The 49,690-nt window shown below is 67.5% G+C and carries 43 protein-coding genes and 3 pseudogenes; 29 read left to right on the top strand and 17 right to left on the bottom strand.

Features of this window, described 5'->3' with window-relative positions; all coding sequences use genetic code 11:
• The first annotated feature begins 37 nt into the window (after window positions 1–37).
• Window positions 38–841 (top strand): RICIN domain-containing protein, encoded by an 804-nt coding sequence (locus tag ABZS66_RS11725; protein ID WP_354757062.1) that lies wholly within the window; start codon window positions 38–40, stop codon window positions 839–841.
• A gap of 144 nt (window positions 842–985) precedes the next feature.
• Here ABZS66_RS11725 and ABZS66_RS11720 read toward each other — a convergent pair whose 3' ends face one another.
• Window positions 986–1,186, bottom strand: a complete 201-nt coding sequence (locus ABZS66_RS11720; RefSeq protein ID WP_354757061.1) for a hypothetical protein — start codon at window positions 1,184–1,186, stop codon at window positions 986–988.
• A 10-nt stretch (window positions 1,187–1,196) separates the two neighbouring features.
• On the opposite strand from ABZS66_RS11720, the gene ABZS66_RS11715 reads away from it, so the two are divergent.
• The 10 genes and pseudogenes from ABZS66_RS11715 (at window position 1,197) to ABZS66_RS11670 (ending at window position 12,073) form a co-directional block, all read left to right on the top strand.
• Window positions 1,197–2,621: a GDSL-type esterase/lipase family protein gene (locus tag ABZS66_RS11715; RefSeq protein ID WP_354757060.1), complete on the top strand. Its 1,425-nt coding sequence runs from the start codon at window positions 1,197–1,199 to the stop codon at window positions 2,619–2,621.
• 221 nt (window positions 2,622–2,842) lie between these two features.
• Complete coding sequence (locus ABZS66_RS11710) at window positions 2,843–3,778, top strand: HAMP domain-containing sensor histidine kinase (protein ID WP_354757059.1); 936 nt, start codon at window positions 2,843–2,845, stop codon at window positions 3,776–3,778.
• Window positions 3,775–4,461 carry a response regulator transcription factor gene (locus ABZS66_RS11705; protein WP_354757058.1) on the top strand — a complete coding sequence of 229 codons (687 nt, stop codon included), beginning with the start codon at window positions 3,775–3,777 and terminating at the stop codon, window positions 4,459–4,461. Before ABZS66_RS11710 ends, ABZS66_RS11705 begins: the two co-directional genes overlap by 4 nt.
• Before the next feature lie 135 nt (window positions 4,462–4,596).
• Window positions 4,597–5,661, top strand: a complete 1,065-nt coding sequence (locus ABZS66_RS11700; RefSeq protein ID WP_354757057.1) for an ABC transporter substrate-binding protein — start codon at window positions 4,597–4,599, stop codon at window positions 5,659–5,661.
• A gap of 65 nt (window positions 5,662–5,726) precedes the next feature.
• On the top strand, window positions 5,727–7,478 hold the full coding sequence (locus ABZS66_RS11695; RefSeq protein ID WP_354757056.1) for an iron ABC transporter permease: 1,752 nt from the start codon (window positions 5,727–5,729) through the stop codon (window positions 7,476–7,478).
• Window positions 7,475–8,593, top strand: a complete 1,119-nt coding sequence (locus tag ABZS66_RS11690; RefSeq protein WP_354757055.1) for an ABC transporter ATP-binding protein — start codon at window positions 7,475–7,477, stop codon at window positions 8,591–8,593. The genes ABZS66_RS11695 and ABZS66_RS11690 overlap by 4 nt, the downstream gene beginning before the upstream one ends.
• 218 nt (window positions 8,594–8,811) lie before the next feature.
• A complete protein-coding gene (locus tag ABZS66_RS11685) occupies window positions 8,812–8,970 on the top strand; it encodes a hypothetical protein (RefSeq protein ID WP_354757054.1) in 159 nt (52 codons plus the stop codon).
• A gap of 11 nt (window positions 8,971–8,981) precedes the next feature.
• Window positions 8,982–9,310 (top strand): annotated as a pseudogene (locus ABZS66_RS11680) (transposase); the annotation flags it as partial.
• Window positions 9,311–9,447: 137 nt separating this feature from the next.
• Window positions 9,448–9,843: a hypothetical protein gene (locus ABZS66_RS11675; protein WP_354757053.1), complete on the top strand. Its 396-nt coding sequence runs from the start codon at window positions 9,448–9,450 to the stop codon at window positions 9,841–9,843.
• Window positions 9,844–10,675: 832 nt separating this feature from the next.
• The gene (locus ABZS66_RS11670; RefSeq protein ID WP_354757052.1) at window positions 10,676–12,073 is read left to right on the top strand and encodes an amidase family protein; all 1,398 of its coding nucleotides are present in this window, start codon (window positions 10,676–10,678) and stop codon (window positions 12,071–12,073) included.
• An 811-nt stretch (window positions 12,074–12,884) separates the two neighbouring features.
• On the opposite strand, the gene ABZS66_RS11665 is transcribed toward ABZS66_RS11670, so the two are convergent.
• The 5 genes and pseudogenes from ABZS66_RS11665 to ABZS66_RS11645 all read right to left on the bottom strand — a co-directional run bounded on the left by ABZS66_RS11665 (window position 12,885) and on the right by ABZS66_RS11645 (window position 17,101).
• On the bottom strand, window positions 12,885–13,346 hold the full coding sequence (locus ABZS66_RS11665) for a hypothetical protein (RefSeq protein WP_354757065.1): 462 nt from the start codon (window positions 13,344–13,346) through the stop codon (window positions 12,885–12,887).
• A 49-nt stretch (window positions 13,347–13,395) separates the two neighbouring features.
• Window positions 13,396–13,782, bottom strand: a pseudogene (locus ABZS66_RS11660) (alpha/beta fold hydrolase); the annotation flags it as partial.
• 72 nt (window positions 13,783–13,854) lie between these two features.
• Window positions 13,855–14,475 carry a gamma subclass chorismate mutase AroQ gene (aroQ, locus tag ABZS66_RS11655; RefSeq protein WP_354757051.1) on the bottom strand — a complete coding sequence of 207 codons (621 nt, stop codon included), beginning with the start codon at window positions 14,473–14,475 and terminating at the stop codon, window positions 13,855–13,857.
• Window positions 14,476–15,413: 938 nt separating this feature from the next.
• Window positions 15,414–16,199, bottom strand: a complete 786-nt coding sequence (locus ABZS66_RS11650; protein WP_354757050.1) for an SDR family oxidoreductase — start codon at window positions 16,197–16,199, stop codon at window positions 15,414–15,416.
• Window positions 16,200–16,318: 119 nt separating this feature from the next.
• Entirely contained in the window at window positions 16,319–17,101 is a 783-nt protein-coding gene (locus ABZS66_RS11645; RefSeq protein ID WP_354757049.1) for an SDR family oxidoreductase, read from the bottom strand.
• A 402-nt stretch (window positions 17,102–17,503) separates the two neighbouring features.
• On the opposite strand from ABZS66_RS11645, the gene ABZS66_RS11640 reads away from it, so the two are divergent.
• Window positions 17,504–18,136 (top strand): TetR/AcrR family transcriptional regulator, encoded by a 633-nt coding sequence (locus ABZS66_RS11640; RefSeq protein WP_354757048.1) that lies wholly within the window; start codon window positions 17,504–17,506, stop codon window positions 18,134–18,136.
• Window positions 18,137–18,244: 108 nt separating this feature from the next.
• On the opposite strand, the gene ABZS66_RS11635 is transcribed toward ABZS66_RS11640, so the two are convergent.
• Window positions 18,245–18,460, bottom strand: a complete 216-nt coding sequence (locus tag ABZS66_RS11635; RefSeq protein WP_354757047.1) for a DUF5999 family protein — start codon at window positions 18,458–18,460, stop codon at window positions 18,245–18,247.
• Between the two features lie 227 nt (window positions 18,461–18,687).
• Between ABZS66_RS11635 and ABZS66_RS11630 the strand changes: the two genes are divergently transcribed.
• A complete protein-coding gene (locus ABZS66_RS11630; RefSeq protein ID WP_354757046.1) occupies window positions 18,688–20,958 on the top strand; it encodes a LuxR C-terminal-related transcriptional regulator in 2,271 nt (756 codons plus the stop codon).
• Window positions 20,959–21,029: 71 nt separating this feature from the next.
• Here the strand turns inward: ABZS66_RS11630 and ABZS66_RS11625 are convergent, their stop codons facing one another.
• Complete coding sequence (locus tag ABZS66_RS11625; RefSeq protein WP_354757045.1) at window positions 21,030–21,680, bottom strand: TetR/AcrR family transcriptional regulator C-terminal domain-containing protein; 651 nt, start codon at window positions 21,678–21,680, stop codon at window positions 21,030–21,032.
• Window positions 21,681–21,741: 61 nt separating this feature from the next.
• Window positions 21,742–23,229, bottom strand: coding sequence for an aldehyde dehydrogenase family protein (locus ABZS66_RS11620; RefSeq protein ID WP_354757044.1), 1,488 nt, complete (start codon window positions 23,227–23,229; stop codon window positions 21,742–21,744).
• Window positions 23,230–23,697: 468 nt separating this feature from the next.
• On the opposite strand from ABZS66_RS11620, the gene ABZS66_RS11615 reads away from it, so the two are divergent.
• From ABZS66_RS11615 to ABZS66_RS11600, 4 genes are all read left to right on the top strand, one after another.
• A complete protein-coding gene (locus ABZS66_RS11615; protein ID WP_354757043.1) occupies window positions 23,698–24,972 on the top strand; it encodes an NADH:flavin oxidoreductase/NADH oxidase family protein in 1,275 nt (424 codons plus the stop codon).
• A 4-nt stretch (window positions 24,973–24,976) separates the two neighbouring features.
• Window positions 24,977–25,144, top strand: a complete 168-nt coding sequence (locus ABZS66_RS11610) for a hypothetical protein (RefSeq protein ID WP_354757042.1) — start codon at window positions 24,977–24,979, stop codon at window positions 25,142–25,144.
• A complete protein-coding gene (locus ABZS66_RS11605) occupies window positions 25,131–26,015 on the top strand; it encodes a hypothetical protein (protein ID WP_354757041.1) in 885 nt (294 codons plus the stop codon). Before ABZS66_RS11610 ends, ABZS66_RS11605 begins: the two co-directional genes overlap by 14 nt.
• Before the next feature lie 235 nt (window positions 26,016–26,250).
• Complete coding sequence (locus ABZS66_RS11600; protein WP_354757040.1) at window positions 26,251–26,883, top strand: ABC transporter substrate-binding protein; 633 nt, start codon at window positions 26,251–26,253, stop codon at window positions 26,881–26,883.
• Between the two features lie 58 nt (window positions 26,884–26,941).
• On the opposite strand, the gene ABZS66_RS11595 is transcribed toward ABZS66_RS11600, so the two are convergent.
• The 4 genes from ABZS66_RS11595 to ABZS66_RS11580 form a co-directional block, all read right to left on the bottom strand.
• A complete protein-coding gene (locus tag ABZS66_RS11595) occupies window positions 26,942–27,676 on the bottom strand; it encodes an SDR family NAD(P)-dependent oxidoreductase (protein WP_354757039.1) in 735 nt (244 codons plus the stop codon).
• 367 nt (window positions 27,677–28,043) lie between these two features.
• The gene (locus ABZS66_RS11590; RefSeq protein ID WP_354757038.1) at window positions 28,044–29,486 is read right to left on the bottom strand and encodes an aldehyde dehydrogenase family protein; all 1,443 of its coding nucleotides are present in this window, start codon (window positions 29,484–29,486) and stop codon (window positions 28,044–28,046) included.
• Between the two features lie 10 nt (window positions 29,487–29,496).
• A complete protein-coding gene (locus ABZS66_RS11585) occupies window positions 29,497–30,432 on the bottom strand; it encodes an SDR family NAD(P)-dependent oxidoreductase (protein ID WP_354757037.1) in 936 nt (311 codons plus the stop codon).
• Window positions 30,433–30,550: 118 nt separating this feature from the next.
• A complete protein-coding gene (locus ABZS66_RS11580) occupies window positions 30,551–31,444 on the bottom strand; it encodes a LysR family transcriptional regulator (RefSeq protein WP_354757036.1) in 894 nt (297 codons plus the stop codon).
• Window positions 31,445–31,785: 341 nt separating this feature from the next.
• Between ABZS66_RS11580 and ABZS66_RS11575 the strand changes: the two are divergent.
• Window positions 31,786–31,914, top strand: a pseudogene (locus tag ABZS66_RS11575) (cupin); the annotation flags it as partial.
• Between the two features lie 257 nt (window positions 31,915–32,171).
• Window positions 32,172–33,200 (top strand): LLM class flavin-dependent oxidoreductase, encoded by a 1,029-nt coding sequence (locus ABZS66_RS11570; protein ID WP_354757035.1) that lies wholly within the window; start codon window positions 32,172–32,174, stop codon window positions 33,198–33,200.
• Window positions 33,201–33,304: 104 nt separating this feature from the next.
• On the opposite strand, the gene ABZS66_RS11565 is transcribed toward ABZS66_RS11570, so the two are convergent.
• Both ABZS66_RS11565 and ABZS66_RS11560 read right to left on the bottom strand, forming a co-directional pair.
• Window positions 33,305–34,138: an SDR family NAD(P)-dependent oxidoreductase gene (locus ABZS66_RS11565; RefSeq protein ID WP_354757034.1), complete on the bottom strand. Its 834-nt coding sequence runs from the start codon at window positions 34,136–34,138 to the stop codon at window positions 33,305–33,307.
• Window positions 34,135–34,998: a sugar phosphate isomerase/epimerase family protein gene (locus ABZS66_RS11560; protein ID WP_354757033.1), complete on the bottom strand. Its 864-nt coding sequence runs from the start codon at window positions 34,996–34,998 to the stop codon at window positions 34,135–34,137. The genes ABZS66_RS11565 and ABZS66_RS11560 overlap by 4 nt, the downstream gene beginning before the upstream one ends.
• 215 nt (window positions 34,999–35,213) lie before the next feature.
• Here ABZS66_RS11560 and ABZS66_RS11555 point away from each other — a divergent pair, with 215 nt between their 5' ends.
• From ABZS66_RS11555 to ABZS66_RS11540, 4 genes are read left to right on the top strand one after another with little or no spacing between them, the layout of a single operon-like run.
• Window positions 35,214–36,086 (top strand): branched-chain amino acid ABC transporter permease, encoded by an 873-nt coding sequence (locus ABZS66_RS11555; RefSeq protein WP_354757032.1) that lies wholly within the window; start codon window positions 35,214–35,216, stop codon window positions 36,084–36,086.
• A 1-nt stretch (window position 36,087) separates the two neighbouring features.
• Window positions 36,088–37,152, top strand: a complete 1,065-nt coding sequence (locus tag ABZS66_RS11550) for a branched-chain amino acid ABC transporter permease (protein WP_354757031.1) — start codon at window positions 36,088–36,090, stop codon at window positions 37,150–37,152.
• On the top strand, window positions 37,149–37,976 hold the full coding sequence (locus ABZS66_RS11545; protein WP_354757030.1) for an ATP-binding cassette domain-containing protein: 828 nt from the start codon (window positions 37,149–37,151) through the stop codon (window positions 37,974–37,976). Before ABZS66_RS11550 ends, ABZS66_RS11545 begins: the two co-directional genes overlap by 4 nt.
• Entirely contained in the window at window positions 37,973–38,674 is a 702-nt protein-coding gene (locus tag ABZS66_RS11540) for an ATP-binding cassette domain-containing protein (RefSeq protein ID WP_354757029.1), read from the top strand. The genes ABZS66_RS11545 and ABZS66_RS11540 overlap by 4 nt, the downstream gene beginning before the upstream one ends.
• An 89-nt stretch (window positions 38,675–38,763) precedes the next feature.
• Here ABZS66_RS11540 and ABZS66_RS11535 read toward each other — a convergent pair whose 3' ends face one another.
• Window positions 38,764–40,158 (bottom strand): ABC transporter substrate-binding protein, encoded by a 1,395-nt coding sequence (locus ABZS66_RS11535; protein WP_354757028.1) that lies wholly within the window; start codon window positions 40,156–40,158, stop codon window positions 38,764–38,766.
• A gap of 145 nt (window positions 40,159–40,303) precedes the next feature.
• Window positions 40,304–44,263: a type VII secretion protein EccCa gene (gene eccCa, locus ABZS66_RS11530; protein WP_354757064.1), complete on the bottom strand. Its 3,960-nt coding sequence runs from the start codon at window positions 44,261–44,263 to the stop codon at window positions 40,304–40,306.
• A gap of 219 nt (window positions 44,264–44,482) precedes the next feature.
• Between eccCa and eccD the strand changes: the two genes are divergently transcribed.
• The 6 genes from eccD to ABZS66_RS11500 all read left to right on the top strand — a co-directional run.
• Window positions 44,483–45,868, top strand: coding sequence for a type VII secretion integral membrane protein EccD (gene eccD, locus ABZS66_RS11525; protein WP_354757027.1), 1,386 nt, complete (start codon window positions 44,483–44,485; stop codon window positions 45,866–45,868).
• Window positions 45,781–47,277 carry a type VII secretion protein EccB gene (eccB, locus tag ABZS66_RS11520; protein ID WP_354757026.1) on the top strand — a complete coding sequence of 499 codons (1,497 nt, stop codon included), beginning with the start codon at window positions 45,781–45,783 and terminating at the stop codon, window positions 47,275–47,277. Before eccD ends, eccB begins: the two co-directional genes overlap by 88 nt.
• A 69-nt stretch (window positions 47,278–47,346) precedes the next feature.
• Window positions 47,347–47,652 (top strand): hypothetical protein, encoded by a 306-nt coding sequence (locus ABZS66_RS11515; protein ID WP_354757025.1) that lies wholly within the window; start codon window positions 47,347–47,349, stop codon window positions 47,650–47,652.
• Window positions 47,653–47,704: 52 nt separating this feature from the next.
• Window positions 47,705–48,001 carry a WXG100 family type VII secretion target gene (locus ABZS66_RS11510; protein ID WP_354757024.1) on the top strand — a complete coding sequence of 99 codons (297 nt, stop codon included), beginning with the start codon at window positions 47,705–47,707 and terminating at the stop codon, window positions 47,999–48,001.
• Window positions 48,002–48,076: 75 nt separating this feature from the next.
• Entirely contained in the window at window positions 48,077–48,403 is a 327-nt protein-coding gene (locus ABZS66_RS11505; protein ID WP_354757023.1) for a hypothetical protein, read from the top strand.
• A 62-nt stretch (window positions 48,404–48,465) separates the two neighbouring features.
• Window positions 48,466–49,690, top strand: a 1,225-nt coding sequence (locus ABZS66_RS11500) for a hypothetical protein (RefSeq protein WP_354757022.1), incomplete at its 3' end; no start/stop codon positions are given.

The following is a 49,690-nucleotide window of genomic DNA, read 5'->3' as shown; positions in this document are numbered from 1 at the left end:
CACCCACAGTGCGTCCGCGACGCCGTAGCGCGTCTGGGTGTACGCCTTCAGCGCGACCTCCGACACCGCAGGGCGTTGGAATCTCGGCTGGACCGGCGGTGGGCAATGGCAGCGCTACACCGTGAAGGTCGCTACCGCGGGCACGTACAGAGTAACGTTCCGCGTCGCCGCGCCGTCCGCCGTCATGGGCGCGTTCCACTTGTCGAGTGCCTCGGGAGCGAATCTCACCGGCGCGGTCAACGTCCCAGCCACCGGCGGGTGGCAGGCATGGGCCAACGCCACGGCGAGCCTCACGCTGCCGACGGGCCTGCAGGTGCTCACCCTCAATCAGGACTCCGGTGGCTGGAACTTCAACTTCATGACGTTCAACGGCACCACCACCGCATCGAGTATCGACCCGACCGCCTGGTACGAGGTGGTCAACCAGAACAGCGACGCCTGCATCGACGCCACCGACTCCGGCACCGTCAACGGCACGCGCGTCCAGCAGTGGGCGTGCGGCGGCTCACTGAACCAGCAATGGCAACTCGCCATCGTCAGCAGCGGCGTTTACAAGGTGCTCAACCGCAACTCCGCCACGCAGAACCAGGCATGGGACGTCACCGGCGGCCCGTCGGCCACGGAGGCCGGTAGCCCGATTCAGACCTGGTCCTACGGCGGCGGCACCAACCAGCAATGGCAGGCCACCGTCACCGACGACGGCTGGTACACCTTTACCGCCCGCAACAGTGGCCTATGCCTCAGCGTGCCTGACAATTCCGCCGCCAACGGCGTCCAGTTGCAGCAGAACACGTGCAACGATTCCGCAGCCCAACGGTTCAAGCTCGTCAAACGGCCATAGCCACACCGACGACACACGGTGCCGCGCAACACCCAAGCCTGGCAGCAACGGGGCCGTTCAGGCTCACACCCAAGTTACGCCACCGTTCGAGAGCGCGATTGCGGCGAATCGCGCTTCCAGTCCGCACCACACGAGGAAACGGAGTCATGAGAACGTCATGAGAACACGGAAACTCATCATCGCCGCCACCGCCACCGCGCTGGCCATCGTCGCCGCCAGCCTCTGGCAGCCGGCCCTCGGAGACACCACCAAAGGCGCGAAGGCGGCGGCCGACGCACCGGCATGGACCGGCACCTGGGCGGCATCGCCACAGGCCAGCGGCACGACGTTCAACCAGCAGACCATCCGGCAGATCGTGCACACCAGCATCGGCGGCACTGCCGCGCGCGTCCGGCTGTCCAACGCGTTCGGCAATCAGCCGGTCACGATCGCCAACGTTCACATCGCGAAGCGGACCTCCGGATCGTCGATCGACGCTGCTTCCGACCGGGCGGTGACCTTCGCTGGCGCCACGCAGACCACCATTCCGGTCGGCGGCAGCATCGTCAGCGACCAGGTCTCGTTCACCGTCGATGCGCTCGCGGACGTCGCGGTCAGTTTCTACCTGCCGGGTCCGACCGGCAACGCCACCGTGCACGACATGGCCCTGCAGACCAACTACGTTGCCGCCGGAAACGTCGCCGGCAACGCCACCCTGTCGAATCCGCAGACCCGCGGCAACTACTTCTTCCTGACCAACCTCGACGTGCAGAACCTGGCCGCCGAGGGCGCCGTAGTCACGCTCGGCGCGTCGCTCACCGATGGCTCCATATCACGCGGCGACGTCAACCGACGCTGGCCCAACGATCTCGCCATCCGGCTCAACCAGGCTGGCCGCACCATCGGCGTGCTCAACCAGGGCATCAGTGGTAACCGCCTGCTCGCGGACGGCGCCGGGCAAAGCGCCGCGAACCGTTTTGACCGCGACGTGCTCTCCCAGGCCAATGTCAAGTGGGTCATCTTCTCCGACGACCCGATCAACGACCTCGGCAGCACCGGCGGCGCTGTCACCGGTGATCAGCTCATCACCGCCGCCAGGCAGCTCATTGGCCGGGCGCACCAGGCCGACATCAAGTTCCTGTGCTCTACCCTGACCCCATTCCAGGGCGCATCGTATTGGACCCAGGTCGGCGAGAACGGCCGGCAGGCGTACAACGCGTTCGTCCGCAGCACCGCCAGCGGCTGCGACGGGGTCGTCGACCAGGACGCCGCCACCCACGACCCGGCCCGCCCGACATGGTTCCTGCCGAGTCTGGATGCCGGCGACCACCTGCACCCGAACGAGGCTGGCCTGCAAGCCATCGCCGACGCGGTCAATCTCGGCCTCTTCGGTATCACCACGCCGCCGCCGGCCACGGTCGTGAGTTTCCGCGCCCACGCCAACGGCATGATCGTCACCGCCGAGGCCGCCGGTGCCAGTCCGCTCATCGCCAACCGCAACGCCGTCGGACCGTGGGAGCAGTTCGACCGCATCGACCTCGGCGGCGGCCGGATCGCCCTTCGGGCCCACGCCAACGGTTTGATCGTCGCCGCCGAGGCCGCCGGTGGCAGTCCGCTCATCGCCAACCGCAACGCCGTCGGTCCCTGGGAGACGTTCGAGCTCGTCCACAACCCCGACGGCAGCGTGTCCCTGCGCGCGACGGTCAACGGCAAGTACGTCTGCGCCGAAAATGGCGGTACAGGCGCCCTGATCGCCAACCGCGCCGTGATCGGCTCATGGGAGTCGTTCGACCTGCTTTAGGAGCACCCGAACTGGGCGTGGGCGCGCCGGCCACCGGCGAGCCCACGCCGGCTGCGCCGTCTTGCAGGAGCCTTGTGCGCGCCTGCGCACTGCCATCCGTTGACACGACGCCGGGTTCGCTGGGTCGGCTCTGCCCTAGTGGACTGCGAACATGGCACTGGCACATGCGACGCGGCGGCGGCCGGCTCTCGCCTGGTAGGTTCACGGCGAGGTGACGAACGATGACCACCGAAGCCGCGACTCCGAGTACTGACCAGCACGGCCTGGCCCGCAGCGTCGCCGCATGGCCGCGGACCACGGTCTGGCTCATAGGCACCACGGGCATCATCGCCGTGTTCGCGACGATGGCGATGCGGGCGTGGCCCTGGGCTGTGGCAGCGGCCGGCCTGTTCGGTGGTGTCGCTCTGGCGGTGAGCGGTGTGCGGACCGCCTCGGTGAACCTCCGCACGGAGCTTGCCCGGCTCACCGAGTTGCTGGATCGACGGGCAGAGCAAGTCAACGCGCTCAGCCACGAACTGCGCACCCCCTTGAGCATGATGAAGGGTGCGGCGGATCTGCTGCTCGAGGGTACGCCCGGACCGCTGACCCCGGCGCAGCAACGGTTCGTGACCGTCGTCGAACAGCAGTGCACCCAAGTGATCGCGCTGTGTGAAAGCCTGCTGATCCAGGCCAAGGTCGAGGCTGGTGTTTTCAATCCGCGCCTAGAACCAACTGACGTTTCGGTCGTCGCGCGTGATGTAGTGACCGCGATGCGCGCGCTGTGTGAGCAGCGTCGGCAGCGCATCACGCTGGACACGCCGCAGGTGACCCGCCGGATCACCGGGGACCCGACGCTGCTCGCGCAGGCGCTGACGAACCTCCTCTCCAACGCCAGCCGGTTCACCACCGTCGGCGGCAGCATCCACGTGCGGGTTCAGGTGATCGACACCGGCGTTGCCGTGTATGTCACGGACGACGGTTGCGGCATGAGCCGGGAGCAGCGCCAGCGGCTCTTTCACAGGTTCGCCACCGGTGGGCCGCTCGCCGACGGTACCGGCCTCGGCCTTGTCATCACCAAGACGATCATCGAGCTGCACGGTGGTGCAATCATGGTGGATACGACCTCGACGCGCGGCACAACCTTCCTGCTCACCCTTCCCGCGGGTGGTGGCCGGTGAAGACGGCGCTTGTCGTCGACGACGAACCGCAGATGACCGCGATCATCGGGTTCGCGCTGGAGACGCAGGGGTTCTCGGTTCTCGTGGCGCACGACGGCGCCACGGCGCTGCAGCTGCTGCGCCAGCATGAGGTCGATCTCATCGTGCTCGACGTCTTGATGCCGTCCCTCGACGGGCTCAGCGTCTGCGAACGTATCCGGTTGCGCTCGGACATCCCGATCATGCTGTTGACCGCGCTCGCCCAGCACGACGACGTCATCGCCGGTCTCGAGCGCGGCGCAGACGACTACGTCACCAAACCGTTCCATCCGCGCGAGGTGGCGCTTCGGGCAGAAGCGCTGGTGCGCCGCCGCCGCGGACCGGCGTCGGAGATCCGGGTGGGTCGGCTGGCGATCGACCCGGCACGGCGCACCGTCGTGCTCGACGGACACCGGATCGAACTGCCCTACACAGAGTTCGACCTCCTCGCACACCTTGCGATCAACCGTGGTGTGCCGCAGCCGTGGCGTGAGCTGCTCCGAGCCGTTTGGGGCACTGCTGACATGCTCGGTGGCCGTGACATCGTCAAGTCGACCGTGTATCGGCTGCGTTCCCGTCTCGCCGTTACCGACGACGGCGCAGCGTACATCCGTACGATCCGCGGCGTCGGCTACCTGATTCCCGACCTACCGCAGACAGGGTAGCGCCCGAGGGTTTGGTGACAGGTCCTGTCACCAACGCTCACGTCGCCGTTACCGGAGGATCCCCAGTCGGCGCCTAGCTTGGTCGATGTCACCCCACGCCGGCCCGCCGCCGGCCGACCGAGGAGGTCACCCCCTGTGGCTGTCCCATATTCCCGCACCGTCGGCGCGCTCAGCGCGGCGGCGGTCGCACTCGTCGTGCTCTCCGCTTGCGCCAGGACTGACAGCCCTGCCAGCCCGTCGGACAAGGACACTGGAAAGGTCACCGTCGCGTGTGGCGCCACCGAGGAGTGGTGCACCGCGATGACTGCGGCATTCACCCGGAAGACCGGCATCAAGGCCGAGTATGTCAGGTTGTCGAGCGGCGAGGCGGTGGCCCGCATCCAGGCGGGCAAGGCGAACCCGGAGTTCGACGTCTGGCACGGCGGCCCGGCCGACGGCTACGCCGCCGCGGTGGCGCAGCAGCTGCTTGAGAACTACGTCTCGCCGAACGCGGCAGCCATCCCGGACCGGTACAAGGACCCGGCCGGGAGCTGGACGGGCGTCTACGTCGGGCTACTCGGCTTCTGCTCGAACACGAAGATCCTCGCCGAGAAGCACGTCGCCGTGCCGCAGTCGTGGCAGGACCTGCTCAACCCGGCCCTGAAGCGGGACATCGGCATCGCGCACCCGTCGACCTCCGGCACCGCATATACGGCGATGTGGACCCAGGTTGCGCTGCACCACGGCGACCAGGACGCCGCCCTCGGCTACATGAAGCAACTACATCCGAACGTGCTGCAGTACAGCAAGTCCGGCGCCGCGCCCGCCCAGCAGGCGGCCCGCGGCGAGGTGGGCGTCGGCGTGATCTTCTCGCACGACTGCGTCGCCGCGCAGGAGCAGGGCTTCAAGGACCTCACGGTCTCCTTCCCGGCCGAAGGCACCGGTTACGAGGTCGGCGGTGTCGCACTGGTGAAGGGCGCCCACAACCCCGTCAGCGCCCGCGAATACATCGACTGGGCCCTCACCGCAGAGGCCCAGGAGATCGGCCCCGCCGCCAAGGCGTACCAGGCGCCGACCAACCCCACGGCCAAGGTCTCGGACAAGACTGCCGATCTGAGCAAGGTCAAGGTCATCGACTATGACGTCGACGCGGCCGGCAAGGCGAAGAAGGACCTCACCAAGCGGTTCGACACCGAGGTCGCGTCCGCACCGAAAGCTTAGGTCCGTCATCCCTGAGGAGCGGCGACGCCGTCGCTCCTCAGGCGGCGTTGAGGAGCGATCCTGATATGGCCGTCCTTGTCCAATCTCCTGACCATCCCAGCACCGACGAGAAGCCCCGCGGCCCGAGGCATCGCCGCCGCCGAGACGCCGGCGTCACGGCCGCCATCGTGCTCAGTGCGGCGGTGGTGCTGGTCGGCAGCGTCTACCCCGTCGGCGCTGTGCTCACCACCGCGCTTTCTCCGGACGCGTTCGGCCGGTACGCCGACTTTTTCACATCCGCTACGGATCTACGTGTCCTGCGCAACACCCTGGTACTAGGCCTGCTCGTCGGCCTCATCGGCACCGCAACGGGCTTTCTGTTCGCCTTCGTCCAGACAAGGCTCGCCGTGCCGGGCAAGCGAATCCTCCATGTGATGGCGATGATACCGATCGTGAGCCCGCCGTTTGCGGTGGCCACGGCGGCGATCGTTCTGTATGGCCGGCGTGGCGCGATCAGCCATGGCCTGTTCGGCGTCGAGTACGACATTTACGGTCTCGACGGCCTGGTGATCGTACTGTCGGTGTCCCTGTTTCCTGTCGCCTACCTGGGGCTGCTGGGCATGATGCGGGCGCTCGACCCGGCGTTGGAGGAGGCGGCGATGAACATGGGCGCCTCCCGGTGGCAGATCTTCCGGACCGTGCTGCTGCCGCTGCTGGCTCCCGGTCTCGCCGCGCCATTCCTGCTGCTGTTTGTCGAGGCAGTGGCCGACCTGGCCAACCCCCTGACGCTCGGTGGGGACTACACGGTGCTGGCCAGCCGCGCCTATCTGGCGGTCACCGGCGAATACGACACCCTCGGCGCCGCTGTCTACAGCCTCATCCTGCTGGTGCCGTCGATCGGGTTATACGTGGCGCAGCGGTACTGGCTCGGCCGGAAGGTCCGCGCCACCATCACTGGCCGGCCCTCAGGCAGCGTGCACCTGATTACCGGATGGACCCGGTGGCCCATCTTCGCCGCCGCCGTGCTCATCGCGCTGTTTATCGCGACCCTGTATGGCACCGTGATCGTCGGTGCGGTGACCCGCACCTTCGGCGTCGACAACACGTTCACCCTCGCTCATCTGCGCGAGGTAGTAACCGGTGTCGGGCGGGAGGCGCTGCTCGACACCACGATGTTGGCGGCGATCGCCACGCCCGTCGCCGGCATCATCGGGCTGCTCATCGCCTGGCTCACCGTCCGGCACCTTCGAGCCACCGCCCCGTGGCTCGACTTCGCGGGCACGCTCGGCGTCGCGGTGCCCGGCACGGTTCTGGGCATCGGCTTCCTGCTCGCCTACCGGCCGGACCTGTACGTCGGGCCAGTGAAGGTATTGCCCGGGCTGGTCGGCGGCAGTGCCGTGGCGGGTGGTGCGATCGCCATCGTGCTCGCCTTTGTCGTCAGGAGCGTACCCGCGGGACTACGGACAGGGTCGGCCGCCCTGACCCAGCTGCATCCGTACGTTGAGGAGGCGTCCACCAGTCTTGGCGCGACTCCGATACAGACGTTCCGAACCGTGACCTTGCCGCTCATCCGTTCGTCATTGCTGACCGGGCTGAGCTACAGCTTCGCGCGCAGCATGACCTCGATCTCGACCATCATTCTGCTCGTAACCCCGAATACCAAGATCATCACGTCGCAGATTCTCAGCGCGGCGAACACCGGACGGTACGGTGTCGCGTTCGCGTACTGCACCGTGCTCACCGCCATCGTCCTCACCAGCTTCGGTCTGATCCGGCTTCTCGTCGGCGGCAGCGCCACGCTGCACCGGGTGGCCTCCGCAGAAAGGCAACCTCGATGACCGCCCCCACGCAACCAGCAACGTTCGAGGTCGCCGACGCTGCGGGGGCCCTACAGCTGTGCGAACTGATCAAGACGTTCCCTGGGCGAGACGGACCGGTCACAGCCGTGGACCACGTGAACCTCGAGGTGGCGCCGGGCGAGTTCATCACGCTGCTCGGTCCCTCCGGCTGCGGCAAGACCACCACCCTGCGCATCGTCGCCGGGTTCGAGACCGCCTCCGGTGGCCAGGTGCGACTTGACGGTCGCGTGATCGACGACAGGCCGCCGCAGAAGCGCCCGATGGCGATGGTGTTCCAGAGCTACGCTCTCTTCCCGCATTTGACGGTCGCGGAGAACATCACGTATGGACTGCGCCTGGCCGGGCGCAGCCGGGACGACATCGCCAGCTCCCTGCAGATCGCGCTGACCAGTATGAACCTCATCGGCCTCGATCGGCGCAGCCCGCACGAGCTGTCCGGCGGTCAACAACAGCGGGTCGCGCTCGCCCGGGCGCTGGTGATGCAGCCGCGGGTGCTGCTATTCGACGAGCCCCTGTCCAACCTGGACGCCAAACTGCGCGGGGCGATGCGCGCGGAGATCCGCCGGATCCAGAAGATGCTCGGCATCACCAGCCTCTACGTCACCCATGACCAGGACGAGGCAATGAGCATGTCAGACCGGATCGTCGTGATGAACCGTGGCCGGATCGAACAGGTCGCCACGCCGGAGGAGATCTACTTCCGCCCGGCGACCGTGTTCGTCGCCGACTTCATCGGCCGTGCCAATTTCATCGAGGTGGTTCCGGAACGGGTCACTGCCGGTACTGCGGAAGTGACGGTGCTGGGTCAGCAGATGACGGTCGCCGCGCATCCGGCGCTACGTCCGTACGTCGGCCCGGTCTACCTGATGGCCCGGCCTGAGACGATCACGCTGACACCTGCAACCGAAGGAGGCTTGGGAACGGTGCTGCGCCGGACGTTCCACGGACACACCGTCGACTACGAGGTCGAGACGATCGCCGGCACACTCACCGTCGCCGAGGCGGGACCGGACCCTCGCCGGCTGTTCGACGAAGGTGACGACGTCAACATCCGGATCGACCCGGCCCGGGCCTACCTGCTCGCCAAGGATTGATGGCCTGGGCCCGCGGTACGGCAATGGATGGGGCCCGCGTCGCCGAGCCCCATCCATTGCCCCGGTGACACGGTCCAAGCCGGCTGCTCGGTGCCGCCATCCGGCATGGCAGCGTGATCGAATTCCTGCGATGACGACCTTGAACGACACCGGAGCCGCCCGCCACGTCAGATTCGTCGTTGTGTACCACCCAGCTGCTGTTTCATGTCCAGTCCGTCGTGGTCGTGGTCGTCTCGCTGAACCGACTCACCACGCTCGGTGAGGTCTACGTAGTGCCCAACCAGTTCCTGCGCTGGCTCGACCTCGACAACATGCTGTCGGCGTTGGCAGCCTCCTCGCCCTTTGAAGCGCCCTGGGGTGGAGGCTCCATTCCGTGAGGAGATGAGTCATGGCACGACCGAGTAGGTATTCAGCTGACTTCCGGGCCAGTGCGTTGCGCCTGGTTGAGGAGGTGCGGCCGGAGCACAACACCGAGTGGGCGGCGATCACGTCGGTGGCCCACAAGCTGGATGTGAGCAGCGAGACCGTGCGGAAGTGGCTACGCCAGGCGCAGGTCGATGACGGGCGGCAGCCGGGCACGACCAGTGACGAGTCGGCGGAGTTGAAGCGGCTGCGCCGGGAGAACGCCGAACTGCGCCGGGCGAACGAGATCCTGAAGGCGGCGAGCGCGATTTTCGCCGCGGAGCTCGACCTCCCCGGACCGAGGTGATCCGCTTTGGCGACGAGCGCAGGGACCGCTTCGGGCTGGAGTCGATCATCACCGTGCTGCACGCGGCTGATACCGGGTTCCTGTCGGTGTCGGGTTACTACGCTGCCAGGACCCGATCACCGTCGGTCGCGCGGTCGCCGACGCGATGCTGAACGAGCAGGTCCACGAGGCGAACTACAGTGCCTACGGCACCGATTTGCCCATGCAAGCGCTCGAGATGGCGATCTGGAGTCGTGACGAACGTCTGGACGGACTGATCCGCCGTTGCGATGCCGGCCACCAATACACGGCGATCCGCTACACCGACGCGCTCGCCGGCGTCCGGGCAGCTGCCGACGGTCGGTTCGGTCGGCGGCAGCTGCGGCGCCCTGGCCGAGTCAACGCCCTAGGCGAGTCCATCATCGGCCAGATCAAAAGCCGAACTCATCCGCCGACGCGGGCCCTGGCGCACGCCATCGGGCAATTCGAATACTTCCTGCAGGGTGGCACATGTTCTGGGCCTGACCGTGACCCCGCGTTCAAGCTGGCTGGTACCGAGTGACGACGGATCGCCCGGGTTCAGGGAGGTGGTTCGCCGAACGCTGCCATGCAGCCGGTCCGTGGCCCACGGTTGACGAGGTTGGTTCGATTCTGCTCGGATTCATCGGCGCGCCCGTTCCAGCAGGTCGTCCGTGCCGTTCGCCCGACTGGCTTCGGCGCGAAATATGGCACGCCCGGCCGACGACCGGCGAACCTCGCCAACGATCCGGCGTGCAATTGCCTGGTTGGCCGGAATCCTGTCGGCATCCTGAGCGCCAGGCAACGTTACCCAAGCTCCACCCCTGATCAGGCACCCGACGTACCGGCAACCCTGCCGGTTGTGCCGGCATCCAATCCTCATCGGCGGGTCAACGCAGAGATCACCATGGCGGATGTTGTTCTTTTGTACACCTCTGTGACTCGGGCCACGGTTGGTTGAGTCGATGAACCGGATCCAATGCTGATCGTTAGACAAGTTGGACGTTCATCGTGAACGCGGCATGCCAGACATGAGGAGTATCAACCAAATGACCCGTACACGTGTCGTTGCGGCGAAAGTTGCCCTTACCGTAGGTGTCGCCGTCTTCTGACTGACCAGTGGAGCCTCATCCTGCGGTAGCCCGATTCTCGGCAACCTCAGCATCCCGGGTCACGCCGCCGAAACTCCGATAGCACCCTCCGCCGGCCGGCCTGGATTTACTCCGACGATCCGGAGACCAAACCGACTGATCGCTGGAAGTCGTAGGTGCCCTCTGGCTCCTTGCTTTCACCTAGCGACTGCAGTTGGAACGCCTCGAGCCGAACAACATCGGGTCCTGGCAGGAGCCCCGATCCATGACCATGAAAGGTTTTCCATGCTCCGTCCGCCAGCCACCTGGGCCGGCGTCGCCGCGAAGGAGATCGCCCATGCGGTGCGCCGCGGTGACACTACAGCCGCCGAGGTCGTTGCCGATCACCTGGACTCGATCCATGCGGGTGACCGGATGCTCAATGCGTTTCGCGAGGTCCGGGCCGAGGCCGCCATCGCCGAGGCCCGGGCGGTTGACGACCGGCCCGACCTCGGTAAGTTGGCGCTCGCCGGGGTGCCGGTCGCGGTGAAGGAGAACACGCCGGTCGCCGGCCTACCGACCTGGAACGGCTCGGCCGAGGCGAGGGCCGCCGTCGCTGACCGCGACCATGACGTGGTCCGTCGGCTGCGCGGCGCGGGCGCCGTGGTCGTGGGCGTGACCCGGATGCCCGAGCTGGGACTGTGGCCGATCACAGACGACGCGACCGCGACCACGTACAACCCGTGGCGTACCGATCGCTCGGCGGGCGGCTCATCCGGCGGCGCGGCCGCGGCCGTCGCGGCCGGCCTGGTACCGATCGCCCATGGTAACGACGGACTCGGCTCGATCCGTATCCCGGCCGCCTGTTGCGGCATCGTGGGGATCAAGCCCGGCCGTGGCGTCCTGCCGGCGGGTATTGGGGCCAACGACTGGTTCGGCCTCGCCGAGCACGGCATCCTCGCCACGACGGTGGCCGACGTTACGCTCGGGCTCGGCGTGCTCGCCGGGTGCGTACCGCAGGAGCTCGAGTCCCCGGCGCGGCTGCGCATCGCCGTATCCGTGCGCAGCCCTGCTCTCGGTGTGCGGCCCGACCGTGCCGCGCGCCGGGGACTCGACGACGCCGCGCGCCTGCTGTCGTCGGCCGGACACGAGACAGTTCCCCTCGATCCGCACTACCCGCTGTCACAATCGGTGCGCGGACTCGCGACATGGTTCGCGGCGGCATACAACGATGCCGACGCCGCCGGCCTCGAACTCGACGAACTACAGCCGAGGACCCGCCGGCACGTCATGCTCGGCGCGAACGCCATCCGCCTGGGTCTTGTCCGCGGCGCAGACCGCGCCGAATGGCGCGAGCGCTACCGCACGTGGTTCATCGACAACCACATCGACGTACTCGTAACACCCGCGCTCGCCACCGCGCCACCACCCGCCCGCACCTGGTCGAATCGTTCGTGGAGCGCAAACGTGCTGGCAAGCATCCGCTACGCGCCCTACGCCGCGCCGTGGAATGTCGCCGGCTTCCCCGCAGTCGTGGTGCCAGCCGGAGTGCGCGCCGACCGGCTGCCCGCGGCCGTTCAGCTCGTCGGCCCGCCGGGTACCGAGCTGATGCTCCTTGGCCTGGCCGGGCAGATGGAACAACTCGCCCCGTGGCGCCGCCACGCGCCCGGCTGGCCAAAGCACACCGAAGTAGCTGAGCCCTGATCCACCTGCGTCACGAACGTCGAGACGAGCTCAATGAGCAGAGCCTGTTGAAGTGGTGCTGTGCAACGGATGAGGCTTGCGTCTCGGAATCGGCGTGCGGGGCAGGCTCCAAACGGCCCACTGCTGCGTTAGCGTCGGGCCCAAATTGTTGATCAAGCCTGATTGCCGGATGGTTGTCCGTTGTTGTGCGTTCCGTCGCGGTGCGGGCATTGGGGGTGCTCCGGCGCGTAGCCGGCATCCGCAGAGCGGCCGTCGGATCGGGGCCAGGTTCAGGTGACTGATAGAGGGAACATGGCGAGGCGATTTCGCCGTCAAGGATCAGTATCTGCGCCCGATACGAGCAGGTCGGTGGAGGTCGGGCTGAGCTGCAGCCAGGCGGCGGTGTTGGGAAAGCGCCGGACGGGAGCCGTCGACGTCGGGGCCTAGGCGCCTGATGAATTGATGCGTCTGCTCGTAGCTCTCCACGCGCTGCGCTCGGTACACGCGTCATACAGGATGGCCCAGCGGTCGAACCGGGGCCGTGCCCCGCCCCAGGGCCGGGTCAGGCGCTCGATATCGGTGCTGGCCAGCCTCACGTCAGCGCCGGGCTGCGCGGTCAGCTGTTCGTCTTGTCGGTGGCGTCGACGATGAACCGGACGGCGTCGACGTTATCGGGCTCGACATCGCCAGCGTAGTAGTGCAGGAGCCAGTCGCTGTACGTCGGCTGTGCTGTGTTCTCAGCCCGGTCGATCCTCGGTAGCAGCTCCGGGTCCAGGCGCGGGGCGAGCTTCGGCCTGCTGTGCGGGCAAAGGTTGCGCTCGCAGGTTCGGCATCAATGCTGCGCAAGGAGCCAGGTGTGGACGTCATGGACCCTGGTGATGAGGGTGAGGTGACCGTCATACTCAGTGAGTTCTGCGGTGGCATCAGGTATGTGACTCGCCAGCCACTGGCCGTGGGCAAACGGAACCATCATGTCGTAGCGGCCCTGCATCAGCAGGACGGGCACCTTGATCGACGTCAGGTCGAAGCCATACGGTCGAGTGAACGCGATGTCGTCGTCGAGCCATCCGTCGACACCGTGGCGCTGACCACGGACCATCGATTCGTTCATGAACACGGCGAGTTCGCTGTTGAGTAGCGCGGCGTCGACGGGGGGCAACAGCGACTGCATCGCGTCGGCGAGCCCGTCGGGGCCGACGGCGACGAGTTCGGAGCTGGCCGCGACGAGGAGCGGCCGCAATGCCGTCTCGCCGGTCAGGGCGGCGCCGAATTCTTCGAGGTTGTCCTGGCCCATGCCGGCGAACCAGTCCAGCCCCGTCGGCGTCGTACGGTGCCCCCGAGGCGAGTGTGGCGGCTGCGATGACTCGGTCTGGCAGCAGCGCGGCGCACGCCAGCGCGTGCGGCCCTCCGCCGGATACGCCCCAGGTTCTGAATCGCGCCACGCCGCAATCGTCCGCGATGGTGACGGCATCGGTTGCGGCGTCGGCGACCGTGCGACCGGCATGGCGATCCGACTTGTCGTAGCCCGGCCGGTCGTAACTGACGAGGCGGATGCCGCGGGCGGCGGCGTCCTTAGCCCACCGGTTCCACAGCAGACCGGCGCCCGGCGTTCCATGGTGGACGATGATGAGCTCACCATGCGGGTCGCCGGCCTCGTACACGTGGAGGCGCCGGCCGTCCGGTGTGCGAAGATCGCGATCCTCGGCGATGGAACAGACGGACGTGGTCATCGTGTCCCCCTCGGAAACGTCCATGGCGGTTGCTGGATACGCGGTAGCCCACGACTGCCTTGACACGCAAGATCAGTACCACTCACGGATTGGTGCGAGCGCAACCTGGAGAGCCTCGCGGTGTAGTGAGTCCCAGTGGTCGGCAACGGACGCTGTAATGACGTCAACGACCCGCTGGATTTGGCAGCCACAGAACTTGTCTCGTCTTTCGGTGATGGTCACGTTGACCCGGTGGAGAAGCTGATCATTCAGTTTGTCCAGCGCGGGTCTGACGTCCCGGTCGAGATCGGGTGTTTCTGCCGGGGCGAGTCCTGGATGCGCCGACCACAGCGCATGGAGCCCGCGCTGCAGGAGCTTGCTTGCTTCGATCTGCACTCGGAAGAATCCGGTGCCGATCGCCGGATCGAGGCCTACCTTTCTCGACACTGCAACGGCCCGGTCGATCACCTGTTGCTCCCGGGCCGCATCGTCGATCGGCAGGCTGGCGCCGAGCTTGGCTGCGAGTACTTTGTCGCTCATCCGGATGCGCTGGGCAACGATTGCAGCTAGGTCCAACAGTCCGTCGATGTGGCAGGGGCGCGTCGGTTGCGGCGCGACCTCCGGCGGATATGCACCGGGTCGGACACCACTACCGTCGTCGACAGTTTGACTGAGGTTATGGCCTTGACGGTGGCAAGTCGGGTGGTACTCCATCCGCACTACAAACCTTCCCAGTTGGTAAGCACTTGCTTCGCGATCGTGCTGCTAGAGGTGGGCACCGGCCCCCCTGGGGTTGATCGGCCGAGGACCGGAGGCTTTCGCGGCTCCTCACGGTCGACGGTTGCCAGGCGGCAGTGGTCGCTACGCGGATCTTGAAGGTCCGGTCCCGAAGCTTGGCGGGGAGGATGGCGGGAGTGGGAGGGACCAGGCGCAGCCTGTGTCGAGGCAACCGATGTCTGCGGTTGTAGCGCAACCATGGTGCTGGACGTCCGCGTCGTCCCGGCGACTCGGTCGAGGTGTCCGAAGTGCCGCGGTGGGGGACGCCATGGACCGTTCCACTGGCAGTCAGGGCGGCAGGGGCGGCGGCTGGCGGGCCCGGGGTCACGTACACCGTGGTCTCCCGCCGGGACCGGTGCCCCGACGATAACGCGCTGTTCGTGGCGCGTCGTCGGCCATCCGCGGTTGAACAGCCGGACCTGGGGCGCATACTGCCGTGCCGTCCTTCGCTGGCGTCGCGTCGTCCGCGTCGGGCATTGCGTGGTCCACGCCCGACGATGGCCAGACGCCGGTGGCCGGGCCCGCAGCGAACAGTGGGCCGGCGGAGTGAACGAACAGGCACGTCAGTTCCTTCGAAGTGCTCGGATGGCAGATGTCCGGAACTACGGACGGCATGGCCGTGAAGTTCATCGATATGACATTCGTCATTCTTTGGCGATGGCGTAGAAAGCGATGGTGGGGCCGGTCCCACCACGCCTGCCGACGTGGGGTTGGCCGGACAGTCCTTTGTCGACGCCGACGAGGTCGCGTATGTGGTAAATCGCCTCGGACGCAGCTCACGCCCCGGACTGTCCCTAGGTGTGGGAACGACCACCGCCACCGAGCCGCACCCGTAGAACGCAGATTCTTGTGCAGCTTGTGGTGTGACGGGTGCACTAGATCTGCGGCAGGTCGCCACCGTTGATGGACCACTCGTCCCCGGTCACCTGACTCGCCAACGGCGAGAGCAGGTAACTGATGACGGGCGCCACGTCTTCGGCCCGTCCCAGGCGCCCGGTCGGAATCTTCCGCATGTTCGTGAAGATGAACTCGATAGCCGCTTCCTTCTCCATCTGCAGCGCCGCAGCGGCCTGGTCGCCCCAACCCCCCGGAGCGTCATACATCCAGGTACGCGTCGGACCGGGGGACACGACGTTGGAGCGGACGCCGCGCGGACTGAACTCCATGGCCAGTCCCTTGGAGAAGTTCAACAGCGAGGACTTCGCGACGGAGTAGTGCAGTTCCTGAGGTGCCGGGTACCGTGCGGCGTCGGTCGCCAGAAAGATGATGCTGCCACTGCCCTGCTCCAGCATGGTCGGCAGCGCGGCGCGCGTCATCCGGCGGGCGGAGTGGAAGTTGACCTCGAAGCCGTCCATCCACTGGCTTTCGGGGATCTCGAGGAAGCCGGGATACAGCCGCGTCGCGCCCACGTTGTTGACCAACCCGTCGACACGGCCGAACCGCTCCAGGGTGAGGTTCATGATGTGCTGTGGAGCTTCAGGGTCGACCAAGTCGACCTGGACCGGGGTGAAGTTGTGCCCGAGCCCGTCCTCGTCCTGTGGTTCTACATCCGCACCGACGACGATGGCTCCTTCGGCCAACAGTTGGCGTGCCGTCTCCCGGCCGATTCCGTGGGCGGTCCCGGTGATCACCGCCACTTTGCCGGTCAGTTCCAGATCCATGCTTGTCCCTCGCGGTTAATGTTCATGATCTTCACTGTATGGTTCCGACCGAAGCTGGGGCGACGGGCTCCTTCATCAGGTGCGTCACCTCAAGTCGCGAACGGCGGTGGTGACGGTGGTCAGATCTGTGGCAGGGCCCCGCCGTCGATGATCCATTCGGCACCGGTGACCTGGCTCGACAAGGGTGAGATCAGGAACGCGATGACGGCAGAGACTTCGTTCGGCTCGGCCATACGGCGGGTCAAGGTTGGGCGAAGGTTGTTGAGGACCTGCTCGATCGCGCCATCCACGTCCGTGCCGAGCGCGTTGGCGATCTGCTCGCCGAACCCACCCCGCCGTTCGTACAGCGGAGTGCGTGTCATGCCCGGGGTGACAACGTTTGAACGGACGCCCTGCGGGCTAAACTCGGTCGCCAGCGACTTGGACATAGACAGCAGGGAGAGCTTCGCCGCGGCATAGTCAGGGTTGTAGGTCGCGGCTAGCCGCGCCGATTCGCTACCAACGTGAACGATGCTGCCGGCGCCGGTCTTGAGGAGAGCCGGCAATGCCGCCCGGCTCATCCGGCGGGCGGCATGGAAGTTGAGCTGGAAGGCGGCCAGCCACTGTTCCTCCGTGATGGACAGGAAGCCCTCGCGGAGGTGAAGCCCGCCCGCGTTGTTCACCAGTCCATCGATTCGACCATACCGCTCTACGACGGTCTCGATGATGCGTGAGGCAGAGTCCACGTCGGTGAGGTCTGCGGCAATGACGCTGCCTGCATCGCCGATCGTGGATTCGACCGGCTGGCGGGAGACGCCTACGACTACTGCCCCTTCGTCGGTGAGCAGCTGGGCGGTGGCCAGCCCGATGCCCGCCGAGGCGCCCGTCACGATGACGACCTTGTCGGTGAGGTGGAGATCCATGTCCTGGCTCCTTCTTGGCAGTGGGTTGCGTGTACGGATGCCGTGCGCGGGTCGGCGCCCAAACCGCCCGTGATCGCGGAGAGCCGGTAGTAGAGACGGCGGCCGCGAGGACCGGTTTGTTGCCACCCGACCGGTCAAACAGCTTCCAGCGGGCGAGCTGCGAGTATTCGGCCGTCTGACCATCGCCGCTGTGCCGCGTTCGGGCAGTGCGGTGGCCATCGACGGTGGCGATCTGTAGCTCTCGCCGGTCCGCTTCTATGCACGAAATCGCTGGGCGCGTGGGGGCTCGCGGAAATCATGCTCGTTCACACCAGTGCTTACGAAAGCGGTTACTGTCGTAAGAACGAAAGTATCCGCTGTCGTATGCTTGCGTCAAATCGTGAGGCAGGCATCGGAGGAAGTGTGCGCACCTGGGCCGCGACCGACCCCAAGGCTGGGCTGATGACGCGCAAGCGAGACGCGATCGTCGTCGCCGCGCTTGAGGCGTTTCTTCGGGAGGGATACTCCGGAAGCTCCGTCAACCGCATCGCCGCCGGCGCGGGCGTCTCCATCGCAACGCTGTATCGGCACTTCGACAGCAAGGACGATCTCTTCATCGCCGTCATTCGGAAGGCCTGCAGCACCCCTGATCGGGAGGCCGACCCGGACTGGCTGCGGATGCCGCCGCTGCAAGGATTAACGAGGGCCGGGTCTGATCTTTTGCGCAACATCCTGTCCGAACAGCAGCTTGCGCTGTTCCGGGTCGTGACGCTCGAGGCGCACCGGTTCCCCGAACTTGGTCGCCGCTATCAGCAAGAAATCATCGGCGAACGAGTGGTGCTATTCACCCGACATCTGGCAAGCTGGCCCGCTGCGCTTCGTGTCAAGATCAAAAATCCTACCCGCGCCGCACACGTGTTTTCAGCGCTCGTGCAGGCCGACCTGGTCGAGACCGCTCTGCTCGGCGGTCCGATTCCCGATCCGCTGGTAATTCAGAAGCGCGCACGCCAAGCAGCGAGCGACCTGTTGGCGCTGGCCGAGTCGGGTCGACTGTGAAGGAGTGCATGGGAAATCCCCGGGCATGGGCACCGTGTTGAGCCGCGAGTTGTTGCAGTGCTGGGCGCCTGCCTCGCGACGTAGTAGACCTCCGCCGGCATGCGGGCGTCATCGCCACCCGGCAAGCTCGGCACCCTCGTTGGTCCAGGTTGGCCGATGTGGGCCGATGGTGCGCCCGTCCGGCAGTAGTTCACCGGTATCTTCGAACACCACGACACCGTTACACAGCAGGCTCCACCCTTGTTCGGGGTGGGACGCGACGACCCGAGCGGTCGAGCGGCCGGGTGTAGCGGCCGGAGGGCACAGGGGCTGGTGCTGACACATGGCACACCTCGATGATCTTGGTAATGTGGCGGTCCGCCACTCGATCCAACATCACCAGCGTCCCGGCCGAGAACTGATCACACCATGGGAGAACTACCGGTACTGGTACCTATGCTCGGACTCTAGGTACGGGTGGCGACAGTGCTCATCGGCGTCGACTAGGTATACTTTGACCGCATATGGCGGTATCGGTGTCATCGAGTCGCAGAGGTAACCTGCCGGTCGAGGTGACGAGTTTCATCGGGCGTCGGCGTGAGTTGGCCGACGTGCGGAGTTTGCTGTCCGAAAGCCGAGCGGTGACGTTGACCGGGGTCGGCGGAGTCGGCAAGACCCGGTTGGCGCTACGCCTGGCAGGGGAGCTTCACCGGGCGTTCAGCGATGGCGTGTGGTTGGTCGACTTCTCTGGGCTGAACGACTCGACGCTCTTGGTGCCCACGGTGGCTGCGGCGCTGGGCCTGAGCGACGCGGCAGCGCCTTGGCGCGTCAGTCGGTTGGCGGAGCACCTGGCGGAGGCCCAGATCCTGCTGGTGCTGGACAACTGCGAGCACGTGGTGACCGAATGCGCGCTGCTGGTCGACGCATTGCTGCGCTCGTGCCCGCAACTGCGGGTGCTCGTAACGTCACGACAGCCGTTGGGCGTCAACGGTGAACGCGTGATGCAGGTGCCGTCATTGTCGATACCGCGGTCGGATCGGCCGTCGCCGACGACGGATACCTTGATGCGGTATGAGTCGGTCAGCCTGTTGGCAGAACGAGCCACAGCAGCGTTTCCGGGATTTGTGGTGGGGCCCGACAACGGTGAGGCGGTAGCCCGGCTCTGCTCGCGCCTGGACGGGATCCCGTTGGCCATTGAGCTCGCGGCAGTACGGTTGCGGGCGCTGTCGGTGCACCAGGTGCTGGATCGGCTCGAGGACCGCTATGGGCTGCTGCGGGCGGGTAGTCCGGCAGCGATGCCACGGCAACGGACACTGCGGGCACTCATCGACTGGAGCTTTGACCTGCTGACAGCTCGGGAGCAGCTGTTGTGGGCTCGCGTATCGGTGTTCGCCGGTAGCTTCGAGCTGGACTCGGTGGAGCAGGTGTGCGCAGACGACACGTTGCCCGTCGAATCGATCGCGGGGCTGATGGCGGGCCTGGTCGACAAGTCGGTGGTGGTCCGTGAAGACCACGGTGGCCAGGCACGGTACAGACTGCTGGAAACGATCCGACAGTACGGCTTGGACCGGCTCCAGGAAGTGGGCGGACAGGCGCAGTTACTTCGCCGGCAACGGGACTTGTATCTGCGTCTGGTCCTCCGGACGGAGGCTGAGCTGTTCAGTCCGAATCAGGTCGCCTGGTATCAGCGCTTGCTGGCTGAACTCGCCAACATCCGGGCGGTGTTGGGCTACTGCCTCACTGAACGGGAGGCTGCGGGCGCGGGGCAGCGCATCGCCGCCGCCCTTGAGCCCTTGTGGTGCGCCGGGATGGTGGTGGAAGGCCGGCGGTGGCTGCAACGGCTGCTCGCGTTTGACACCACGCCGAGTGCGGACCGCATGCGAGCTCTGGCAGTCGCGGGTCGGCTCGCCACACTGCAGGGCCTGGACGCCGAAAGGTTGGTGTTGCTGGCTGAGGGACGAATCCTCGCAGAGAAGCTCGGCGACGACACTATGGTGGCGCACCTGACAACGACCGAAGGCTTGGCCGAGCTGCTGCACGGTCGGCCAAGCGCGGTCGAGCCGTTGGAGGAGGCACTGGCCACGTATCGCACGATCGGCGATCTGTTCGGTACGGCTGTGACGCTCACCCACCTCAGCAGCGCCTGGATCCTGCATGGCGACACCGACCGCGCCGAGGCGCTTTGCCAGGAGATCCTCGCGCTCAGCGAGGCGCACGGCGAGCGGTGGTGTGCGGCCCACGCGTGGTTGACCCTGGGACTCATCGCCTGGCACAAGCGCGATGTGCGACGGGCTGGGGACTTCGGGACGGAGAGCGTCCGCCTACGGCAGCCGTTCGGGCTCAGCTGGGCGGTCGCGTTTTCGCTCGAGCTGTTGGCCTGGTTAGCCAACGCGCAAGGCCAGAGTGCAAGAGCCGCTCGGTTGCTTGGCGTGGCTCGGACCGGCTGGCGCTCGCTGGGTGCCCCCCTACCGGTGACCATTGTCAATGATCACGAGCGGTGTTTGACGGAGCTTCGTAAAGCGCTCGGACCGAGTGCCTTCGAGGCCGCCGTCCAGGAAGGTCAAGCGCTTCCCCTGGATGAAGCGGTGACGTTCGCCCTCGGCGTGAAACCCGACCACGGTGCCGCTCAGGCTGAGCCCGGCGCCGTCGCGACACAGCTCACCCGCCGGGAGACCGAGATCGCCGAGTTGGTTGCGGACGGCCTGAGCAACAAGGAGATCGCCGCCCGGCTGGTTATCGCGCAACGGACCGCGGAGTGCCACGTCGAGCACATCCTGATCAAGCTTGGCTACACGTCGCGAGCGCAGATCGCCGCCTGGGTGGCAGGCAGCCGCGATCGTTGAGCGCGGAGGCGGTGCGGCGTTCGCGGATTTGAGCAGCTGGCCACCGCTGTCCGTGCTGGCGTCGTTGCGGCTCAGCCCGGCTGGATGCCGCGCGTCCCCTCGACGAGAAGGTCGAGGCCGCGTTCGAAGTATGAGTCCTCGTTGGCGCAGTCGGCGAGGGCATCGGCGGAGGCGACAACGTTGGGAAAGCGCTTGGGCGAGAGTGCGTGCAGCCGGGCGCGTTTCTCGCGGACGGCAGCGTCGCGCACCTCCTCGTCGAGGGCGCGTTCCGGGCCGGGCTCCGACCTCACCAGAGTGATGATCGCACAGAGCAGGTAGCTACCCACCTCGGCGGCCTGCTCCGGGGAGAACCGGGCCTGCCGCAGGAGTCCGAGCACCCGGTCGGCGATGGTCAGCCCAGCGTCGGAGGCGAGGATTCGGGTGAGCGCGAGGTCGGCGACGGTTGGGTGGGGGCGGATCGCGGCGAGGAACGCTCCGAGCACTGCCCGGAGTTCCGTGTGCCAGGCCGCGCCGGTGAGCAGAGGGAGTGTGACGTCGGCGAAGAGCCGTTCGGCGATGCCGTCGAACAGCTCTTCCTTGTCCTTGAAGTGCCAGTAGAGCGCCATCGGGGTGACCCCGTGGTCGTCGGCGAGCCGCCGGATGGTGACCGCTGCGACGCCTTCGCGGTCCGCGACCTCGATCGCCCGATGGACGATCGCGTCTCGGCTCAATCGTTCCCGCATCGCTGGTTCTCGAGACTTCACCACGATCAGACTGTAGCTGCTGCCGTTGCCTGGACCGTGCTCAGCGGCCGTACAACAGCTTGATGATGGCGTCGACACGCGCGTCGAGCCGGGGGCTGCGCTGGAACGTGGTGAGGCTGATCGGGGCTGCGAAGCGTTGGCGGGCGATGGACTTCGCCCTGGTGAACTCGCGCAGCCCTTCTTCGCCATGGATGCGACCGAAGCCGGAGTCGCCCATCCCGCCGTACGGCAACGAGGCGATCGCAGCGAACGACAGCGGAGCGTTGACCGACACCATCCCGGTCCGCAGTCGCCGGGCCAACTCCACACCGCGGGCGCGGGAGAATACGGCGGCGCCGAGTCCGTAGCGGGTGCCGTTGGCTTTGCGGATGGCCTCGTCCATGTCGGCCACCTTCGTGATCGTGACGGTCGGGCCGAACGTCTCCTCTTGCACTGCAGTGGCGTCCTCGGGTACGTCGATCAACACGGTGGGCTGGACGTACCGGTCATTGACGGCGTCTGCGCCGCCGACGAGCGCCGTGCCCCCCTGGGAAAGGGCGTCAGTGATGTGCGTGCTGACGATGTCGAGCTGGTTGGGTGTCGTCATCGGGCCGTAGTCCTCGCCGGCGTGGATCTGGCGGCTCAGGCTCGTCACTTTGCGAACGAACTCGTCATAGATCTGCTCGTGTACGTAGACCCGTTCGATGCCGATGCAGGTCTGGCCGGCGTTGGTGAACGCGCCCCAGATGGTGGCCTCGGCGGCGGCGTTGACATCGGCGTCGGCGTCCACCAGCAGAGGGTCCTTGCCGCCCGCTTCGATGATCAACGGGGTGAGCGCTTCCGCGGCGGCGGCCATGATCTTCTTGCCGGTGGCGGTAGAGCCGGTGAATGCGATCTTGTCGACTCTGGACCGCGCCAGTGCATCGCCGGTGGGGCCGAAGCCGGTGACGGTCTGGAATACCGGATGCTCTGTCGCCACCTCGGCGAAGGTGTCGGCGAGCCACCTCCCGACTGCGGGGGTGTGCTCGCTGGGTTTGAACACGACGGCATTGCCCGCGGCGAGGGCATAGACGATGGAGCCGATCGGCGTCAAGAGAGGATAGTTCCACGGGCCGATGACGCCGATGACTCCCAGCGGCTGGAACTCGACTGTTGCGGCCTGGTTGGCCATGAGTAGACCTGCCCGCCGCCTTTGCGGACGCAGCACCTTTCGGGCGTGCTTGCCGGCCCACGCAATGTGCTCGAGGGCGAGGACGAACTCCAGTCGGGCGTCGGCCAGTGACTTGCCCGTCTCGGCACGCATCAGGTCGATCAGCTGCGCCTGCCGGTGGACGAAGAGTTTCCGCCACTGGGCGAGACGCTCGGATCGGCCGGTGAACCCGAGCGAGGACCACCACTGCGCGGCGTCCTGGGCGCGCTCGACGGTCGCGTGCACGTCCGCCGCGGTGTGGACGGGGAAGGTCCCGACCGGTGTCCCGGTCGCCGGGCTCCATGAGCTGAACGTCTCGCTCGCGGCGGCCGTTTCCGGCCGCGGGCCAACTGTCGTCATCGAGTCACCTTCGTGGACTATATCTACTACATGTACGACATATAGTTGAGTCCGTCGTGGGTCTCCTGTCAAGCGGTGGTGTGCCACCGGTCATGCAGTGCGGCTTCCGCGTGCGATGTCCAGGTTCGAGCTCCGGGACATGGGCGTTGGGCCCAACGTCGGCCGGCGCCGGTCTGGCGGCCATGCCCGACTGCTGGTCGGCGAAGCCGCTCAGTGGGAAGTGCTCGCCTGAAGGTTGCGCCTCGGCGTGGCTCGTGGCCGCGATGGTCGGCGCGATCAACGACATCATTTCGCTCGCAGCGCCTGTAGCTGAGCGCCGAGGCCGTGGCGTCGGCCGCGGCCTGAGTCGGCCCGCCAGGCCGGCGCGGCAGTGTCGTCCGAGATTGAAGTTTGGACTCATGTCTTGACAGCTATGTGGCGCGAGAGTTAATCCTATGTGACGTCCATGTACGTCGTATAGGAGATTGTATGTGTGAGCATGTCAATGCCGATGCGCGATCGGTCCTCTCGACTGAGTTACGCCTGAGCAACGGTGTTGTGCTGAGCAACCGCCTTGCGAAGGCCGCCACCAGCGAGCACCTCGCCGATCGTCGCGGCGCGCCGACCCGCCAGCTCATCCGCGCCTACCAGCAGCTCGCAATGTCCGGCGTGGGTCTCATGATCAGCGGCAATGTCATGATCGACGGGGCGGCGCTGGAGGGCGCCCGCAACGTCGTCATCGAGGATGGCCGCCACCTGGAGCAGCTGCGGGCCTGGGCCTCCGTCACCGACGGTACGCCCGTCCGGTTTCTCCTGCAGCTGTCCCACCCCGGCCGGCAGACGATGCGCGGGCATTCGGTCGCCGGCCGCGCCCACGACGTTGTCTCGGCTTCCGCGGTGCCGCTGACTGTCGGCGGCCGGCTCTTCCCTGCACCCCGGGAGCTCACCGACGCCGAGGTCGGTATCGTCATCGAACGGTTCGCCACTGCGGCGAGGGTTGCCGCACAGGCCGGCTTCGCGGGAGTCGAGCTGCACGCCGCGCATGGCTATCTGATCAGCCAGTTCCTGTCCCCACTCGTCAATCGGCGCACTGACCAGTGGGGCGGGTCGATCGAGCACCGTATGCGGTTCCTGCTTGAAATCGTGCGCGCGGTCCGAGCTGCGACCCCCGCCTCGTTTATCCTCGCCGTCAAGCTCAACTCCGCTGACTTCCAGCGCGGCGGCTTCGCCTCCGACGACGCGCTCGTCGTGGCCAGAGCGCTGGAACGTGAAGGCGTCCACCTGATCGAGCTCTCCGGCGGCACCCACGAGAGCACCGCAATGGTTGACGGCGCGCCAATACGCGAATCGACCCGGGCCCGCGAGGCGTACTTCCTCACGTTCGCCGAGCGGTTCGCACGCGAAGTTACGGTGCCCCTGATGGTCAGCGGCGGCTTCCGCACCAGGACCGCCATGATCGACGCGGTCTGCGGCGGTTCGGTAGCCGTCGTCGGCCTCGCCCGGCCGATCGCGCACGAACCGGACTTCCCCCGGCGCATCCTGGCCGGCACCACCGAGCGAAGCCGAGCCCAGATCCCGTCCGTGGGCATCAAACCGGTCGACGACCTGCTCAACAGCGCCTGGCACCAGCAGCAGATCGCCCGCCTCGGTCGCGGCAAGCCCGTCCGCCCCAATCGCAGGCCGACTGTCGCCCTGGCGATCGCCTTGCTGACCAACGCCCGCGACATCATCGCCACTCGTTTCCCGTACTCCTTGTCGAGGTGACGCAGTGTCGACACACACATCGCCCCTCGCGGACGAACTGATCGCGGCGAACCTCGACTCCTTCTGGGGCTCCCTCAACCGGGGCATCAGCATCCAGCACACCGACGATCGCCACACTGCGCTCGCCTTCACCGCTGTCGAGCACGAGGACCGCAGCCATGCCGGACACTGATCTCGTCCCGGTGACGTACTTCCCCACACCGACCCACGACCTGTTCCGCACCAACGCCGGTCGTATCCAAGCCAAGCCATACGCGCGATACTTCGACGGCGACATGTGGCTGCACCGGGCGGCCCTACCAGCGCTGCGCGCCCCGATGGACCACCGTCAAGCGCTCGGCGTCGATCCTGCCGCGCTCAACACCCTGCTCGACCCGGACCACCACTCGGTCGAGAACGGCTTCTGTCTGCTGCCCGACGGCACCGCCTACGTCGCCAGTCTCGTCCCCTTCCCCGGCGCCACCGGCGACATGCTGCAGTGGTGGTTCTGGTGGTTCATGGTTGAGCACGAGCGGTACATCCTCTGGGATCCCTACCGCAGAGTGGCCGTCTCCCCGAGTAACCGCGAGGTGCTGGGCCGCCCGGGACTCACCCACGAGCAGCGGTACGTCGGCAACAGCATCCGCGGCGCCGAGTACGTCGGCGCCAACCTCGTCAAGGTCACCACCCGGTTCGTCGCGCCGGAATCCTGGGGTCTCGACGTAACCCGGTTCGCCGCCGCCGACATCGTCGCCCAAGTGTGCGGTGAGATCGTGCTCGGCGGCATACAAGTCGGCCGGATGCTGCGACTCGCCCACCGCACCGCCGACGGGTTCGAGCTGCGGAGCCGGTTCTGGCTCGGCGACCGCTTTCGGCTTGGCGCCCGCCTCGACCTGGAACCCGTCCTGCGTCGCACCGGGCTCAAGCGCAACGTTGTCGACCTGACCACCGCCTATGAGCAACTCGTCGGCGACCAGATCGGCATGACCCACCTCGCGGGCTTCCTGCCTGCCATCTATCGCGAGTTCGGCACAGCGACCGAACCTGCCGAGAGCACGCGATGACCGCCGTGGGCAGTTTGGTATGAATGAGATGAAACTTCTGCACAGTGGCGGGCGGCGTCGGGCATAACGGCACGTTTGCAGAGTCCCTGGAAGTCTCTATTGGACCTGTGGTCGCCACGAGCTTGAAACTTGGCATGCGCCGGGTCCGTGGCCCGCCTTCCACGGACACCGGCCGCCCGGCGCCTCTTCCGCCGCGAGGAGCGCGGCACACCATCGCTACCCGAGAGGGTCCTCCATGGTGCGACGCTACTGCTCCCTACCAGTGATCCGGGCAGCTGCCGACGTTGCCGCACCCTGCGGCGCAGCTGAATGCGATGCGTCGGGAGCCTCTGCGACCGACCCGAAGGCCGATGTGATCCATGTCGACATGCAGACCGCCTTCACCGGACTCTCGTCGGATGCCGGAACGGCGCGGGCCAGCAGGTTCAAGGCTAATTTCGAGATGGTTGACGCGAGCGGTGGGTTCGCCGGGTATCGCGTGGTCGTCGACACGGCCGACGATCAGCTCAACGCCTCCAGCGCCCCGGCGGCGGCACGCAAGCTGGCGGAATCCGACCGCGTGTGCATCCCGGGCGCGACCGCCAGCCCGACATTGGCTGGCATCGTCCCGGATCCCAAGGCCCCGAACGTCCTGGCGATCCCAGGCTCGGGCTCGACCACGCCGGCGACTGACCCACAATCAACGTTCCGCATGGTGCGCTTCAGCACCTCCAACGTGCTTCCCGACAGGTCCGCCGCCGGCGAGTACCGCACGTGGATGGCCAGGATCGGGACCGGTTGCAGCCCCGACCAGGCTCAGATCGTCGGCATCCGCGACAAGCCGCGCCTGTCCGTTCAAGGCTTCCAGGTCACACCGGCCATGTCCTGACCCGGTGGCGCCGCACGCTCGGCCAGGATCCGGTCTTCCTCCCACCGGATTCTGGCCGTTACATGTAGACGCCACCGTTGACGTTGAGTGTCTGCCCGGTGATGAAGCTCGACCTCTTCGAGAGCAGGTAAACGATGGCGTCGGCAACCTCGCGGGGCTCCGCGACCCGGCCCATCGGGATACCGTTGACGATCTCGTCGCGGGCAGCCTGTGGGATCGAGTGGAACATCGGGGTGGCGATGTGCCCGGGTGCGACACAGTTGACGCGTACCGCGGATGCGGCGACCTGCGCGGCGAGGAGCATGGTGAAGCCGATGACTCCGCCCTTCGCGGCACCGTAGTTGACTGCCGACACGAGCGACTTGGTGCGCCCGGCCAGCGATGAGATGGTCACGATGCTGGCTCCACCGGATCGCTGCAGTGCTGGCATGAGCGCCTGACAAGCCAGGAAGGTGCCTTTGAGATTGACGTCGAGCACCCGATCCCAGTCAGTGCCGGACACGGTGTCTATCGGCCCGTGTTGGTAGATTCCGGCGAGCGTGACGAGGCCGCGGACCGGGCCGCGCTCGGTGGCCGCCTCGGCAAGGGAACGCATGGAGTCCTCGTCGGTGACGTCGCACGGAAAGGCCCTCGCGTCGACGCCCGCGGCGGACAGACGTTTGCTGGAGGCGGCGACGGCCGCGGCGTCGGCATCCGCGAGCACGAGCGAGACCCGGGCCTCGGCGAGCGCCTCGGCGACGGCCTCCCCGAGGGCACCGGCGGCGCCGGTCACTACGTAGGTGCCCTGGTGCAAGTCGCTATCGCAATCAGTCATTGTGGACCTCCGGGAGCATGCCGAGGGAGGATGGTACAGCAGGCGATCTGGGCATTGCGGACGTGCTGCCGCGTGTGAAGGGCATTGTGGAGTCGTCAACGCAGCGAGTGGCCGTCTCGTTGTGCGGCATCGTGACCGACCAGCCAGCGAGGTGCGCCAGCCGTGGATGCCGTCGAGAACGCGCGAGGTCTTGATGTCGACGGCAAATATGACGCCGTGCCGAGTGTAGAGGGCATTGAACGCCCCGGGCGTCGTGACGTGGTCGACCGAGTGCCCCAGTTGCACGTGGACGGCGGTACTGCCGTCGATGCCCGCGGTCGGCGTCGAATGGCGGGGGGCGTGCGGCTCATACCACCGGTCCGGCCGCCACGTAGGCCGTTTTGGTGGTGGTGAAGAACTCGCGGGCATGCGTGCCCTGTTCCCGGGGGCCGTATGACGAGGCTTTGCGCCCGCCGAACGGCACGTGGAAGTCGACGCCGGCTGTCGGCACGTTGACCATGACCATGCCGGCGGTGGATCTGCGCCGGAAGTCGGTGGCCTTGGCCAGGGATGTGGTAACGATGCCGGCCGTGAGGCCGAAGTCGACATCGTTGGCGACGGCGAGGGCCTCGTCGTAGTCGGTGACTCGGATGATCGAGGCCACCGGGCCGAAGACCTCCTCGCGGTTGATGGTGTCGGTCGTGGAGCTGCCCAGGACGAGCGCGGGGGAGAGGTAGAAGCCTCTGCCCGGCAGGTCGAGGCGCTTGCCGCCGACAACCTCGGCGCCCTCGCGGCGGGCGACGTCCAGGTACCGCTCGTCCTGGTCGAGTTGGCGCTCGTCGACGACGGGTCCCATCTCCGTCCTCGGGTCGCGTGCGTCGCCGACGCGGATGGCGCGTAGCCGGTCGAGGAGCGCGGCGACGAATCTGTCGTGGATGCCCTCAGTGACGATGAGCCGGGACGAAGCAGTACAGCGCTGTCCGGTGGAGCCGTAGGCGCCTTCGACGGCGCACCGCACCGCGGTCTCGAGATCGGCGTCGTCGACGAGCACAAGGGGGTTCTTGCCGCCCATCTCGAGCTGGACACGGGCTCCGTGCCGTGTTGCAGTGGCCAGGACCTTCCGGCCGGTGTCGGTGGATCCGGTGAAGGAGACAGCATCGACGTCGGGCGATCCCGTGATCGTGTCGCCGATCACGGAGCCCTTGCCGATCAGCAGGTTCAGCGCGCCGTCCGGCAGGCCAGCGCGGCGCAGGATGTCGACGAGCGCCCACGCACTTGCGGGCACCAGCTCGGCGGGTTTGAATACGACAGTATTGCCGTAGGCGAGCGCGGGCGCGATCTTCCAGGCGGGGATGGCCATCGGGAAGTTCCACGGCGTCACCACGCACACCACACCGACCGGCTCACGCGAGACGGTCACCTCTACGCCCGTCCGGATCGATTCCAGGTGCTCGCCCGTGGCGCGTACCGCCTGCCCAGCGTGGAACTTGAAGACCTGCCCGGCTCGGTTCACCTCAGCGATCGCCTCGGCGCGCGTCTTGCCTTCCTCCCGGGCCAGGAGGTCGCCGAGATCTTCGGCACGGCGCAGGATCTCCGTGCCGGCCGTGTCCAGTACGGTAAACCGCTGCTGCGGGCTGGCCGCGGCCCAGCCGGGCTGCGCCGCCCGGGCGGCGGCGACCGCCTCGCGGGCCTGGTCAGCGTCAGCCAGTGCGTATTCATCGACGATGTCGGTGACGTCGGAGGGGTTCACGTCGGCGACGATCGCGGCGCCAGCGCACCAGCGGCCGCCGATCAAGTTCTGCTTGGTCATGGGGTCCTTTTCACGGCAGTGCCGGCGCGCCGCGATCCGCGTGCGCTAGGCGGATTTCCTTGCGTTCGCCGTAGACGTTGTGTAACGCCCGTGTCTCGGCGAGGAGATCGGGCAGGGTCGCGTCGATCGTCTCGACGTCCCAGTCGCCTTCGCGGCTCGCCGAGGGCCCGATGGTCCAGTTCTCGGCAAGGGACACATGGCCACCGCGGATGTTGAAGACGCGGCCGGTGACGCCGTGTGCCCGCGGTGATGCCAGCCAGACGACGAGGGCGGCGACGTTGTCTGTCGATCCGGGGTTCCAGCCGGTGCGCCGCTCGACCTCGGCCACGCGGGCCAGGTAGCCGGCGCGGTGGTCGGTCATGGCGGTGAGGGCCGTGGGCGCAATCGCGTTTACCGCGATGCCCTGGGATGCAACCTCTTGGGCGAGGATGAGCGTGAAGGCGGCGACACCGGCCTTGGCCGCGCCGTAGTGGGCCTGATCGATGGTGGCGTAGAGCCCGCTCGGCGAGGTGGTGTTGAGGATCCGTCCGTCGACCCGTTCACCGGCATCAGCGCGGCTGAGCCAATGCCGCACCGCGTGTTTGCTTGGGCAGAAGGCGCCCCGCAAGTGGACGCGGATCGTGTCGTCCCACTCCTGAGCGGTCATGTCGACGAAGGGCCGGTCGCGCAGGATGCCAGCGTTGTTGACCAAGAGATCGAGACGACCGTACGTGTCGACGGCGGCCGCGACGAGGCAGGCGGCCGCGTCCCAGTCGCTGACGTCGTCGCCGCTGGCCGCGGCAGTACCGCCGGCTGCGCGGATCTCAGCCACCACGGCGTCGGCGGCCTCTCGCCGGATGTCATTCACCACCAGGCGGAAGCCGTGTCGGGCCAGCGCCAACGCGTATGCGCGGCCGAGGCCCTGCCCGGCTCCGGTGATCACGACGACGTTGCCGTCCGAGGACATCGTCAACCCCTCCTGGGCGCTCGACGCCGGCCCCGAGTCGGGCCGTGCCGAGTCCACCATCCTCCGTAGGAGGGAGGGAACACCAAGAGAAAACACCATGAAGCCGCATCCACAACGGTTATGCGGCCGGTGCCTGCACCAATCGGGCCGGGGTGTTGCACAGCACTCGGATGTAGGCCTGAGCCAGCGGGGAGAACTCAGAGCGGCCGTAGACGCTGAGTCGGCGGTGGAAGGGTTGCTTCATCCGCATGACGGCGGCGTCCAGGTCGGTGGGGACGACGTTGTCCGGCACCATCATCGGTCCCAGCCCGGCCGCCGCGAGCCGCACACCGGCCGACACCTGAGTGGTGTGCAGGACGCCGCGCGGGGAGAACCCGGCGGCCCGGCACACCTGCTCGGTGATCTCCGACAGGCCGTTGTGGCGTTCGAACAGCACCCAGTCGCGGTCAGCGAGGTCGGCGACGTCGATGACGCCGTGGTCGGCCGCCATCGGGTCGCTGCGGGGCAAGACGATGACGAACTCCTCGGTGCCCAAATCGACCGCTGGTCCGTCCCAGTCCTCGGGTTCGGGACCGACCGCCAGGTCGGCGGTGCCGTGCAGGAACTCCTTCTGCAGCGTCGTGTTGTGCCGGTACTCCGAAAGGCGGATGACCACGTTGGCGTGGCGGCGATGAAACCGGGCGATCGAGCGGGGCAGAACGCCGGCGGCGACTGAGAGCACGGTGGCGATCTCCAGGTCGCCGGCGACACCCTCGGCGGTCGCGCGGGCCGCGCGGCGGGCCTGTGTGGCAGCGGCGACGGCGCGGCGCGCCTCGGGTAAGTAGGCGCGGCCGGCGGGCGTGAGCAGCGCCATCCGCGGCAGCCGCTCGATGAGCACCGCGCCGACCTCGCGTTCGAGCTGGCGCACCTGCTGTGACAGCCCCGGCTGAGAGACGTTCAGAGCCTGTGCAGCGCGCGAGAACGAACCGGTGTCCGCAACTGCGATGAGGTACTCCATCTGTCGAAGAGTCATGGCCTAAACTTGCGCCCGCTATCCGGAAAGTCAATAGGAACAGCGGTTGTCATAGCGATCGGCATCCGCTCCGCGCCACCCGTCCTGCCTGCGGCGATAACCGATGGTGCGCGGTGGTCTTCGCAGTCTCTATTGGATCCCCGCTGCGGCCGGTCGGCATAGTGAGACGACGCCCGAACGCGCGAGGATGCCGCGACGACGCCAGCGTCCACCCTTCCCGCCCCGGCGATCCGCCGGTCGGTCGATTGAAAGTAAGGGACAACGGGATGACCACCTATCGCACCGCCAGTGAGCCGGCGGGCACGCTCCTGGCCGACAACTTCGACGGCTGGTCCGAGGCGTTGCGCGAGGAATTCGCGCGCAACGCCCACAACGGGCGCGTCGGCCAACGGCTCTTGAGTGAGACCGACCGGGTTCGGGTCTGGGAGATCCGCCTCGCACCGGGCAAGCGCGTGGCGGCCCACCGGCACGTGCTCGACTACTTCTGGTCCGCAGCGGCGGACGGCCGCAGCCTCCAGCACACCAGCGACGGCACGACACGGTCGGTGCAATACCGGGCCGGCGACACCGCGCACTTCCGCTTCGCCGAGGGCGAATACCTGCTGCACGACCTCGAGAACGTCGGCAGCGAGGACCTCGTGTTCGTCACCGTGGAGTTTCTCGACAGCGCGAACAAGCCGCTGGACATCCCGGCCGAACCAACCGATACACCAGGAGTACGAGCGCGATGACCGTCAAGCTGGGATACGGCCTCATCACCTGCCAGCGGTACCCGGACAGCCCGCCAGGCTGGCAGGACCTGTACACCGAGGCGCTGGAGCTGGCCCGGCTGGCGGACGAGGGTGGCCTCGACTCCGTGTGGGTGTCCGAGCATCACAGCTTCGACGACGGTTACCTGCCGTCGGTCTTCGCGATGCTCGGTGCGCTCGGCGCGGTGACCCGGCGGATCGCCATCGGGTCGGCGATGCTGCTCGCTCCGCTGCAGCATCCGCACCGCATCGCCGAGGACGCCGCCGTCGTGGACCTCATCTCCGGCGGGCGCCTCCTGCTCGGCCTCGGCCTGGGTTGGCGGGACGAGGAGTTCGAGGAGTTCGACGTGCCCAAGGGCAAGCGGGTGCGTGCGCTGCTTGACACCATCTCGGTGTGCCGCCGGGGCTGGGCGGGGGAGCCAACCCGGCATTCGGCTGAGCGCGGCGATTTCGCCTACGTGACACCACGCCCGGTGCGGCCGCAGGGGCCGCCGATCTGGATCGGGGCGCGGGCGGATGACGCGATCCGTCGGGCAGCCCGCACAGGCGACGGCTTCATGGCTGACAGCACCAGCCCGGAGGTCTTCGGCGCGCAAGTCGCGACGCTGCGCGAGGAGGCGGCCCGGGTTGGCCGGGACCCGGACAGCATCGCGCTCAGCATCCACGTCGCGACGCTGGTCAGCGACGCCGCCGACCCCTGGGCGGAGGCGGTCGACGCCCTGCATTACACCACCTGGAAATACAACGACCAACGCAACCGTTTCGGCGCCGCAGGACCGCTCGCTCGCCCGCCGAAGCCCGACGCCGAACGCGAACGTGACCTGCGCGAGCGGTCACTGGTGGGGTCGCCGGCGACGGTCGCGGCGCGGATCCGCGAATACGAGGCCGCCGCCGGTGATACTCCGATCCATTTCGTCGCCCGCTCGTACTTCCCCGGCCTCGGTCCCGCCGGCCGCCGAGCCGCGCTGGAGTCGCTACTGAAGGTCCGCGAACACCTCAACGCATAGTAGGCCGTGTATCAATGTGGGATCGGAGCCTGGCCCCACATTGATACACGGCCTGAAACCTGTCAACCGAACCTCGGTCTGCCACCCGACGGGTGGCCGGCCGTTCAGCGCTGGAGGAACGAAGTCATGATCTCCACGAATCGTTCCTGGATCTCGGCATCCCAATGCGTATCGGTCAGCACGTACAGCTTGTTCTCCCGCACGCCCTTGATGAGCTGGTCAGCGACCTCGGAAGGCGCGACGCCGACGGCGAGCAACTGGGCGTGACGCGCCCGGCGGTCGTCGCGGGCAGCGACGTTGTCGTCGGCCGCCGCATCGGCAAGGCCCGGCGGGCGGGTGCGCCCGCCCTCGAAGAGCCGGGTCCGGGTATAGCCGGGACAGAGGGCGGTGACCCCAATCCGCGACCCGCGCGCCCGTAACTGGACGTCAAGGGCTTCGGTGAGCGCGAGTACCGCGTGCTTGGTTACCCCGTAGACGCTGACCGGCTTCGTGAACGACGCCAATGACGCGGTGTTGACGACGTGGGCCTCATCGCCGTGTGCGAGCATCCCCGGGACGAACGCCCGGATGCCGTGCACCACACCAGAGAAGTTCACCCCCATCGACCACGCCCACTGTCCATCACTGGCCTCCCACAGGGCGCCACCGCGGTACCCATCGATGCCGGCGTTGTTGCACAGCAGGTGGACCTCGCCGAACGCTTCAGTCGCCACGCTGGCGAGCCGCTCGACGTCGCTGGCCCGGGACACATCGACGCCGACGCCCAGCGCCTCGTGCCCGGCCGCCGTCAGGTCAGCGGCCACGGCCCGTGCTGCCGGCTCGTCGATATCGGCCAGCACGACCCGCATTCCCTCGGCGGCGAGCCGCCGCGCGATGGCGAGGCCAATACCGCTTCCGGCTCCGGTCACCACCGCTGTCCGCCTGGCAAACACCTTCATGCTTGCCACCTCCAGCCGAACGCTTCGAGCTTGCGTCGCTCGTCGGCGATCCGGTCCGTGGGGCTCTCGCGGCTGATCAGCTCGTACAGGACCGGACCGGCATATCCAGCCTGGTCGAGCGCCGCGTGGAACGCTGCGAAGTCGATTTCCCCCGTGCCGATCGCGTTGTGGCCCCAATGTGCCCGAGTCGTGTCGCTGACGTGGACGAATCGCAGCTCCGGCCCGGCGGCCGCGACGGCGGCCGCCGGGTCCTCGCCGATGAAGTAGACGTTCGCGCAGTCCAATGCAACCCCGAAGGCCGGATCGTTGATCTTCCGGACCACGCTGACAACCGCCTGAGTGCTCTCGACGAATCCGAACGGCGCGGTCTCCATTGTCATGGTGAGACCGGCCCGCCGTACGTCATCGAGCAGAGTGGCGATTTGCCGCTCGAGCAGACCCATGACGTCGTCATGGGGCATCGGCCGCAGCGGGCTGACCCGCCCCGGCACGATGTTGAGGATGTCGGCGCCCAGCGCCTCGGCCAGCCGGATGCCGGCGCGGTAGTGGCGCAGCGCGAACTCGCGGATCTCGGTGTTGGGACTGACCAGGTTCAGGTCGAGGGGGTTGACCGAGCGGCAGACGAGGCCGAGGTCGTCGAGGACATGCCGCAGCCGGCGCAACTGTTGGTCGGACGCTGAGGTCGCCAGGAGGTGCGGCTCGACCGGCGGGATCTCGACCTCGCGGTAGCCGGCCGCCGCGATGGTGGCCAACGTGTCCTCCAACGACCGCTCGTACAGGAAACCGAGCGTCGAGAAGCCCAGGCCGTGCGGCGGCCGGACGGGGGAGGCGGGGTGATTTCGGGTCTCGGGTGCACTCACGGCTGCGATCGTGCGCCGGGGCGACGGGCTTCGCAAAGAGAAAGTATCACCCCGCGTCATCGAGGACGGTTATGGGAGCGTTGCTATAACCAACGCTGCTACCTGGGGCTTCACGTCATCTATTGGATCTCGCGGTGAGCGCCAACCCACAATAAGCCGGATACCCCTGTGTTAAGAGTCCTTTACACGTCCGCGACCCGGCAGGGAGTGAGATCGTGGAACTGCTGCAGACCGGCATTGTCCTGGGATTGGCGACCGGCCTGATTTTCGCCACGGCGAGCGTCGGGCTGGTCGTGATCTTCCGGACCTCCGGCTACCTCAGCTTCGCCCAAGGCGACATCGCCGCTGTGTCGCTGTACGTGGGTCTCGCCGGCTACCACGCCGGCCTTCCGTACCCGGCGGTTGCCCTCATCGTTGTTGCATCCGGCGCGGTCCTCGCCGGGCTGATCGGGGCATTCGTGGTGGGTCCGCTCGAGCGCCGCGGCGAAACCGTCGGTGCGCTGGCCACCGTCGGCGTCGGTCTCACCATCCAGGGCATCGAGAACGTGGTGGTGGGAACCCAGGCACGGCCCTTCCCGTCGTTGGGCACCGAACGTCTCTTCACTCTCGGCGCGGTGGACGTCAGCCCGGCGGAGCTGGGCTCATTAATCGTGGCGGTCGTGCTGTTTACCGCGCTGGGCGTATGGTTCCAGCGCTCGAGGAGCGGCATGGCGATGCGCGCCGCCAACGACAACCCGATGGCTGCCAGGCATGTCGGCATCCCCGCTATCCGGCTGAAGATCCTCAGCTGGGTCCTCGCCGGGGCGCTGGCCGGCGTCGCTGGGTTGTTCGTAGCGCCGACCTACACCCTCACCCCGTCGAGCGTGAACACGATCCTGGTGTTCGGGTTCTGCACCGTGGTCGTCGGCGGCTTCGAGAGCATCCTGGGTGCCCTCATCGCCGGCGTCGGCATCGGCATCGCGAGCAACCTTGTCGCGATATACCTCCACCCCCAACTCGTCAGCAGCAGCATCTACGGCCTGCTCCTGCTCGTCCTGCTGTTCCGCCCCTACGGCCTGCTCGGCCGTCGGCCCCTGGTGAGGGTATGACATGACCGTCCGTGAACATTCCCGCACCAGCCATGCATGGACCCGCGCGCTGACCCGCCAACGGCTCGACACCGCACTCGACTCGGGTCGTGGTGTCCTCGCGCACGCCCGGGAGGCAAGCGTCGTCCTGTTCGGCCTGCTGGTCATCCTCATCGGAACCTGGTCGAGCCCGCAGGTCCAGTTCGGCCTCGTCCTGTCGACCATCTACGGCCTGGTGATCCTGGGCAACAACGCCGTCTTCGCGACGCTGCGTGAGGTGAGCCTCGGCAGTGTCGCGCCGCTGGCCGTCGGTACGTACACCTGTGCGTATCTGGTCAACCGCGACACCAGCGTACCGCTCGCCATCCTCGCCGCGACACTCGCCGGCGGCGTGCTGGGCTTCGTCGTCGCCGTCCCGACCACCCGGCTCAGCGGCATCGCGACGGCCCTGGCCACCTTCGCCCTTGCCTTCGCAATCCCCGACCTGGCCACGTTCGCGGTACCCATCACGGGCGGCGACGCCGGCACCTACCTGCCGACGGACTTCTCCCTCGGCCCGCTGCCGATCACAGGTTCCGGCCCGAGCATGCTCATTCTTACAACGGTCGTCATGGTCGTGCTGAGCCTCATCTCCATCCGCCTGCTCAACACCACCGTCGGTCGCAAGGCCATCCTTGTCGGCGAGACCACGCACGCCTCAGCCGTGTTCGGTGCTCGCGTTCAGTTGACGAAGGCGGCCGTGTGGATCTGGGCCGCGCTGCTGGCCGGCCTCGGTGGTGCGCTCTACGGCCTCTTCGTCGGCTACGCCAGCCCCACCCAGTTCCCGATCACCCTTTCCATCTACTTCTTCGTCGGCGGTCTCGTCGGCGGGGTCCGCAGCGCCACGGGCGCCTGGCTCGGTGGCATCGTCATCGGTGGACTGCCCCAGTGGTTGCAGAACGTCGTGCCGGTGCAGTCGACCGGTATCGCCTATGGGGCTGTCTTGCTGGTCGCTCTGGCCCTCGGCGCGCGAGGGCTCAGCCCGAGCTTCGAACGATTCGCCATAAAGGCTCTACAGGCCTTGACCAAGGTCGGAGGAAACAGGTGAACGTGGTGGCCGAGCAGACCCAGTCACGGAACGAACTGCCCGCGGCGGCACCGAGGAGTGTCCTGTCTGCTCGCAGTGTCCGCATGGCGTTCGGTGGGAACCTGGCGGTCGACGACGTCGACCTCGATCTCGCACCGCAACAGTGGCTCGGCCTGGTCGGGCCGAACGGCAGTGGCAAGACCACGCTGCTCAATGTGCTCAGCGGCGTGTACCGCCCGACCGCTGGCACGATTTTGGTCGACGACCATGACGTGACCCACCAACGATCGCAAGCTCGCGCTCGACTGGGCATCGCCCGGACCTTTCAGCATCCTCAGATGGCCGAGACGCTCACCATCCGGGAGAACATCATGCTCGGTGTCGACCTCGCCCGCCGCCGCGGTGGGCGGCGCGTCGACGAGTCCGCGCTTCTGGCACAGGCGGAAGCCCTGCTTGACATCTTCCACTGCGGACGGTTCGCCGATCTGCTGCCGGCGCACACCCCGTACGGGACGCGCAAGGCGGCGGAGATCGCCCGCGCGGCGATCGCCGGCCCGCGCTTGCTCCTGCTCGACGAGCCGGCCGCCGGGCTGAGCGCTGAGGAGCGCGTTGAACTCATCGAGGCGCTGCGCGCCATCCGAGCAGCAAATCCCACCCTCGCCGTGTGCCTGGTAGAACACGACCTGCGACTGGTCGCGAGCGTCTGTCCCGACCTAGTCGTCCTCAACTTCGGCCACGTCATCGCCCGCGGGCCAGCCGCCGAGGTCCTGAGCAAGCCTGAGGTGAAGGAGGCGTATCTCGGCAGCGGTTCGCTGAACCGCGTGACGCCGGGGGCCGGCCGATGAGCATGACCGTTACCCGTCTCGGCAGCGGCTACCGCAGCGGCGTGCCGGTCGTCGAGGACATCAGCTTCGAGGTCGGCGCTGGCGCGCTGGGTATCATCGGTCGCAACGGGGCCGGGAAATCCTGCCTCGCCCAGGCGCTGTCCGGCGCACTGCGTACGACCGCTGGCACGATCACCGTCGATGGCCAGGACGTCACCGGGTTGTCCTCACGCCGTCGGGTCCTGGCCGGCATCTCCCTCGTGCCCGAAGGCCGTCTCGTTTTCGGCCAACTGACCGTCCGCGAGAACATGCTCGTCGCCGCGCACGCCGCGGCCAAGCCGGTCAGCCGCCTCGCGGACATGGAGGACCTGTTCCCTGTGCTCGGGCACAAACGCCGGCACCGCGCCGCCTCGCTCAGCGGCGGCGAGCAACAGCTGCTGGCCATCGCCCGGGCACTGGTACAGCAGCCCCGCGTGTTGATCCTCGACGAGCCGTCGCTGGGTCTGTCACCGGTCGCCGTCGAGAAGGTGGCCCGAGGCCTGGCCGAAGTGGTCGCCCAGACGTCAATCTCGCTGGTGCTGATGGAACAGAACCGCGAGCTGCTTACTGCTCTGTGTGGCGAAGTCCTGCTCCTGGACCAGGGGCACGTGCGGCAGAGCCTCGACATGACCCGGCCGGGCGACGAGTCGGCCCTGCTGCGCTCATACCTGGGGGCCTGACATCGAGTGACATCGAGTGGCCCTGGTGGCGTCCGACCGGACCGCCACCAGGGCCACTGATTTACGGGTCATCGACTGGTGGAGCTCGCTCAGGACACCGTCGGCACGTTTTGGAACGCCTGTACCTGCTTGAACTTTCGGTCCTTCAACGTGATCACCTGTGCGCCGGTGGGACCGTTGAAATTGGTGCCGGTCCACGCGAGGTTGTGCGTGTACGCGTCGTTGATGGTCGTGCCGTCCGCCGCGTTCAGCACCTGCTCGGGCGTAGGTACCTTCCCGCCGGCCGCCGCCATGGCCCGCCGCAGCACCGCGATCGCGCCGGTAGCGATGTTCCAACCGTCCATGCTCGGATACAGCGTGGTGTCCCCACCGGTCTTGCCCATCCAGGTCTGATACAGCGTCGCGTCCGGGCTGTCCGGCAGGACACTGGAGGTGCTGAAGTATGAGCGGCCGTCGAGCTGGTCGGCCAGCGTGGCGACGGTGCCGGAACCCACCATGGCGGTCGTGGACCCCCAGATCGGCTTGAAGCCGATCTGGTCGGCGGCCTTGATCAGGGGAGCTACCGCCGAGGAGATGTTGTTCACCACGACGAAGTCCGGGTTGGCGGCCTTCAGCTGTGCCGCCTGGGCCGACGTGTTCGCCGCGGTCGAGCTGTACTGCACCACCGCGACTGGCTCCAAGCCGAGCGCCTTCAGTTCGGCTAGCGCGCCGTCGCGGGCCGGTTCGCCGATCGCGTCCGGCGTGTAGGCGATTGCGACCCGCTTGACGTTGAGGTTCTTCACCCCGTACTCCACGATCTGTGCGGCAAGGCCGGCGTAGCCGGTGCGAACCAGCCGCACCGTCGACTGCGGGTCGCTGATCAGCGCCGTCGAGCCGGAACTCGGGATGAGCAACACCTTACGTGCCTTGAGATACGGCAGGATCGCCGCGCTCGTCGCACTGATCGTGTTGGTGAGTACCAGCACCTTCTCAGTCTCCACGAGTTTGCGCGCCGCGCCCGGCGCGTTTGCCGGGTTGTTCCCGTCGTCGGCCGTGTCGAGCACGACCTGGTGCCCGTTGATGCCGCCGCCCGCGTTGACCATGGCGATGTACGCCTTCATCCCGGCCAGTTGGGCCGCGCCATCGGTGGCGTTCGCCCCTGTCAGACCAGTCTCGACGCCGATGTGCAACGGCTCCTTGCCGCTGGCACCGTCGTTGCCGTCCGAGTTCCCACATGCGCCGATGACCAGGCACAGGCCGGCCAGTAACGCGGTGAGCTGAATCTGTCTGGGGCTGTGTGGCTGACTACTCATCTGGATCTCCTCAGAAAACCGCTCCCGCTGCGTTCGCGCGGGCGGGCCGGCGGCCTGCCACGAATCGGGGTATGCATGCACGAGCGCGGCGGGCCGGTCGGCCGGCACCGCCGTTGGCGCCGCACGCTTGGCGGCGCGTTGGCCCGGCCCGATCGCTATGCGGCGCTGGCCCGATGGGGGTGTGCGCCACATTGTGTCCACGGCGTGAGCGACCGATCCAATAGAGGATCCTTAGGTGCCAAGAGAGCGGCGGTTATCGCGGTGCGCCGCGAGGATTGTGCAGCCGGGCCCATGCGTTGTCGCGCTTCGTGCCGGGGTGGGCGAGGGGATCTATGCATCAGCGGCCGGTCACGTCGCTGGCTGCTGCGATGACCGGTGGGTCGGCCCAGGCGGTCTGGACCAACCGGCTGCCCCGCCGGGTGCACAGCAGCGCCCGCCCGGCGGGCAGGATGCGGGGCCTAGTGTTGCCCAGCAGCGGCCCTTCGGATGGTGGGCAGGACAGCGCGAGATCGGGGCTGTTGGTCTCCTGCAACCGGCGGATCAGTGGGTCCATCGACATGCGCATGACGCCGGCGGCGCCGCGGGTCAGGACGAGGTGGAACCCGATATCGGTGCCTTGCGCCAGGAACGGGATCAACGGCAGCAACGGGCTGTCGTGACCGCTGAGCAAGTCGTAGTCGTCGACCAGGACGAACAGGCGTGGACCGGTCCACCAGTCGCGGCGGCGCAGTTGCTCCGGGGTGATGTCGGCGCCCGGCACCCGGCTGCGCAGGCCCTCCACGGCCTGCGTGACCGCATCCTTCGCAGCATCCGGTGACACAGAGTAGCCGAGTCGGTACTCTGACGGGATCGACTCGAACAGGGCCCGACGGAAGTCCACCACCATGATCTTCACCTCTTGCGGCGTGAACCGCCGCATCAACGACTGCGCTAGGTGGCGCAGCACGCTGGTCTTGCCGCTCTCGCTGTCACCGAGCACGGTCAGATGGGGCACCTCCTCGAAGTTGAGCCATACGAGCTGCATCCGCTCCTCGTCGATGCCCAGGGGTATGCGTACGTCGCCTTCAGCGGGGGGCAGCGAGGCGACGGGTAGTACCTCGGGCAGGGTTCGCACGCCAGGTGCACGCTCGCCGACCCAGTAGTCGGCCACTAGAGCCGACAGCTCGCGCGTGCCTTCCGTGGCACTTCGCGGGTCGCGCATGCCGTCAATGCGTGGCAAGCCGCCTAGGAACTGCAGCTTCTGCGCGGTCAGACCGCGGCCAGGAACCTGCGGCACCGTTGCAGCGGCCCGCAGGTCGATGGCGGAATCAACCGGGTCGCCCAGCCGCAGCTCCAGCCGGGTACCGATCTGGTCGCGCATGCCGTGGTGGACCTCCGACCATCGGGCCGTGGTCAGGAGCAGATGTACCCCGAAATTCAGCCCGTGCGCGACGATCCGTCGGATCGCCGCGTCAGCGACCTCGAACTCCTGCCGCAGTGTGAACCAGCCGTCAACGACCAGGAACACGTCCCCGTACGGGTCGTCGGTGACCGTGCCGTCGGCCCGCAGTCGCCGGTAGGTTGCCATCGTGTCCACGCCGAGGGTTCGGAAGCGCATTTCCCGTTCGGCGACCAGGGCGGTGAGCTCCGCCACCGTGCGGCTGACCCGCTCGGTGTCCATCCGGCCGGCGACGCTGCCCACATGTGGCAGGTCCGCAACCGTCGTCAGCATGCCACCGCCGAAGTCGAGGCAGTAGAACTGCACCTCCTGCGGGCTGTGGGTCAACGCCAGGCCGCAGATGACGGTCCGTAGCAGGGTGCTCTTGCCGCTCTGTGGTCCGCCGGCCACGCCAAGATGGCCACCGATACCTGACAGGTCCACCGTCAGCAGCTCCCGGGCCTGTTCGAACGGTTTGTCGACGAACCCGACCGGCACGACCAGCCGGCCGCAGCCGGGCCAGCCCACCGCGCGCAGCCCCGCCTCCGGGTCGGGGGCGAGCGCGGGCAGCAGCTGGTCCAGCGTCGGTGCGGCATCCAGCGGCGGCAGCCATACCTGATAGGCCGGCGGGCCTTGATCGGCCAACTGGTCGACCACGACCGTCAGCACGCTGGGTGTGCGCTCGTCCGCACCTTCGGCCTGGTCCGGCGTCGGTTGGTCGGCCGGGTCCTCCGGTTGCCGCGGCCCGCGGTGGGGCACGTACTCCAGCAGGTACGGCACGATCTGTTGCCGAACGACCTCCTGCCGCACTCGCGGCTTCTTCGCGCGGTAGGGACCGGAGACGTAGGCCGCCTTGAACCGGATCAGGGTCGACACGTCGGTGCGCAGGTAGCCGTTGCCTGGCTGGGGCGGCAGTTCGTGCGCGTCCGGGACCCCGATCACGGACCGCGACTCCATGGCCGAGAACGTGCGCAGCCCGATGCGGTAAGACAGGTGTGACTCCAGCTGTGCGATCCGGCCGTCATCGAGGCGCTGGCTAGCCAGCAGTAGGTGCACGGCGAGCGAGCGACCCAGCCGGCCGATCATCGTGAACAGGTCGATGAAGTCGCGGTGTGCCGCGAGCAACTCGCTGAACTCGTCGACCACCACGAGCAATGTCGGCAGCGGGTCGAGGGCGTCGGTCTGCGGCCGCGCCCGCTCGTACGCCAAGGCTGAGCTGAATCCGGTGCGTCGCAGCAGTTCCTGGCGACGCACGAGCTCACCGTGCAGTGCGTCGCGCATGCGGCTGACTAGCGCCGCCTCGTCGGCCAGGTTGGTGATGACCGCGGAGGTGTGTGGTAGCCGGTCCAGCCCGAGGAACGTCGCCCCGCCCTTGAAGTCGACCAGAACGAGGTTGAGCGTCTCGGAGGAGTGGGTGGCGGCGAGCGACAGCACGAGGGTGCGCAGTAGTTCGCTCTTGCCGGAGCCGGTGGCGCCGATCAGCATGCCGTGCGGGCCCATCCCGCCGAGTGCGGACTCCTTGAGGTCGAGCTCGACGGGGGTGCCGTCCGTGTCGACGCCGATTGGCACGCGCAGTCGCTCGGTGGGTGGCCGCGGCGCCCATGCCGCCGCGAGGTCCAGCCGTCCGAGGTCGGCCACGCCGAGCAGGGCAGCCACGTCGAAGTCCGACGCAAGCGCGTCGGCGGCCGGCTCGGTTGCCACGGCCAACCGGTACGGCGATAGAGTAAGGGCCAAAACCCGCGCCGCGCCGGCCCCGAGACCATCCGCGGTGGCCAGGGCGGTGCGCTTCTCCCGCCCCACCTCGTCGTGGGTGACCATCTCGACCTGGCCGTCACCGTCAGGCAGGTCGAGCCAGAGCATGCCCTGCGGTGTAGCCGTCGGCGCGTCGCCGAGCTCGACCAGGACCGCATTGCGGTACCCACCCGATGCCATCCGCGCGCCGGAGGGGATACGGCAGCCGTCGCAGACGATGACCACGTATGGCTCGTCGCGGCTGGGTGCGACGCCCGCGCCCGGCTCGTATCGAGGGCGCGCCAGGAATCGGTCGCCGAGCAGTCGTTCCACGGCCTCGATGCTGTCGGCAACGAGCCGGGCCGGGCCGGCGGCGTCCTGTTCGTGTGGATGTTGGGCGTGTGGCAGCCACTTCGCCCAGTCCCACTCTGGGGCCCCGTCCCCGCCGACACAGAATGCGATCATGACATCTTCTGCCGCGTGGAATGTGACGATCTGGGCGATGAGAGCGCGCGTCAGCCGGCGGCGGGCGGAATCGCCGCCGGTGATGCGGACCTGGGCAAACCCTCGGAGGAACAGTGCCACTGGTTCGTTGTTGATGCTGCTGTACGCCCTGATGAACCGGCGCAGCGACTTGGCCGATAGCGGTTCGAGATCCTCGATCGGCTTGGTCTGCATGGGCGCAATTCGGGTCATCAGGCGCTGCCGACCGGTACCGACGCGTATCTCCATGAAGTCAGGGTGGCTCGCGCGCCGCTCCCAGCGTCGCGATGTCATCGCCACCGTCCACAGCGCCGCGGGGTCGGGATGCCGCCACGCGGTGGCCTCCCGCTGCTGGACGACAGCGCGGCGGACCCGACGCCGGTGCTGGGCCAGGTAGCGCAGGTAGTCGCGACGGTCGCCGCCGATGCGCCGCTTGCGTTCACCCCCGCTGGCCGCCATCTGCCCGATCGCCATGCCTCCCATGGCCACCACCATGAGTCCGACCATGACCCACATGAGAGGCCCGCGGGACGGGCCGATGAAGATCAGCATCATGACTGCGGACATGAGGGCCATCGGCAGGACCGTCATCGCGCCGCGCATGCCTCCCGGCCGGACCTCGGGTAGTTCGGGCGGCTCCTGAAGGTTGATCTCGCCGGTGGGCATCTCCGGACCGTTGCGCCGCGCTGGGCGCCGGAACACCACCGTGGTCACGGTTCATCTCCTGCCTCGGGCTGACACTACTTGACACACCGGCCCGTCAACTGGGTCCGGCAGGTCGTATAACGGCGAATTCGCGGGATTGGGTCAAGGTGTCGGAAAGAAACCGTCAAAAAATCCGGTCCGGAGCGTGAACCGAGTCGCCCGCGCTGCGTAGTGAGCGCCATGACAGCCGTTGTCAGCGGAGAGATGTGCCGCCTGGTGGTGTGTGGGCCGCAGCGTCAGGTTGAGCTGGCCGTGCCCACCCACGTGCTGGTCGCCGACATGCTGCCCACGCTGTTGCACCATCTGGGTGAGGAGCTGGCCGACACCAGCCTTCGACACGGTGGCTGGGTGCTGCAGCGCCTCGGTGCGACACCGTTCGACGAGGAGGCCACGATCGCCGCGCTGGGCCTGCGCGACGGCGATACGGTGCACCTGCGGCCACGCGCCGAGCAGATCCCCCCGCCCGACTTCGACGACCTTCTCGACGGCGTGGCTACCGGCCTTCGCGATCGGACCGCCCGGTGGCGTCCGATCATGACCCGCTGGGCCGCGCTGGGTGTACTCGCCGTGCTGCAGGCTACCGGGCTTGTCGTGCTCGCCCTGCCCGGCCAGACCACACCGCGGGCGCTGGCCGCCGGTGGGCTTGCAGTGGGCTATCTGCTCGCCGCGCTCGCGGCGGCGCGCGCCGCCGCCGACCGTACGACCGGCCTCATCTTCGCCGCCGCCGCGGTCGGCCACGCAGCCCTCGGCGGCCTGCTGTCAGCCGTCGCCGACCGACCGGACCTGGCAGGACCGCAGCTGTTCACCGGCACTGCGGCGGCGCTGGCCGCCGCAGTGCTCGCTGCAGCCGCTGTCGGGTCTGCCGGGCCGCTATTCGCCGCCATGTGCACCGCCGTGCTGTTCGGCACGGGCGGCACGGCGCTGTGCGCATATACGCCGTTCACCACGACGCAGGCCGCCGCGGTGGTGCTGGCTGCGGCCACGGTGGTGAGCCCTTTGGTACCGCTGCTGGCATTCCGGCTTGCCCGACTGCGCCTGTCGCCGCTGCCCACCGAGCCCGAGCATCTGCAGGAGGACATCGACCCCGAGCCGAGCGCGGTTGTCCTGGCCCGTGCGGGCGCCGCCGACCAGTACATGACCGGACTGCACGCCGGGCTGGCGCTGCCTGCAGCGGTGGCGTTTGTCCTCGTCGCCGCAGCCAGCGGCTGGGCGACGACGACGCTGGTCCTGCTCGTCGCGTCAGTACGGCTCCTGGTGGCCCACCCGATGAACAGCGCATGGCACCGCCTGGCCGTCGCTGCGCCCGCGGTCACCGGTCTCGTCGCCCTGACGCTGGACGTCGCGGCCGGCAGCCAGTCGTGGACGCGGCTGGCGATGCCTGTTGTGCTCGTACCCGTCGGCAGTATCGCGCTGTACCTGGTAGCTCGCACGATGCCCGGCCGCCGGTTGATGCCGTACTGGGGCCGCATCGGTGACCTGTGCCAGACCGCGGCCACGGTAGCGATGTTCCCTGTTCTGCTTGCCGTGCTCGGGGTGTACGGCTACGCAAGGGGACTGGGCGGCTGATGGGGATCCAGTCGCGTCGCGATCAGGTGCAGGCCCAGTCGTACGTGCTGGGCCGGCTGACCTCCGCGCTGGTGCTCGCCGAACCGGAGGCCGCTGAGAGCCCGCACCGCCGGACGCTTGTCGGTACAGTCGCCGGCCTGCTCGTTGCGGCGTTGGTGGTCGCTGGCTTCGCGGTGTTCGGGCTACTGCGCCCCGGCGGTGCCACGAGTTGGCGGAAGCCCGGCACGCTGGTGATCGAGAAGGAGACCGGCAGCCGGTACGTGCTAGTGGACGACCGACTACGACCGGTGCTCAACTATAGCTCGGCGGTGCTGCTGTTCGGCGAGGCGCCCAAAACCGCCTCGGTGTCGGCCGCATCCCTGCGGTCAGTGCCGCGCGGTCAGCCGCTGGGTATCGTCGCCGCCCCAGAAGCGCTGCCGAGGCCCGGGATGCTGGGCAACGACGTGGCGTGGAGTGTGTGCGCGCTGGCCGGCCGGGACCAGGCAGGCACGCTGTCCACGGCGACGATCCTCGCCCTGAACCGCAATGGCATCGGCGAACCGCTCGGGAACGACGAGGGCCTGGTGGTTCGGGCAGTCGACGGGGAGAGCTTCCTCATCTGGCGAGCACGGCGGTACAGGCTCGCCGGAAGCTGGCTCGGCCGGCTCTTCGGCTACGACGAGCCCCGGACCACCGTAGAGGCCGCCTGGTTGGACCAGGTGCCAGCGGGCCCGGACATCGGGCCGGTCACTGTGCCGGGCCGCGGTGAGCGGGGTCCGACGATTGACGGGCGGCCCAGCGTGATCGGCCAGCACTTCGTCGCGCGGGTAGCCGGCGGTGTCGAGCGCCACTACGTGCTGCAGCGCGACGGGCTGAGCCCGCTGACCGCCGTGGGCGTCGCCGTCGTGTCCAGCGACCCGGATACCGCCCGAACGTTCGGGCCCGGTCTGGCGACAGCGGCCGCGCTGAGCGCGGCCGCACTGGCCGAGCTCCGCACGTCCAGCCAGCGTTCGCTGCCCGCTGGACTCCCGGAGACGCCGCCGACGCCGGCGGCCGCCGCCGGGCCGGGTCGCATCTGGTGTACGCGGTGGTCTGGCGGATCGAGCACCGTCGCGGTGGCCACACAGGCGCCAGCCGCCGGAATGGCGCCCGTCACCGACGCCACCGGCATTGCCCGGACCAAACGAACTGCGGCGGCGATGTCCGTGGCACCCGGACTCGGTGGACTCGTGCGGGTCGGCCGTCCCGGGCAGGCGCCCGGTGCGGCCTACTACCTAGTCACCGACGCCGGTATCAAGTACCCGCTGTCTGGCGCCGGGGTCGCCGAGGTACTCGGCTACCCGCCGCAGACCGCGACAGTCGTGCCCGGCGAGCTGCTGGACCTGTTGCCGACCGGGCCGCTCCTCGACCCCGACCTGGCGCGGAGGTGATCGACCGACCAGACCGCACGCGACAGCAAGCGATATCAGCGGCAACAGGATCCCAGGAAGGAACACATCATGACAGCACCTCTGGCCAATGAGGTCGACGAAGCCGCCATTCGGCAGCTGCTCGACGCGTTCGAGGTCACCATGGCCGACGTGAACGCCGCCGACGCGTCCGTCAACGCTGTGTCCGGGTCGACACCCTGGCACGGGGAGGCGGCCAACCAGTACAGGAGAGCGTTGAGCGACTGGCTCCAGGGCCTGGCCAAGGTTCGCAACGGCTTGGAGCAGTTGCGCACGGCCATGACCGAGCACCTCCACGTGTCGACGAATGCCGAGGACGAGTCGGCGTCGCAGGCGAAGTGGTACCAGCCGGCCTGATCACCATTCGTCGCCGGTGCATCGTCGCCGGTGTAGCAAAGGAAGGACATCGATGGCTACTTACGGTCTCAACCCGGATGGTCTGCTGGCAAGCGGCGAGGAACTTCGGGGTGTCACCAGGTCGATCGAGGTTGCACTCTCCGATCTCGATGCTGTCGTCAACCGCTTCATCGCGGCCAACACGGGGCGCGCCGCCGACTCGTACAGTGCCGCGCAGGCGTTGTGGCATCAGGGCATGAACGAGATGAACTCGTCCCTGGCCAGCGGCGCCGTGGCGATTGACAACATCCGGGACACCTACCACATCGCCGACACGCGGGGCGCTGCCCTGTTCGACGGCCACATCTAGCAAACGCTGCGGTCCGGCGGGCGGTGCCGGTTTGTCGGACCGTCACTGCCCGGCGGCACACGGAAAGGAGCAACCATGCCGATCGAGGTGGACGATGCCTTTATCGACAACATTGCAAATGTCAACTTCCACCTTGCGGCGGAGGCGCCGGGCGCGGCCAAGGGTGAGATCGACAATCTCATCATCAAGTCAGGCCACGCGAACTTCGCGCCCGGTCAGAATCTGGCCAGTGTGATCAGGGCCGACGGTTCCACGGTCAAGCAGCGGTTGGGCGAGCTCGGCGCCCTAGCGGGTACCCGCTACCAGGATCTCAAGACGTTTCTTCTGATCACCGACGACGCGGAGTCGCTCAACGACATGACCGTCGACGAGTTCCGCAGCACGGTGCCCAGCTTCGGCTGATCGAAGGCCCTCTCCCCCAGCGCCCTACCCTCAGCACCCCTAGACCGGAAGGTTGTATTGCGATGACGCAGCCGTTGGACTGGTGGCCCGCAACGCGGGACGTGCTGGGGGCAGAGGGCGACATCGAAGTACCAAGGATCACCCAACCGTCGTGGGTCGTGCTCGACATGTCGTTCTGGGGGGTTACCGAAAGGTACGGGAAGAAGCCCTGGAACCACTGGATGCCGGCTGACGCAGCGCATCCGGGCTGGAACAAGATCACCCTGTACCGGAAGCGCAAGGTTTCCGACGGTGACCTCGGCTACTTCCAGATGATCCGGGGTTGGTTCACCTTCTGGGAAGGTGGGGAGCAGTCACCCGCGCGACAGTCACAGGACCTTGTGAACAAGAGCGAGGCCACGATTGCGTCGATTGCCAACAACCCGTTCCTCGATGCGGAGACATTTTACCGAGCAGCCCACCTCTTCTACGAGGTTGCGAACTGGTTGATGAACACCGGCCGTCCGGCGATCCTCGACGTCGTCGGGCAGGTCGACCAGGACGCCTCAGGGTTCCAGGGTTCGGCCGCCGACGCCTTCGTCTTCGCGATGGAGGACTTCGCCGCCGCCATGTTGTTCCTCAAGGAGAACATCACCGAGCCGACGGACTGGATCGAGCTGCTCAACGACAACGGCGATGCTGTGAACGCGTTCAAGTCGGCGATGCAGAGCGCATGGAGCGCATTCAAGGACTACCACTACTACGACCCGAACTGGCTGCTCCTGGACCTCGTGCGCTCCATGGAGCAGCAGATTGACGCCTACGACGCTGAAGTGTCTCAGTTTGAGGTCACCAGCGACTCGAACGAGTCGTGGAACTTCTCGTTCCCCGAACAGGGGCTGCCCGGCCCGTACAACCTGCTGTGGGGCGACGAGTGGGTGCGGCTCAACGCCGATCTCAAGAGCACCTGGACCAACAAGATGGTCGAACTTGATGCTGCCGCGCGCACTGCAACGCAGACGCTCGTCGACAGCTACAACACGACCATGCAGTCGATGCAGCGGGGCGTGCTGCCGTTGCACAAGACGGCGTTTCCGGTTCAGGTCGATGACCCGCTGGCCGCCGCTGGTGGTGGGGATTTCCCTGGTGGTGGTGACTTCGGTGGTGGTGACTTCGGTGGCGGTGGTGACTTCGCTGGTGGTGGTGACTTTGGTGGCGGTGACTTCGCTGGTGGTGGGGATTTCCCTGGCGGTGGTGACTTCGCTGGTGGTGGGGATTTCCCTGGCGGTGGTGACTTCGCTGGTGGTG

It is taken from the genome of Dactylosporangium sp. NPDC005572, from assembly GCF_040605515.1.
Taxonomy (GTDB): Bacteria; Actinomycetota; Actinomycetes; order Mycobacteriales; family Micromonosporaceae; genus Dactylosporangium.
This window is presented reverse-complemented; position numbering and strand designations above follow the sequence as displayed.

Bases quoted from the DNA above. Each gene is read 5' to 3' on its own strand.
- ABZS66_RS11710 (WP_354757059.1), top strand. From the start codon at position 2,843: ATGACCACCGAAGCCGCGACTCCGAGTACTGACCAGCACGGCCTGGCC.
- ABZS66_RS11675 (WP_354757053.1), top strand. From the start codon at position 9,448: ATGCTGAACGAGCAGGTCCACGAGGCGAACTACAGTGCCTACGGCACC.
- ABZS66_RS11570 (WP_354757035.1), top strand. From the start codon at position 32,172: ATGACCGTCAAGCTGGGATACGGCCTCATCACCTGCCAGCGGTACCCG.
- aroQ (WP_354757051.1), bottom strand. From the start codon at position 14,475: ATGGAGTACCACCCGACTTGCCACCGTCAAGGCCATAACCTCAGTCAA.
- ABZS66_RS11540 (WP_354757029.1), top strand. From the start codon at position 37,973: ATGAGCATGACCGTTACCCGTCTCGGCAGCGGCTACCGCAGCGGCGTG.
- ABZS66_RS11515 (WP_354757025.1), top strand. From the start codon at position 47,347: ATGACAGCACCTCTGGCCAATGAGGTCGACGAAGCCGCCATTCGGCAG.
- eccD (WP_354757027.1), top strand. From the start codon at position 44,483: ATGACAGCCGTTGTCAGCGGAGAGATGTGCCGCCTGGTGGTGTGTGGG.
- ABZS66_RS11580 (WP_354757036.1), bottom strand. From the start codon at position 31,444: ATGACTCTTCGACAGATGGAGTACCTCATCGCAGTTGCGGACACCGGT.
- ABZS66_RS11565 (WP_354757034.1), bottom strand. From the start codon at position 34,138: ATGAAGGTGTTTGCCAGGCGGACAGCGGTGGTGACCGGAGCCGGAAGC.
- ABZS66_RS11590 (WP_354757038.1), bottom strand. From the start codon at position 29,486: ATGACCAAGCAGAACTTGATCGGCGGCCGCTGGTGCGCTGGCGCCGCG.
- ABZS66_RS11635 (WP_354757047.1), bottom strand. From the start codon at position 18,460: ATGTGTCAGCACCAGCCCCTGTGCCCTCCGGCCGCTACACCCGGCCGC.
- ABZS66_RS11645 (WP_354757049.1), bottom strand. From the start codon at position 17,101: ATGGATCTCCACCTCACCGACAAGGTCGTCATCGTGACGGGCGCCTCG.
- ABZS66_RS11690 (WP_354757055.1), top strand. From the start codon at position 7,475: ATGACCGCCCCCACGCAACCAGCAACGTTCGAGGTCGCCGACGCTGCG.
- eccCa (WP_354757064.1), bottom strand. From the start codon at position 44,263: ATGCCCACCGGCGAGATCAACCTTCAGGAGCCGCCCGAACTACCCGAG.
- ABZS66_RS11720 (WP_354757061.1), bottom strand. From the start codon at position 1,186: ATGGTCTGCTGGTTGAACGTCGTGCCGCTGGCCTGTGGCGATGCCGCC.
- ABZS66_RS11600 (WP_354757040.1), top strand. From the start codon at position 26,251: ATGGTGCGACGCTACTGCTCCCTACCAGTGATCCGGGCAGCTGCCGAC.
- ABZS66_RS11620 (WP_354757044.1), bottom strand. From the start codon at position 23,229: ATGACGACAGTTGGCCCGCGGCCGGAAACGGCCGCCGCGAGCGAGACG.
- ABZS66_RS11535 (WP_354757028.1), bottom strand. From the start codon at position 40,158: ATGTGGCGCACACCCCCATCGGGCCAGCGCCGCATAGCGATCGGGCCG.
- ABZS66_RS11695 (WP_354757056.1), top strand. From the start codon at position 5,727: ATGGCCGTCCTTGTCCAATCTCCTGACCATCCCAGCACCGACGAGAAG.
- ABZS66_RS11615 (WP_354757043.1), top strand. From the start codon at position 23,698: ATGTGTGAGCATGTCAATGCCGATGCGCGATCGGTCCTCTCGACTGAG.
- ABZS66_RS11625 (WP_354757045.1), bottom strand. From the start codon at position 21,680: ATGCGGGAACGATTGAGCCGAGACGCGATCGTCCATCGGGCGATCGAG.
- ABZS66_RS11505 (WP_354757023.1), top strand. From the start codon at position 48,077: ATGCCGATCGAGGTGGACGATGCCTTTATCGACAACATTGCAAATGTC.
- ABZS66_RS11650 (WP_354757050.1), bottom strand. From the start codon at position 16,199: ATGGATCTGGAACTGACCGGCAAAGTGGCGGTGATCACCGGGACCGCC.
- ABZS66_RS11665 (WP_354757065.1), bottom strand. From the start codon at position 13,346: ATGGGCCAGGACAACCTCGAAGAATTCGGCGCCGCCCTGACCGGCGAG.
- ABZS66_RS11585 (WP_354757037.1), bottom strand. From the start codon at position 30,432: ATGTCCTCGGACGGCAACGTCGTCGTGATCACCGGAGCCGGGCAGGGC.
- ABZS66_RS11550 (WP_354757031.1), top strand. From the start codon at position 36,088: ATGACCGTCCGTGAACATTCCCGCACCAGCCATGCATGGACCCGCGCG.
- ABZS66_RS11510 (WP_354757024.1), top strand. From the start codon at position 47,705: ATGGCTACTTACGGTCTCAACCCGGATGGTCTGCTGGCAAGCGGCGAG.
- ABZS66_RS11605 (WP_354757041.1), top strand. From the start codon at position 25,131: ATGCCGGACACTGATCTCGTCCCGGTGACGTACTTCCCCACACCGACC.
- ABZS66_RS11670 (WP_354757052.1), top strand. From the start codon at position 10,676: ATGCTCCGTCCGCCAGCCACCTGGGCCGGCGTCGCCGCGAAGGAGATC.